At 51.3% G+C, this 57,671-nt stretch carries 51 protein-coding genes (2 of these 51 cut by a window edge); 21 read left to right on the forward strand and 30 right to left on the reverse strand.

The features are described 5' to 3' along the window. Together AC5FXQ_RS13145 and AC5FXQ_RS13150 are read right to left on the reverse strand one after the other, a co-directional pair. Positions 1-560, reverse strand: the 5' portion of a protein-coding gene (locus tag AC5FXQ_RS13145) for a Y-family DNA polymerase (protein ID WP_493602884.1). Its footprint begins 709 nt before the window's first position; only the first 560 of its 1,269 coding nucleotides appear in the window; its start codon is at positions 558-560; its stop codon lies beyond the left edge, outside the window. Next, positions 553-1,023, reverse strand: a complete 471-nt coding sequence (locus tag AC5FXQ_RS13150) for a LexA family protein (protein ID WP_493602885.1) — start codon at positions 1,021-1,023, stop codon at positions 553-555. The genes AC5FXQ_RS13145 and AC5FXQ_RS13150 overlap by 8 nt, the downstream gene beginning before the upstream one ends. 160 nt (positions 1,024-1,183) lie before the next feature. Between AC5FXQ_RS13150 and AC5FXQ_RS13155 the strand changes: the two genes are divergently transcribed. From AC5FXQ_RS13155 to AC5FXQ_RS13165, 3 genes are all read left to right on the forward strand, one after another. Further along, entirely contained in the window at positions 1,184-1,633 is a 450-nt protein-coding gene (locus AC5FXQ_RS13155) for an AAA family ATPase (protein ID WP_493602886.1), read from the forward strand. Between the two features lie 221 nt (positions 1,634-1,854). Continuing rightward, positions 1,855-2,397, forward strand: coding sequence for a DUF4142 domain-containing protein (locus tag AC5FXQ_RS13160; protein ID WP_493602887.1), 543 nt, complete (start codon positions 1,855-1,857; stop codon positions 2,395-2,397). 282 nt (positions 2,398-2,679) lie between these two features. Then, the gene (locus tag AC5FXQ_RS13165; protein ID WP_493602888.1) at positions 2,680-3,927 is read left to right on the forward strand and encodes a pyridoxal phosphate-dependent aminotransferase; all 1,248 of its coding nucleotides are present in this window, start codon (positions 2,680-2,682) and stop codon (positions 3,925-3,927) included. A gap of 84 nt (positions 3,928-4,011) precedes the next feature. Here the strand turns inward: AC5FXQ_RS13165 and AC5FXQ_RS13170 are convergent, their stop codons facing one another. Continuing rightward, a complete protein-coding gene (locus AC5FXQ_RS13170; RefSeq protein WP_493602889.1) occupies positions 4,012-5,262 on the reverse strand; it encodes a pyridoxal phosphate-dependent decarboxylase family protein in 1,251 nt (416 codons plus the stop codon). Positions 5,263-5,558: 296 nt separating this feature from the next. Between AC5FXQ_RS13170 and AC5FXQ_RS13175 the strand changes: the two genes are divergently transcribed. The 4 genes from AC5FXQ_RS13175 to curA all read left to right on the forward strand — a co-directional run bounded on the left by AC5FXQ_RS13175 (position 5,559) and on the right by curA (position 9,656). Continuing rightward, the gene (locus tag AC5FXQ_RS13175; RefSeq protein ID WP_493602890.1) at positions 5,559-7,124 is read left to right on the forward strand and encodes a SulP family inorganic anion transporter; all 1,566 of its coding nucleotides are present in this window, start codon (positions 5,559-5,561) and stop codon (positions 7,122-7,124) included. Positions 7,125-7,166: 42 nt separating this feature from the next. After that, positions 7,167-7,838 carry a carbonic anhydrase family protein gene (locus AC5FXQ_RS13180; RefSeq protein WP_493602891.1) on the forward strand — a complete coding sequence of 224 codons (672 nt, stop codon included), beginning with the start codon at positions 7,167-7,169 and terminating at the stop codon, positions 7,836-7,838. Continuing rightward, positions 7,813-8,493: a TetR/AcrR family transcriptional regulator gene (locus AC5FXQ_RS13185; protein ID WP_493602892.1), complete on the forward strand. Its 681-nt coding sequence runs from the start codon at positions 7,813-7,815 to the stop codon at positions 8,491-8,493. The genes AC5FXQ_RS13180 and AC5FXQ_RS13185 overlap by 26 nt, the downstream gene beginning before the upstream one ends. 146 nt (positions 8,494-8,639) lie before the next feature. Further along, a complete protein-coding gene (curA, locus tag AC5FXQ_RS13190; RefSeq protein ID WP_493602893.1) occupies positions 8,640-9,656 on the forward strand; it encodes an NADPH-dependent curcumin/dihydrocurcumin reductase in 1,017 nt (338 codons plus the stop codon). A 71-nt stretch (positions 9,657-9,727) separates the two neighbouring features. Here the strand turns inward: curA and AC5FXQ_RS13195 are convergent, their stop codons facing one another. From AC5FXQ_RS13195 to AC5FXQ_RS13205, 3 genes are all read right to left on the reverse strand, one after another. Further along, positions 9,728-11,059 carry an erythromycin esterase family protein gene (locus AC5FXQ_RS13195; RefSeq protein WP_493602894.1) on the reverse strand — a complete coding sequence of 444 codons (1,332 nt, stop codon included), beginning with the start codon at positions 11,057-11,059 and terminating at the stop codon, positions 9,728-9,730. A 44-nt stretch (positions 11,060-11,103) separates the two neighbouring features. Further along, a complete protein-coding gene (locus AC5FXQ_RS13200; protein ID WP_493602895.1) occupies positions 11,104-11,472 on the reverse strand; it encodes a hypothetical protein in 369 nt (122 codons plus the stop codon). Between the two features lie 308 nt (positions 11,473-11,780). Then, positions 11,781-12,143, reverse strand: a complete 363-nt coding sequence (locus AC5FXQ_RS13205) for an STAS domain-containing protein (RefSeq protein WP_493602896.1) — start codon at positions 12,141-12,143, stop codon at positions 11,781-11,783. Between the two features lie 424 nt (positions 12,144-12,567). Here AC5FXQ_RS13205 and AC5FXQ_RS13210 point away from each other — a divergent pair, with 424 nt between their 5' ends. Both AC5FXQ_RS13210 and AC5FXQ_RS13215 read left to right on the forward strand, forming a co-directional pair. Further along, on the forward strand, positions 12,568-18,393 hold the full coding sequence (locus tag AC5FXQ_RS13210) for a carboxypeptidase-like regulatory domain-containing protein (protein ID WP_493602897.1): 5,826 nt from the start codon (positions 12,568-12,570) through the stop codon (positions 18,391-18,393). Positions 18,394-18,833: 440 nt separating this feature from the next. After that, a complete protein-coding gene (locus tag AC5FXQ_RS13215) occupies positions 18,834-19,004 on the forward strand; it encodes a hypothetical protein (protein WP_230392283.1) in 171 nt (56 codons plus the stop codon). Positions 19,005-19,283: 279 nt separating this feature from the next. On the opposite strand, the gene AC5FXQ_RS13220 is transcribed toward AC5FXQ_RS13215, so the two are convergent. The 4 genes from AC5FXQ_RS13220 to AC5FXQ_RS13235 form a co-directional block, all read right to left on the reverse strand. After that, positions 19,284-20,639 (reverse strand): 4Fe-4S binding protein, encoded by a 1,356-nt coding sequence (locus AC5FXQ_RS13220; protein WP_493602898.1) that lies wholly within the window; start codon positions 20,637-20,639, stop codon positions 19,284-19,286. Positions 20,640-20,654: 15 nt separating this feature from the next. Next, positions 20,655-22,034, reverse strand: coding sequence for an NAD(P)/FAD-dependent oxidoreductase (locus AC5FXQ_RS13225; protein WP_493602899.1), 1,380 nt, complete (start codon positions 22,032-22,034; stop codon positions 20,655-20,657). 175 nt (positions 22,035-22,209) lie between these two features. Then, a complete protein-coding gene (locus AC5FXQ_RS13230) occupies positions 22,210-22,455 on the reverse strand; it encodes a hypothetical protein (RefSeq protein WP_493602900.1) in 246 nt (81 codons plus the stop codon). 62 nt (positions 22,456-22,517) lie between these two features. After that, entirely contained in the window at positions 22,518-23,189 is a 672-nt protein-coding gene (locus tag AC5FXQ_RS13235) for a hypothetical protein (protein WP_493602901.1), read from the reverse strand. A gap of 130 nt (positions 23,190-23,319) precedes the next feature. Here AC5FXQ_RS13235 and AC5FXQ_RS13240 point away from each other — a divergent pair, with 130 nt between their 5' ends. The 3 genes from AC5FXQ_RS13240 to AC5FXQ_RS13250 all read left to right on the forward strand — a co-directional run bounded on the left by AC5FXQ_RS13240 (position 23,320) and on the right by AC5FXQ_RS13250 (position 25,334). Continuing rightward, on the forward strand, positions 23,320-23,991 hold the full coding sequence (locus tag AC5FXQ_RS13240; protein WP_493602902.1) for a hypothetical protein: 672 nt from the start codon (positions 23,320-23,322) through the stop codon (positions 23,989-23,991). 63 nt (positions 23,992-24,054) lie between these two features. Beyond that, positions 24,055-24,585, forward strand: coding sequence for a hypothetical protein (locus AC5FXQ_RS13245; RefSeq protein WP_493602903.1), 531 nt, complete (start codon positions 24,055-24,057; stop codon positions 24,583-24,585). A 203-nt stretch (positions 24,586-24,788) separates the two neighbouring features. Then, positions 24,789-25,334, forward strand: coding sequence for an SRPBCC family protein (locus tag AC5FXQ_RS13250; protein ID WP_493602904.1), 546 nt, complete (start codon positions 24,789-24,791; stop codon positions 25,332-25,334). A gap of 49 nt (positions 25,335-25,383) precedes the next feature. Here AC5FXQ_RS13250 and AC5FXQ_RS13255 read toward each other — a convergent pair whose 3' ends face one another. From AC5FXQ_RS13255 to AC5FXQ_RS13300, 10 genes are all read right to left on the reverse strand, one after another. Further along, entirely contained in the window at positions 25,384-25,854 is a 471-nt protein-coding gene (locus AC5FXQ_RS13255; protein ID WP_493602905.1) for a DUF421 domain-containing protein, read from the reverse strand. A 9-nt stretch (positions 25,855-25,863) separates the two neighbouring features. After that, positions 25,864-26,367 carry a hypothetical protein gene (locus tag AC5FXQ_RS13260; RefSeq protein WP_493602906.1) on the reverse strand — a complete coding sequence of 168 codons (504 nt, stop codon included), beginning with the start codon at positions 26,365-26,367 and terminating at the stop codon, positions 25,864-25,866. Positions 26,368-26,415: 48 nt separating this feature from the next. After that, entirely contained in the window at positions 26,416-27,309 is an 894-nt protein-coding gene (locus AC5FXQ_RS13265) for a hypothetical protein (protein WP_493602907.1), read from the reverse strand. Between the two features lie 123 nt (positions 27,310-27,432). Continuing rightward, complete coding sequence (gene dapA, locus AC5FXQ_RS13270; protein WP_493602908.1) at positions 27,433-28,302, reverse strand: 4-hydroxy-tetrahydrodipicolinate synthase; 870 nt, start codon at positions 28,300-28,302, stop codon at positions 27,433-27,435. Positions 28,303-28,550: 248 nt separating this feature from the next. After that, entirely contained in the window at positions 28,551-29,285 is a 735-nt protein-coding gene (locus tag AC5FXQ_RS13275; protein ID WP_493602909.1) for a LytR/AlgR family response regulator transcription factor, read from the reverse strand. 4 nt (positions 29,286-29,289) lie between these two features. Continuing rightward, positions 29,290-30,303 carry a sensor histidine kinase gene (locus tag AC5FXQ_RS13280; protein WP_493602910.1) on the reverse strand — a complete coding sequence of 338 codons (1,014 nt, stop codon included), beginning with the start codon at positions 30,301-30,303 and terminating at the stop codon, positions 29,290-29,292. Positions 30,304-30,717: 414 nt separating this feature from the next. Continuing rightward, the gene (gene ligA / locus AC5FXQ_RS13285) at positions 30,718-32,730 is read right to left on the reverse strand and encodes an NAD-dependent DNA ligase LigA (protein ID WP_493602911.1); all 2,013 of its coding nucleotides are present in this window, start codon (positions 32,728-32,730) and stop codon (positions 30,718-30,720) included. Between the two features lie 180 nt (positions 32,731-32,910). Next, the gene (locus AC5FXQ_RS13290; RefSeq protein ID WP_493602912.1) at positions 32,911-33,411 is read right to left on the reverse strand and encodes a DUF4920 domain-containing protein; all 501 of its coding nucleotides are present in this window, start codon (positions 33,409-33,411) and stop codon (positions 32,911-32,913) included. 122 nt (positions 33,412-33,533) lie between these two features. Beyond that, positions 33,534-35,885, reverse strand: coding sequence for a patatin-like phospholipase family protein (locus tag AC5FXQ_RS13295; protein ID WP_493602913.1), 2,352 nt, complete (start codon positions 35,883-35,885; stop codon positions 33,534-33,536). A gap of 11 nt (positions 35,886-35,896) precedes the next feature. Further along, complete coding sequence (locus AC5FXQ_RS13300; RefSeq protein ID WP_493602914.1) at positions 35,897-36,463, reverse strand: hypothetical protein; 567 nt, start codon at positions 36,461-36,463, stop codon at positions 35,897-35,899. Between the two features lie 295 nt (positions 36,464-36,758). Here AC5FXQ_RS13300 and AC5FXQ_RS13305 point away from each other — a divergent pair, with 295 nt between their 5' ends. Then, positions 36,759-37,385 carry a cytochrome c oxidase subunit 3 gene (locus AC5FXQ_RS13305; RefSeq protein WP_493602915.1) on the forward strand — a complete coding sequence of 209 codons (627 nt, stop codon included), beginning with the start codon at positions 36,759-36,761 and terminating at the stop codon, positions 37,383-37,385. Positions 37,386-37,390: 5 nt separating this feature from the next. Here AC5FXQ_RS13305 and AC5FXQ_RS13310 read toward each other — a convergent pair whose 3' ends face one another. After that, positions 37,391-39,580, reverse strand: a complete 2,190-nt coding sequence (locus tag AC5FXQ_RS13310; protein ID WP_493602916.1) for a T9SS type B sorting domain-containing protein — start codon at positions 39,578-39,580, stop codon at positions 37,391-37,393. 301 nt (positions 39,581-39,881) lie between these two features. Here AC5FXQ_RS13310 and AC5FXQ_RS13315 point away from each other — a divergent pair, with 301 nt between their 5' ends. Continuing rightward, on the forward strand, positions 39,882-40,349 hold the full coding sequence (locus AC5FXQ_RS13315) for a hypothetical protein (RefSeq protein WP_493602917.1): 468 nt from the start codon (positions 39,882-39,884) through the stop codon (positions 40,347-40,349). A 127-nt stretch (positions 40,350-40,476) separates the two neighbouring features. Here AC5FXQ_RS13315 and AC5FXQ_RS13320 read toward each other — a convergent pair whose 3' ends face one another. From AC5FXQ_RS13320 to AC5FXQ_RS13330, 3 genes are all read right to left on the reverse strand, one after another. Beyond that, positions 40,477-40,908 (reverse strand): DUF2147 domain-containing protein, encoded by a 432-nt coding sequence (locus AC5FXQ_RS13320; protein WP_493602918.1) that lies wholly within the window; start codon positions 40,906-40,908, stop codon positions 40,477-40,479. Positions 40,909-41,571: 663 nt separating this feature from the next. After that, positions 41,572-41,952, reverse strand: coding sequence for a hypothetical protein (locus tag AC5FXQ_RS13325; protein WP_493602919.1), 381 nt, complete (start codon positions 41,950-41,952; stop codon positions 41,572-41,574). A 95-nt stretch (positions 41,953-42,047) separates the two neighbouring features. Next, complete coding sequence (locus tag AC5FXQ_RS13330; protein ID WP_493602920.1) at positions 42,048-42,671, reverse strand: C40 family peptidase; 624 nt, start codon at positions 42,669-42,671, stop codon at positions 42,048-42,050. Positions 42,672-42,936: 265 nt separating this feature from the next. Between AC5FXQ_RS13330 and AC5FXQ_RS13335 the strand changes: the two genes are divergently transcribed. The 3 genes from AC5FXQ_RS13335 to AC5FXQ_RS13345 all read left to right on the forward strand — a co-directional run bounded on the left by AC5FXQ_RS13335 (position 42,937) and on the right by AC5FXQ_RS13345 (position 46,104). Beyond that, positions 42,937-43,350 carry a hypothetical protein gene (locus tag AC5FXQ_RS13335; RefSeq protein WP_493602921.1) on the forward strand — a complete coding sequence of 138 codons (414 nt, stop codon included), beginning with the start codon at positions 42,937-42,939 and terminating at the stop codon, positions 43,348-43,350. Between the two features lie 102 nt (positions 43,351-43,452). Then, complete coding sequence (locus tag AC5FXQ_RS13340; protein WP_493602922.1) at positions 43,453-45,255, forward strand: M61 family metallopeptidase; 1,803 nt, start codon at positions 43,453-43,455, stop codon at positions 45,253-45,255. 405 nt (positions 45,256-45,660) lie between these two features. Further along, complete coding sequence (locus AC5FXQ_RS13345) at positions 45,661-46,104, forward strand: hypothetical protein (protein ID WP_493602923.1); 444 nt, start codon at positions 45,661-45,663, stop codon at positions 46,102-46,104. Between the two features lie 25 nt (positions 46,105-46,129). On the opposite strand, the gene AC5FXQ_RS13350 is transcribed toward AC5FXQ_RS13345, so the two are convergent. Further along, positions 46,130-47,554: a Glu/Leu/Phe/Val family dehydrogenase gene (locus tag AC5FXQ_RS13350; RefSeq protein ID WP_493602924.1), complete on the reverse strand. Its 1,425-nt coding sequence runs from the start codon at positions 47,552-47,554 to the stop codon at positions 46,130-46,132. A 319-nt stretch (positions 47,555-47,873) separates the two neighbouring features. Between AC5FXQ_RS13350 and AC5FXQ_RS13355 the strand changes: the two genes are divergently transcribed. Next, positions 47,874-48,365: a hypothetical protein gene (locus tag AC5FXQ_RS13355; RefSeq protein WP_493602925.1), complete on the forward strand. Its 492-nt coding sequence runs from the start codon at positions 47,874-47,876 to the stop codon at positions 48,363-48,365. An 87-nt stretch (positions 48,366-48,452) separates the two neighbouring features. Here the strand turns inward: AC5FXQ_RS13355 and bamJ are convergent, their stop codons facing one another. Both bamJ and AC5FXQ_RS13365 read right to left on the reverse strand, forming a co-directional pair. Then, a complete protein-coding gene (bamJ, locus tag AC5FXQ_RS13360) occupies positions 48,453-49,052 on the reverse strand; it encodes a BamJ family beta-barrel-assembly machinery protein (protein ID WP_493602926.1) in 600 nt (199 codons plus the stop codon). Between the two features lie 139 nt (positions 49,053-49,191). Then, on the reverse strand, positions 49,192-49,323 hold the full coding sequence (locus AC5FXQ_RS13365) for a hypothetical protein (protein WP_255345436.1): 132 nt from the start codon (positions 49,321-49,323) through the stop codon (positions 49,192-49,194). A gap of 537 nt (positions 49,324-49,860) precedes the next feature. On the opposite strand from AC5FXQ_RS13365, the gene AC5FXQ_RS13370 reads away from it, so the two are divergent. Next, on the forward strand, positions 49,861-51,351 hold the full coding sequence (locus AC5FXQ_RS13370; protein WP_493602927.1) for an FMN-binding glutamate synthase family protein: 1,491 nt from the start codon (positions 49,861-49,863) through the stop codon (positions 51,349-51,351). A gap of 1 nt (position 51,352) precedes the next feature. Then, the gene (rnk, locus tag AC5FXQ_RS13375) at positions 51,353-51,763 is read left to right on the forward strand and encodes a nucleoside diphosphate kinase regulator (RefSeq protein WP_493602928.1); all 411 of its coding nucleotides are present in this window, start codon (positions 51,353-51,355) and stop codon (positions 51,761-51,763) included. Positions 51,764-51,862: 99 nt separating this feature from the next. Here the strand turns inward: rnk and AC5FXQ_RS13380 are convergent, their stop codons facing one another. From AC5FXQ_RS13380 to AC5FXQ_RS13390, 3 genes are all read right to left on the reverse strand, one after another. Continuing rightward, positions 51,863-52,024 (reverse strand): hypothetical protein, encoded by a 162-nt coding sequence (locus AC5FXQ_RS13380; protein WP_493602929.1) that lies wholly within the window; start codon positions 52,022-52,024, stop codon positions 51,863-51,865. A 151-nt stretch (positions 52,025-52,175) separates the two neighbouring features. Next, positions 52,176-55,562, reverse strand: a complete 3,387-nt coding sequence (locus AC5FXQ_RS13385; RefSeq protein ID WP_493602930.1) for a methylmalonyl-CoA mutase family protein — start codon at positions 55,560-55,562, stop codon at positions 52,176-52,178. 269 nt (positions 55,563-55,831) lie between these two features. Then, entirely contained in the window at positions 55,832-56,533 is a 702-nt protein-coding gene (locus AC5FXQ_RS13390) for a LuxR C-terminal-related transcriptional regulator (protein WP_493602931.1), read from the reverse strand. A 182-nt stretch (positions 56,534-56,715) separates the two neighbouring features. On the opposite strand from AC5FXQ_RS13390, the gene lepA reads away from it, so the two are divergent. Then, on the forward strand, positions 56,716-57,671 hold the 5' portion of the coding sequence (lepA, locus tag AC5FXQ_RS13395; RefSeq protein WP_493602932.1) for a translation elongation factor 4. 829 nt of this gene lie beyond the right edge of the window; 956 of the gene's 1,785 nt are visible here — the first part of the coding sequence; the start codon lies at positions 56,716-56,718; its stop codon lies off the right edge, out of view.

Raw genomic sequence — 57,671 nt, forward strand, 5'->3', positions numbered from 1 at the left:
CCCCACACGTCGCCCACTTCGGTGCGCCGCAGTGCCTCCTGTATGTGCCGCTCGTCGGTCAGCACGAGTACCCCGTTCGCCTTCTTTGACTTCTTCGAGAGCCGGTTGGCCAGCTTGGCCAGCGTCTTGGTCGGGGCCACGCCTACCGACACCGGTATACCTGTCCAGGTTCTCACGGTATGGCGCATCTCCCCGGCGTACTGGTTCAGATCACGGCCGTAGAAGTTGCCCAGGTCCAGAAAAGCCTCGTCGATGGAGTATACCTCCAGGTTGGGCGTGAACTGCGCCAGCGTCTGCATGACCCGTGCTGACATGTCGCCATATAAGGTATAGTTGCTACTGAAAACGTGTATGTTATGTTGCTCTATTGCATCTTTTGCTTTAAAGGCAGGTTCGCCCATTTTTATACCCAGCGCCTTGGCTTCGTTGGACCGCGCAATAATGCAGCCGTCGTTGTTGGAGAGCACCACGATGGGCTTCCCCTCCAGCTTCGGGTCGAATACACGTTCGCAGGAGGCGTAGAAATTATTGCAGTCGACGAGGGCAAAAAGGCTAGTCATGGCTGCCGTTCACTTTATGGAGCGACCACACCACCACACCCCAGGGTTTGAAGTCCATTTCCTCGGTAATCTCCACGGGCGGGTATAGCTCATTGGCTGGTTGCAGGTATAGCCGGAGACCTTTCTGCAGGAGCCGCTTCACGGTAAACTCGCCATCCACCACGCCAATGATGATGTGCCCGTGGCTCGGCTTGAGGGAGCGGTCGACCACCAGTATGTCACCGTCGTGCAGCCGGGCGTCACGCATCGACTCACCCTTGACCCGCACCAGGTAAGTGGCAGTAGGGTTGCGGATGAGCACTTGTTGTAGGTTCACCTTGTCCTCCAGGTAATCTTCGGCCGGAGAAGGGAAACCCGCCGCTACGTAACTCTGGCTAATGGGTAATTCAAGTAGTTCTGTGGCCCGGAATGGGAGCAGCTCGAGGCTGTCTGGCAGGGTGCTTAGGGTATGTGTTTTTTCCATAGTGCTTTCTCTTTTGGTCTCTTTCGCGACACATGCCTCAAATATAGACTTTGCTAATATATTTGGCAATATATACTAAAAATTTTAGTTTTTAGTTTTGTGGCAAATAAACTCTGACAGAAAATAGAAGTACAGATAGGATAAAAACCAATGAAAAGGCATGGAGGCGATCATTTTTTGCGGGATACAGGCCAGCGGGAAGTCTACTTTCTACAAGGAGCACTTCTTTAATACCCACGTGCGCATCAGTATGGACCTGCTGCGCACCCGGCACCGCGAAAACCTCTTCCTGAAAAGCTGCCTTAAAACTCAGATGCGCTTTGTGGTCGATAACACCAATCCCAGCATAGAGGAGCGAAAGAAATACATTGAGCTAGCCAGAGCGGCCAGGTATGAAGTGATAGGCTACTACTTCGAAACGGTCGTAAAGGCGGCGGTGGAGCGCAACAGCCAGCGCAGTGGCCGGCAGTTGATACCGGATCGCGGCATCTATGGCACGCACAAGCGACTGGTCAGGCCTACGCTGGACGAAGGCTTTGACAGACTATACCTGGTGCGCCTGCTGCCGGAGGGGAAATTTGAGATATTGGCTATGCACCCAGAGGGCTAATACGATCCCATATGCCCGCAGAGGCTTTTTTGCTTGAATAACACTGTATTAATAGGCTTCCATACAGAAGTATTCCGATGTGTATATTATGTATTTATACGGAAGTGTTTCAGTAGTAATCTGTTAGCTTATGGCGTAATAGGTGCGTTAAAAGACAGGGGGAAGAACTGTGGGTTGTTCTCCAAGTGTATTATAAGTCCGTTTAACTTAAGTATTTAACTATGAAACAAATGAAAGATTTGAGATGGAGGCTATTGCTACTATTTGTTCCACTTGCGTTTTTAGTGAGTTGTGATGATGACGATGATAATGATATTGGTCTGGACCGCATGACCTCAGCAGAGTTTGTGCAACGTGCTGCGGCCAGTGATATGTTTGAAATTGAAACTGGTAACATGGCTATTCAGAAATCAACGATGGAAGAGGTGCAGGAGTTTGGACAGGAGCTAGTAGAGGACCACACCATGACGAGTCAGGAGCTGATGACGTTGGCACAGCAGAAAAATCTGCAGGTGCCTACCACCATGCCGGAAGACAAGCGGAACACCGCAAACCGGCTCGCGGCCTTGCAGGGAACCGAGTTTGATAAAGAGTTCGCCAATGAGCAGGTGATCGCACACGAGGAGGCTATAGAGTTGTACGAGCAGGCTTCTGAAGACCTGGAGGACGCAGACCTGAGGGCTTTTGCTCAAAGGACACTTCCTGCACTGCGCATGCACCTGGAACATGCCAGGGCGCTCAAGACGCAGACCGATCAGTTATAACAATATGGCTCTCTCACAGCAAAGCCCCCGCTTTTATAGCGGGGGCTTTTTTACTTTGTATCCTGTGTTGTATCGATTTGTAAATCAGATGTAATGTTGTGTGTTATTAAAGTATAACTGAAGGTGATGTTTGCTGCTTTTCAACACATGGGGTATGCCCTGGTGTGCTGGCGGGAGCGGTAGCAGAGCGCCCTGTTATGGGGAATGGGCCATTATTTTTAGGTATATGTACTAGCGGAAATTGTGCGGCAAAGCTTTAATTTTGGAGAAACTTATACCTACATGATACAACGCAGCACGCGGCTTGATGCTGTTCATTACGAACTGTGCGGGCCCATTTACGAGAAGGCGAAAGAATTGGAGTTGGAAGGGCATCGTATCACGAAGCTGAACATCGGCAATCCGGCTCCCTTTGGCTTTGACGCCCCCGAGGCGGTAACCCGAAGCATCTTAGACAATCTGCGCCATGCGCAGGGCTACTCCGATCACAAAGGCATCCTGCAGGCCCGCGAAGCGATCAGAAACTACTATACGGCCAAAGGTATAGCCGGTATCCACACCGATGACATTTCCATCGGTAATGGGGTGAGCGAACTGATCCTGCATGCGGTGCAGGGCCTGCTCAACGAAGGAGACGAGGTACTGGTGCCTTCACCGGATTACCCACTCTGGACAGCTGCCGTGCGCTTTTCGGGCGGCAAGGCTGTGCACTACCTCTGCGACGAAGCCTCAGACTGGAACCCTGACCTGAACGATATTAAAAGTAAGATCAACAGCCGCACCAAGGGCATCGTGATCATCAATCCCAACAACCCGACTGGCGCGGTGTACGCCCCGGAGCTGCTGCAGGAGCTGGTAGAGCTGGCGGCTGCGCACAACCTGGTGCTGTTCTCAGACGAGATCTATGACAGAATACTGTACGATGAGGTGGAGTACCGCTCTACGGCTACTTTTTCGGACGAGGTGCTGACGGTGACCTTCAGCGGACTTTCCAAAAACTACCTGGCGGCTGGTTTCAGGGCGGGCTGGATGCTGGTGAGCGGCAACAAAGCCAAAGCCAGGAGCTACATCGACGGGTTGAACACCATGGCCAGCCTGCGGGTGTGCAGCAACGTGCCGGCGCAGTTTGCGATACAGGCGGCTCTGGAGGGCTACCAGCACATGCAGGACCTGGTGTTGCCAACCGGCAGGCTGCGGCAGCAGCGGGATATCTGCTACGAAAAGCTGACCGCTATACCTGGCATCACCTGCGTGAAGCCAAAAGGCGCCTTTTACCTGTTTCCGAAGATCGATGTGAAGAAGTATGCCATTGCCGATGACCAGGCTTTCGTGCTGGACTTCCTGCAGGAGCAGCATGTGCTGCTGGTGCAGGGAACTGGCTTTAACTGGCAGCAGCCGGACCACTTCCGCATCGTATACCTGCCCGAGCTGCAGGAGCTGAGCCAGACCATGGACAAACTGGCGTTGTTCCTGCAGAACTATAAAGGCACAGGCGCAGCTACCCAGCGGCAGCTTATGGAGGCGCTATAGGTATAGCAAAGCGATCTGAATCAGAAAAGGCTCCTTCAGCGGGAGCCTTTTCTGATTTATGGGGTAGTTGCCAGGTGTAAGAGTTTACTCTGCCAGGCAAGCCTCTTGCTGGTAAGCCTTCAGGTCTTCCAGCAACGGGATCAGGCGGTCGATGGTCACGTGATCCATGACCACTACTTTGTACCAGTTAGGGGCGTGGTGGTTGTCTGGCACGAGGCCATACTTGCCGGCAATGCCTTTGTTGAGGTGCTCGCTCCGGATGGTGATGATGTTGGAGTATGGGTTGCGGTAATAGGCTATACCTGCCTTGTCGAGCTCAGCAGCCAGCCAGGCGGCTCGGTTGAGCAGGATGATGGTCTTTTCCTCCCAGCCGTAGCGCCCGTAGGTCATCAGGATCATCCAGACGGCGATGGCGTTGGCGCCGGAGCGACTGCCGATCAGCGTAAAATCCTCGCCCTCCACGTAGCTGGCCTCCTTGGTATTGGCGTGCTGCATAAAGCCTTTCCGGATCAGGAAGATGCCCGTGCCGTAGGGTGCCTGCACCATCTTGTGCGCATCCAGGGTCACGGAGGTGATGTATTTATTCTGGAAGTTGAGTGTATTGTTTGGGTTCGTGAAAGGGTAGATGAAGCCTCCGAAAGCTGCGTCAACATGGATCATAAACTGGCAGTTTTTAGCTTCAAGTGCAGCTGTATATACTTCCGCGTTATCCACTGATCCAAACATAGTTGTCATCATGTTGGCCACCACAATAAAGTGACTTTTCCCCCTTGCTTTCTGAGCAGTGATTACCTCCTGCAGGTGTTCCTCGTTGATGGCACGCGTGTCATCATCGACCTGCACCGTAGCGATGTCAAGGTCGAATACGTTGGCGGCCTTGCTCATGGAATAGTGACTGTCACGGGAGCACAGGATGCAGATGCTATCGTTGTGCACGCCATCACGGTTACGGAAGTAGTTGCGGTAGATCCAGATGGCCTGCAGGTTGGCCTCCGTGCCGCCGGCCGCCACATAGCCGTCGCAACTGCCAGGCTCGGCTTTCAGGATCTGCTCAGCGCACAGACTAATCAACTCACGCTCGATCTGGTGCGTGCCCCTGAAAAAAGACTCGGAAGCTCCCAGGGTATGGCAGCCGATATGGTTTGGGTTGTGGATCAGCGCTGTCAGGAAGGGGGCATCTTTCAGAAAAGGCGCGTCCTGGTAAAATACCTTATTGTCGAGATGGGAACCCGGTATACCCAGTATGTTCTCGTCATAAAAATTCACGTTCTCTTCTAAGGCATTGAACACGATGGTCCGGATTGTCTCTTTATTCAGTTTAGTCCACTGTTGCATATTTGTAAGCGAAATTGAAATTAAAATTGAAGGCGGTTCGCATGACCTTCGGCGCTTTATGGAGGCAAATTTACGACATTCAAAAGACAAGCCCTAAGCGAACATCTACCCGTCTTAACTGTTCAGGCTGCGAGTTACATCTGTCTGGCAGCAAAAAAAATGACGAAGATCACTGATGATTAAATAGAAGTCAGCCAAAAAAAGTTGGGAACTGAACTAAACAGTGCTTTACTTTGTGGCGTTAAAGTAATACTATTGTAACGAGTTTTAAACCTATCCATTGAAGAAGAAGCGCTATGGTTACCTTTAAAGAGTTAAAGAATGATCTGCCGGCGGGTATTGTGGTTTTTTTGGTCGCAGTACCGCTTTGCCTTGGAATTGCCATGGCGTCCGGCGCCCCACTATTTTCCGGTATTATTGCCGGCTTTGTAGGAGGTATAGTCGTAACACTTATCAGCGGTTCGCAGCTGGGGGTGAGTGGTCCGGCGGCAGGCCTGGCCGTGATTGTGTTGCATGCCATCGAGGGCCTGGGCAGTTTTGAGGTGTTTTTGTCTGCCGTAGTGCTGGCTGGTGTCATGCAGCTGGTGCTCGGATTCCTGAAAGCGGGAAGCATCGGGTATTATTTCCCTTCCTCGGTCATCAAAGGGATGCTCTCGGGTATTGGTGTGATCATCATCCTCAAGCAGATTCCACATGCCTTTGGGTATGATGAGAGCTACGAAGGTAGCCTGCACTTCTTAGAGCCGTCCGGCGAAACAACCTTCTCATTAATTTTTAACTCTTTACGTTACATATCACCTGCAGCGGTTATCATCAGTATGCTTTCCCTGGCTATCCTGATATTCTGGGATACGGTATTGTCAAAGAAAGGTAAAATTTTCCAGATTATACAGGGGCCGCTTGTGGTGGTGGTACTGGGTATCGTCCTGAACCTGGTGTTCCTGAACGCTTTCCCGGAGATGGCTTTACGCGCTAACCACCTGGTAGAACTGCCGGTGGCAGCCAGTGTAGGAGGATTTTTTCAGCAATTTACTACGCCTGACTTTAGCCGCATCCTGACTTACGAAGTGCTATTGCTGGCAGGTACGCTCGCGGTCGTAGCCAGCCTTGAAACCCTGCTCTGCCTGGAGGCGACCGATAAACTGGATCCGCAGAAGCGTATCAGCCCGGCTAACCGCGAGTTGAAGGCGCAGGGTGTCGGCAACATCGTATCGGGCCTGATCGGTGGTCTGCCGGTTACGCAGGTGATCGTGCGCAGCTCGGCAAATATTCAGTCTGGTGGCCGTACCAAGCTTTCGGCCCTTATCCATGGCATACTGATCCTGGCCAGCGTGATTGCTATACCTGGTCTGCTTAACCTGATACCGCTCGCCTCACTGGCCGCTATTCTGTTTGTGGTAGGGTATAAGCTGGCCAAGCCGGCCTTGTTTAAAGCCATGTACCGTGGTGGTTTGAGCCAGTTTCTACCATTTGTAGTAACCGTGCTGGCCATCGTATTCACTGATCTGCTCACAGGTATAGGCATTGGTATGGTAGTGGGTATCTTCTTTATCCTCAAAAACAGCTATCATGTATCACACACCGTGGTGAAGGAAAAATCACCGGCAGGCAGAGATAAGTACCGCATTGTGCTGGCAGAGGAAGTGACTTTCCTGAACAAGGGCAATATCCTGGAGGAACTTCGCAGGGTGCCGGAAGGCGCTGAACTGGAGATAGACATGTCACGCTCGGCTGTAGTGGATCCCGATGTGATCGAACTGATCGAGAACTACAAAGAGACAGCCCGCAGCAACAATATCAAGCTCAATATAAGACAAACGGCTGAAGACGAAAAGCTGGAGTACGAGGGTATGAAGTTTTAAAGCAAAGCATTAAATCAAACTAACCATAAGAAGATTACACCCATGAGAACACAAAACAAAGAGACACAGGCGGAACTAACCCCACAGCGCGCAAAAGAGATCCTGAAAGAAGGCAACGAGCGTTTTGTAAGCAACCTGAAAGTAAACCGTAACCTGCTGCAGCAGGTGAACGAGACCTCAGAAGGTCAGTTTCCGTTTGCCATCGTGTTGAGCTGCATCGACTCCCGCACATCGGCTGAGCTGATCTTCGACCAGGGCCTGGGAGATATCTTCAGCGCCCGTATTGCTGGTAACATCGTGAACGAGGACATACTGGGCAGTATGGAGTTTGCCTGCAAAGTAGCTGGCTCAAAGCTGATCGTGGTGCTGGGCCACAGCAAGTGCGGCGCTATCAAGGGAGCCTGTGACCACGTAGAGATGGGCAACCTGAGCACTCTGCTGCACAAGATAGAACCTGCCGTGAACGCCGTGGAATATGATGGCGAGCGAAACTCCCAAAATGCTGAGTTTGTAGAAAAAGTAGCCGAGACCAACGTAGTCTGGACGGTAGGCGAGATCAAGAAAAACAGCCCGATTCTTCGTGAAATGATAGAAAAAGGCGAGATTGGCATCGTAGGTGGTATGTACGACGTAGAAACCGGCGTAGTGACCTTTTACGACGACGTAGAAAACATGACTGAAACCCTGCATGAGGAACTTGCTGGCAAATATTAAGATCAAGGTAGAAGAGAAAGTATACCTCAAAGACCCCGAAGTATCAGAGAAAGGCCGTGATATTATCAAGCACGGCATCTTTCTGATCGATGAGCTGGGTTTGGAGGCCTTCACTTTTAAGAAACTGGCTGAGCGCATCAGCAGTACAGAAGCGACGATCTACAGGTACTTTGAGAGCAAGCACATGCTGCTCTCATACCTGATATCGTGGTACTGGAACTGGCTGGAGTACAGGTTGGTGTTTGCTATCAACAACATCAACTCACCTGAAGACCGCCTTCGCATTGCGATCAGCATTTTGTCGGGACGCATCGAAAACGACATGGAGTTTGAGCATATTGATGAAGTAACCCTGCAGCGCATAGTGGTAGCCGAGTCAGCCAAAGCCTACCTCACCAAGGAGGTGGATGCCAACAACAAGGAAGGTTTCTTTTTGAGCTACAAGCGCCTGTGCAAGCGTATAGCCGACATTGTGCACGAGATCAACCCGGAGTATAAGTACCCGGCCTCTCTGGTTTCTACGGTAGCGGAGAGTGCGCATTACCAGAAGTTCTTTGCGCTGCACCTGCCTTCGCTCACGAACATACACGAAGGCGGCGGTACCGAGCTGGAGGATTTTCTGACGCACATGGTATTCAAGACGATCGAAAAATAAGCGGCAATACAAGACTGCTGCAAAGGATGATATCGGCATTAGAGCTGGTATCATCCTTTTTTTGTTTCAGGGCCTGACCATGAAATATAACCATAACCCCATCGGCCGGTTTTGCATACACTAATAGGTATAACAAACTGTAAGGCATGAAAACAAAGAGCATTCTATTGAAAAGTCGTCCGAAGGGTATGCCCACGGAGGAGAACTTTGAGTTTAAAGAGGAAGAGCTTCCGGAGCTGCAGGAAGGGCAGCTGCTGCTGAAGGCGCTGTACGCATCAGTGGACCCCTACATGCGCGGTCGTATGAGCGATGCCAAATCCTATGTGGCTCCCTATAACCTGAACGAACCCATTACCGGAGGCGTCGTGGCGGAGGTCGTGGAAAGCCGGAACGACAGGTATAAGGCCGGGACGGTGGTGTTGGGCAACCTGCCCTGGCAAACCTACAGCATCTCCAACGGCAAAGGCCTTAACCAACTGGACCCGGATCTGGCGCCGCTGAGCTACCACTTAGGTATACTGGGTATGCCCGGCCTGACAGCCTATTGTGGCCTGCTCTACATCGGTGAGCCGAAAGAAGGGGAGACGGTGGTCGTGTCGGGTGCGGCAGGAGCGGTGGGCACTGTAGTCGGGCAGATCGCCAGGCTTAAAGGCTGCCGCGTGGTGGGTATAGCCGGCTCCGATGACAAAACAGCGTACCTGAAGAACGAGCTTGGTTTTGACGAGGCCATCAATTACAAAACCACGGACAATATGCGGGAGGCTTTGGCAAGCACCTGCCCCGACGGCGTGGATATTTACTTCGACAATGTGGGAGGAGAGATATCGGATGCCGTGTATGGTCTGCTAAACAAATTTGCACGCATTGCGGTTTGCGGGCAGATCGCGCTGTACAATGCCGTCTCGGTTCCGACGGGGCCGCGGGTGGAGCCAATCCTGCTGAAGAAGAGCGCTCTGATGAAAGGCTTTATTGTAGGTGACTACGCCGCACGCTTCCCGGAAGCGGCCACAGAAATGGTGAGTTGGCTTAAAGCCGGTAAGTTACAGTACGAAGAGCATATTGTACAAGGCTTTGATCAACTGCCACAGGCTTTCTTCGGCTTGTTCCGAGGGGAGAACACAGGTAAGCTGCTTGTGAAAGTGGCTGATTTTAACGCTCATTGAGCAACACACATTCAAAGCAATTGGCGGGGCAATTTTGCACTGCCCCGCCAATACAGCTATGAGAAGAATGTCTATTTTGCAAGGGGGCGTAAGGCTGTGGTTTTGTCGATGAACAGGAAGGCGTCATACCTTTCAGCTAACAGGGTTGGAACATAGTTGCCGGCCTCTGCTCCCGGGTCATAGGTGACGCCAATGGCACGATGTCCACGGGGCTGCTGCAATTGCGGCGTCTGTCGCAACTGACGGAGCAGAATGATCTTGTCAGGAGGCTGGTGCAGGTGCAGGATATGTTCCCAGCTGTCCCGCTTCGCCTTGGGCACACGCATTTCGCGCAATCTGGCACCCCAACTGTCGGCAGCTATTACACTGCCTTCGTAGGAGCCAAAGCCTACCAGGTATACTCCCTGTGCGGCATGCTGCTCTCTTACCAGCTGTCCTACGTTTACCATGCCCGAGTTTGCCATGGTGGTATAGCGGGCGTCCCCGATGTGGGTGTTGTGCTCCCACACGATGATCCGGGCATCGGGGCCATACTGCTGCACCAGGTTGTTAATCACCTGCACCATGTGACGGTCCCGTATGTTCCAGGAAGCTGCATTGTCTGTGATTGCCGTGGTATAGTAACGCTCTGCGTTCAGGGCAGCCAGCGCATTCTGGAGTGCGTTGAAAGCCGCTTCATCCTTTGGGGGGCTAGCCTGAGCATGCTGCTGCACCCGCTGAAGCAGGTTCTGCAATTCGTCGGCACAGGAGGCGGCGGCGTTTGATGACTGTGCCTGCGCATAGGCCCACTCGTCCCGATCGTAGGAGGCGAAGCACTGGAGTGCCGTGCGGGCAGCCTGGGCCCCGGCAGGGTCTGCCTGGTCCATGTACTGCTGCACTTCCTCCAGTGACTCCCACAAGCTATAAACATCCACTCCAAAAAAACCTGCTTTTCTGTCAGCTGCCTGTGACTGATTGTGGATTCGCATCCAGTCAGCCAACTCAGCTACCTCCTCGTTTGCCCACATCCAGGTAGGCCAGCGCTCAAAGTTTTCAAGCAGAACCTCCCGTGCGCTTCCTGCCGGGCTGTTGCCTTTGATATAGTTGTTCAGCTGGTAGGCATCCGGCCAGTCTCCCTCTACAGCCACCAAAGTGAAGCCTTTCTCCTGGATCAGGCGCCTGGTGATGGCTGCCCGCCAGGTATAGTACTCTGATGTGCCATGTGATGCCTCACCCAGTAACACATAGCGGGCATCCCCAATGTCGTTGAGCAGTACGTCCAGATCCTGCGTGTTCTCGAGTTTGGAGATCGCACTCGCCGGTATCTCTACCTCCGGACTTGCGCCCTTGTCTGTGCTGTCTCTTGCGCAGGATGCTGCAAACAGTGCCACAAACCAGAAGAGCAATTGGATAGTTTTCCTCATATCTTTTCTGTTCTAATAGCTTTATGAATAATTGCGGTTGTTTATCAGGCCTCCTCCTCCACAGCATGCTGCTGCTTTATAAGCAGGTAGGCTTCTTCCAGTGTCGCTGCCTGCTGGAAAAACCTGTCCAGTTGCAAGGTCCTGAGCATTTGCTGTGCGCTCTTGTTTAGGCCAAACAGCACGACTTTCACCCCGTCCCGGTGTAGTTTCAGGAGCTTGTTGATGACAGAGCAGAAGCATGCCTGGGTTAGGCTGATGCGCTGTAAGTGTGTGCCATCCAGCCAAACCTGCTTCACGTGGTTTTGGGGAATGCGGCTAAGCTTTTCATCTATCTCCACGAATGTGCTGCTCTTCGGCAAGCCTTGCGCAATGATGACGGTGGTCCCTATGTATGATTGAATACAGATATCCATTTTTTCCTCCTTCTGAGTTGAACTTTTCAGAGCTAATAAGCTGCTGTATAATAATGTTTAATTGTACTTTGTTAAACGTGTTATATTTGGGGAGGTGAGCCGTGGATGTGTAAAATCAGTGATTTTACATGGGAATTAAGGAATTATACTTACGGGATGATATTTGTTTCTTGAAGAGTAATTGTATTTAGTTTATTTTATTTTGATGTGCCAGATGTTGATATAACGCGACCAGGCTCAGGTTTAACCAATGGCAACAAAAAAGCCCCCGAGAGGTCGGGGGCTTTTTTGTTGCTGTAAGTAATAGGTTATGCGGCGATTAACTGGGAGCTGCCTTGTAGCGCTTTCCTGTCTTCAGAACTGGCCTTGTCGAACAGCGAATCGAGGCGGAGCAGCCGGAACAGGCGCTCAGTGGTGGCATTCATGTCACAAAGCACAACTTTTACATCCTGTTTCCGGATCTTGAGCAGCTCGCTCACAAAAGCACAGATGCTGCTGTTGGTCAGGTGCAGGCGGTCAACGTGCGAACAGTCAATCCAAAGTTCTTTGGTGCTGTCCGTCGGTGCTTCGGCGATTGCCTGGCGAACTTTATCAAGCGCTTGTTGCTTCACAAGGCCTTTTACAAAAAAGATATGGCGATTCTGGTGCGAGGTGTGGTTGGTTATTTCCATGTCGACGTTCCTGAAAAAGATTTAACATATAAAGGAGGGTGCTTTAGTAGCGGGTGTATCCTTTATTAAGTGCTATAAAACTAAAATTATATTGTTGGGTGAGTATTGTATTTTTAAAGTACGGGGTAATTGGTATATAGTTATTTAGTTTGAGATAAATTTAGTCAATGATTTAGAAAGGTGGTTTTTGTTGCTGAGGAAATACAGGATTACTTGTAAAGTGATTATATATTAATTGTATAAAATCAATAAGTTGTTTTGATTAGCCTTTGTAGCTAAAATTAAATAAAGGCTCAGGTAGATTGTTTAAGACGATTACGAAATGCCATGCAACCTGCTTGTGCCGTCCTGAAGCTCCGGTTTGACGAGTAGGGGTGTCAATATATTATTTTTAGTATATTGATAAGGAATTGATGCTGCCGCTATGCTAAAACAACTACCGCTGCTATTGCTTATTTCCCTGCTCTCAATACAAGCCTTCCCGCAGGGGCGTTTGGCTAAGTCCCAACTCCGCAGTCCCTATACCTACATCTACCGCATCACCGACGAGCAAGCCCTGAAGATCTATGAGAAGGGGCCGGATGTGGTAAAAAGCAACTTTTTCCACACAGTGGTCGATTCCTTTGCCATTGGTAAGACTTACACAAAGCCGCTGCCGCAGGGGCACTACCTCTACATGCACGCCCAGGGTCCTGAACTGGTATACTGGCTGGAGACGAAGAGCAAACTGCAGGCGAAGCTGCTGCACCTGCAGCCGGAACTCGCTCTGCTGGTGCATGACAGTCTGGGGCAATTGGTGACCGATGCAAAGGTGATGGCTGGCAAGCAGCGTGTGCCATTCGACAGCAAAACAAATACCTACCGCCTGAAGAAAGGGCCTAAGAAGGGAATCGTCAGCGTTAGCCACTCGGGTCTTACTTTTTACGAAGAACTTGCACCGCAGCAGCATCAATACCATTACGAACCAAAGTGGTGGCAGCGGTTGATCAACACGTGGCCCATTTACTACACGTGGCGCCCGTTTCGGGATGTGTACAGAACCATTAGATGGGGGGAGCCGCAAGGGTGGATCCGCAGTATAGCTTCTGTTTTTGACGAGGAGTACCGTCGCGATAAACCTGACAAGTACAAAGGCTACCTCGTTACGAACAAACCGCTATACCAGCCTGGCGACACGGTGAGGTATAAGGCCTATGTGGTAAACCAAAACGGCAGGCCGGTGCAGTACAAGGCGCAGCTGGTGCTAAATGGTTATAATATCAGGCGCAGGAAACTAGGGGAGCTCGAGCCTTACCGTAGGGGAGCCTACGAAGGTTGGTTTGTGCTGCACGACAGCCTGAACCTGCGCCTGGATGCCAGCTATACCTTGTCGCTGGAACGGACCAATAAGCGGGAGGATGAACTGGTGCGCCACTCCTTCAATTACGAGGATTATGAACTGAAGGAAAACAAGTATACCCTGCGTCTGGCGCACGAAGCGCACCAGGCCGGTGTGGAGAACCAGCTGCACATACGCGGGACGGACGCCAACGGACTCAACCTGCTTGACGCCCGGGTAGAGGTAGTGGTGCTTACCCGGCAGGTATTCGGGTCGCGGGAGCAGCAGGTGTTTGTGCCCGACACACTATGGAAGCACAGCCAGCCGCTGGAGGCCGCCGGAGAAACGAGCATTTCCATACCTGCCACGGCTTTCCCTAAAGCTTCCCTGCGCTACCAGGTGAGGGCTGACTTTCTGAACAGCAGTAACGAACGCAGTTTCCAATCCGCAGAGGCCAGCTATACCTATACCCCGGGGCAGCTGAAGCTGTCGTTCTTGCAGGACAGTGTGCTGGCCCGGTACTTCGAGGGCGACAAGCCCGTGCTGCATGAAGCGAAGCTGATCGCTGTTGACTCCAAAGGAAACAAAGTGCTGGAGCAGCAGGTGCAGCTGCCTCACAGCTTGCCTGTGAACCCCTATGTACGGCGTTACATTTTGCAGACCCCCGAACAGGAGGAAACGCTCGCCCTGAATCCCGAGAATGCGCAAGTGCAGGCTTATACCGACCGCAGCAACGACTCACTTTACTTTGTGCTGGACAATCCGCGGAAGCTGCCTTACTGGTACTTCGTGTACCGGGGTGATAAACTGGTGGAGCAGGGCAAAGGGCGGGAGCGTGACTTCCGCTATACCCGTTCTCTACGCGGCGATGATCCTTATTTCGTGACACTGCGCTACATGTGGGGCGGCGAGATCCGGTCAGATGAAAAAGTGGCCCCGCACCGTAAGTATACCCTGAACCTGGAGGTGGAAGCGCCGCAGGTAGTGTATCCGGGGCAGCAGAGCGACCTGACCGTGACCGTGCGCGATGCCAAAGGCAAGCTAGTGTCCAATGCCGACCTCACGGCCTATGCCATTACCTCAAAGTTCACGGCGCAGGGTGTGCCCACACTGCCGTCATGGGACAGGTATAAAGGCCGAAAATCGTACCAAAAGCTGCGACTGAACAATGAGGCCAAGGCAGCTACACAGCTGATGGACTGGAATGTATGGAGTCGCCGCATGGGGCTCGACAGCATTGCCTACTACAACTTCCTATACCCGAAGCAGGGCATTTTCATGGAGTACAGTCTCTCCCGCGACAGCCTCACCCAGTTCTCGCCCTTCGTGGTAGACTCCGGCCGGGTGGTGCCGGTGCATGTGGTATACCTTGACCGGGTGCCGGTTTACTTTTCCGGAACGGATGTGGTGCCGGCTTACTCCTTCGCGGCCGACAGTGGCTACCATACCATCGTGATGCGCACGGCAGACAAGCTGGTTACGCTCGACAGCGTATACCTGCGGCCATACCACAAACTGGTGCTGAGTGCTGACCTCACGCCAGGTACTGTGCCCTATGCGAAAGCAGCTGAAAGGAAAAGCTACCTCTCTACCCGGGAGCGCAACAACCTGCACGGCTATCTGTTGCAGGTGGAGCAGAATTTCGGCGGCGATCTGGCTTACCTGAAGCAGGACCGTCGTGTGCTGCGCATTCAGGATAACTCTGCCCGGAACAACCACTATTACTCGGCTACAAAATCCCTGCTGGCGGGACCTTTCTCGCCGGGCTATCTGCAGTTCACAAGGTATAACCGCTTCAACACCTCGTTTGAGCTGGAGGCCGGCTATTCCTATACCTTTGAGCGGGAGCTGCTCAAAATGCGTGAGCGCAAGCTCCTGCCAGAGCATGTTCACCTCGGCAACTGGAACAAGAAAGAGCGCAATCCAGTGCCGCTGTACGATAAAGCCTCAACTGAGCAACAACTGCAAGAGGAGTGGGAGGAACTACAGCACCAATTCTGGCTGCAGAAGGCTTTTGGCAATAATCCCCGCTACGACGACTATCTGGCCAAAGGCCATGTAGGCTGGCGACTCGACAGCGCCTTTGCACAAATGCCCTCCGTAACCGTGCTGCACAAGGCCGGTCAGCCTGACTCCGCCCGACTTTACAGCGGCAATAATATCCTGATGACAGGTATACCGATCGGCAAATACCGGCTGGCGCTGCTGTTTCCGGACAGCAGCTATGTGGCCACCGACCTACAGGTGCAGGCAAACGGACAGGTACAGCTATACCTGAAACCCAATGCGCAGCAGCAGGCCGACAGGTATAGCCGGGCGCTGCAGCAGCTGATCAAAAGACGGATTAGAGAAGCCCAGCGGGGGGTAAGTATAGAGGTGCAACAGCAGGTGATCCGTCAGATGCGCAACGACAGTTACACCTCCGGTCTGAACGAGTACAGCACCACCGTTTCAGGTATAGTAGTTGATGCGGGATCAGGCACGCCGCTGCCGGGTGTGGCTGTGCTGGTGAAGGGCACGCGTATCGGTACTGCCACCGATGCAAACGGCTTTTATCAGCTGGGTGTGCCTTCCAACGCTGTGCTGGTGTTCCGCTTTATCGGGTATACAACTTCAGAAGTAGCCACAGAGGGCAGGAGGATAGTAGACGCTTCTCTTAGCGCTGATATGCAGCAACTTTCGGAAGTGGTCGTTGTTGGTTATGGCGTACAGCAGAAGCGTGAAATGACATATGCAGCTGCTACTGCAACAGTAGTAGAAGGGCGTGCACAGGGTATACGCATCCGAGGCAACACCACGATCCAAAGCGCCAGTTCGCCCCTTATTATAGTGAACGGAGTACCCTACAGCGGCGAGCTATCTGACCTGGATCCGGCTTTGATCGCTTCCATGACCAGGCTGAGCGCTGAGGCTGGCATGGCACTCTATGGTTCCGCAGCGGCTGGCGGCGTGATCATCATCGGCGGCAAAGGCGGCCCGGCCAACCTCACCGCAGAGTTACCGGTGGATGAGGCCGGTGCTATCCGTGAAAACTTCTCCGACTTTGCTTTCTGGCAGCCGCGCCTGCTAACCGACCGCAAGGGGCAGGCGAGTTTCCCGGTTACCTTCCCCGGCGATATTACCAGCTGGAACACCTATGTGCTGGGTATGGATGGTAAGAAACGCACCGGTATCTACAGCACCAGCATCAAATCCTTCAAGGCGATGATGGCCACGCTGGGAATGCCGCGCTTTCTGGTGGAGGGCGACAAGACGCAGGTCATCGGCAAGGCGCTCAACTACCTGCCCGACTCCAGCCACATCAGCACCCGCTTCGAAGTGGCAGGGAAGCAGGTGCGCGAAAACCACATCCTGCTCAAGCGTGCCCACACCGACACGCTCACCTTTACTGCCCCGTCTGTTGCACCTGACTCCGTGGAGGTGCTCTTTGCCCTGCGCTCAGCTGATGGGATGGCCGATGGGGAGCGCCGCCACATCCGGGTATACCCGAAAGGCACCGAAGAGACGACCGGACATTTCCTGGCGCTACATTCCGATACGACTGTGACCCTGAATTTCGACCCGGCCAAAGGTCCTGTGAAACTGCACGCCAAAGGCAATCTGCTGGAGGTGATGCTGGAAGAGATCGACTACCTGCATAAATACGAATACTGGTGCAGCGAGCAGGCAGCCTCCAAGCTAAAGGGACTGCTGCTGGAAAAGCGCATTCGGGAACAACTGGGGGAGAAGTTTACACATGAACGCATGGTGCGCCGCCTTGTTCGGCATCTTGAAAAGACCCAGCTGCCGGAAGGCGCCTGGACCTGGTGGCAGTCCGGTCCGGCCTATACCTGGATTACGAGCCATGTGGTAGAGGCCCTGTCTCTGGCCAAAGCGGAAGGCTACGCTCCGAAGTATGACGAGCAGAAGCTGCTGGATTTTATGGTATACAGGCTGGAGCAGGCCCGCTTCACTGACAAACTGATGATGCTCGAAGCCCTGCACAAGTTGCAGGCCAAAGTGGACTATACCCGCTACGTGGAGGAACTTTCGAATCGGGACAGACTATCGCTGGAAGAGCAGCTGCGCCTCACCCGCATGCGCCAGTTGCTCAAGCTGGAAGCCCCGCTCGACACGCTTCAGAAGTATAAGCAGGCAACAACACTTGGAGGACTGCACTGGGGCGAGAACAGGTATAACCTCTTCAACAGCCACATTTCCAATACCCTGCTGGCCTATGACATCCTGAAAGCGGCCGGTGGCCACGAACAGGAACTGGCTAGTATACGCGCCTTTTTGCTAAGCGAACGCCGCAACGGCCGCTGGCGCAACACCTACGAGTCGGCCCGCATTCTGGAGACACTGCTGCCTGACCTGCTGAGTAAGAATGAAGGAAGTCAGCCGCAGCTGCAGAATACACTGCAGTTCACCGGACCTCTGCGTCTGGAAGCAGCTAAGTTTCCGGTAGACACCACCTTTCTGCCGGGCCAGCCTTTGGTCATCAGCAAAACCGGTAAGCTGCCGCTATACCTGACCGCTTACCAGACGCACTGGAATGCAAGACCGGAGCCGGTGCAGAAAGACTTTGTAGTGTCGACTTCTTTTAAGGGTATAGCCAGCCGGGCCGCCTTGAAAGCAGGCAAACCGGTCGAGCTGGTGGTGGAGGTGGAGGCCAAAGCCGATGCGGACTACGTGCTGATCGAAGTGCCTGTACCTGCCGGCTGCTCGTACGAAGAGAAAACAGGCAGAGGTCCCTACGAAGTGCACCGCGAATACTTCCGGAACAAAGTAGCCATCTTTGCCGATCGTTTGCCCAAGGGCAAGCATACCTATTCCATCCAACTGCTGCCGCGCTACAACGGCACCTACACTGTCAATCCGGCCAAGGCAGAGTTGATGTACTTCCCTGTGTTTTATGGCCGCACGGGGATGAAAGGTATCATAATTGAGTAGCCTCAGACAGATACGCTGCATGCCGTTGATTTTTCCCGGGATGCGCTTTTGGGGAGCTTGAACAGGTGTGAACTTATGGGCTTGGCTGTTAGGTGTTTAGACTTGCATAGGGGTGCGTTTAGGCCTCAGGAGACCTGTTTTTGGACATTGTTAAAATATTGTTAAAATTTTTGTAATGTTATATTGTGATTTATAATAATGTCGCATAAATTGCACTATGCAGTTTAAGTAGAAAATGCATACGTAATTCTTACTATACATCATACACAAGCATTGATTTGAACTAAAATGTATGCTTTTAGGCTTTATAAACCGAATGGCATGCTTCTTGGGAAGAATCAGCAAAAACGTTTAACTTTTAGCCAATGTTAGATATCATCAATTTTATTGCGCTCGCCGGCATCTTTAACATCTGTTTTTTCTGGTATGCATCTACCAAAATGAAAACAAAGCCTGATCCGGTGAAGACGCTTGTTGTATCCTTTGTATTCTCCATTCCACTTAGTTTCCTGTTGATCGCGGTGTATACCACAATGCTGCTTTACGCGGCTAAGATCGGCGCCAGTGAAGATGCCATGTGGGAGTATATGGAGCAGGAAGAATTGCAGTAGTACCCACAGGGTATAGCCTCGGCTAACCTGTTTTCTTAAACGCATCGCGGGCACTTGTCAAAAGCAGGTGCCCGCGATGCGTTTAAGGCTTATGGTGCGTATAGCTAGTGCTTTGTCCCTGGCTGTACAGGCATTTTCCCATGAAGGGAAATGTCGTTTCATTCTGATAAATATTGGGTTTGTTGCGTGAGTTACTGCCAGTTGAAGCAAACAGAGGTTCAGGATTTTTTTAGCATAACCTTCATCAGAATAAGATACTGTAGTCCTTGCCGCGCAGCTCTAATCCAAAATCCGCAGCTCGTCGCGGCTGATTAGCGGGGTACCTGCATAGCGTCCTTCCCGCGGGCCATTCTCAAGTTTTAGCACGCCCCGTGGGCAAACATGTGCGCAAATGCCGCAGCCCACACACGCTGCCCGGATGATCGGCTCGCCCTGCTGCGCATACCAGCGTACATCAATGCCCATTTCGCAGTAAGTAGAACAGTTGCCGCAGGAGATACACTGTCCGCCGTTGGTAGTGATGCGGAAGCGGGAGAAATGTTTTTGCAGCAGCCCCAGGTAAGCAGCCATCGGGCAACCGAAGCGGCACCATACCCGGTTGCCCATCAGCGGGTAAAAGCCTACGCCAATAACGCCCGAAAACATGGCCCCGATAAAGAACCCATATGTTCTGGCAAAGTCGCCGGACAAATCACCCAGCAAGCGACCCTCGCTCCAGGAGTTGATCCATAGAAAGAGCGTCGTGAGAATGACAAAGCCCAGGATCGGGTATAGGATGGCCACTTCCCAACGCCAGGCTTTCCGGCTTTTGTCAGAGAGGTGTCTGTAAGGATCGCCGGCAGTTTCAGCCAGTCCGCCGCAGCCGCATACCCAGGAGCAGTACCAGCGCTTGCCATAGAAGTAGGTGAGCACCGGCGTGGCCAGAAAGGAAAACACCGCTCCCCAAAAAATCATAAACACGCCCAAAGCTGCCCCGTCCCGCACCAGGTATTCCATAGTGCTCGGGAAAAGGTAATCGTACTTAAGGGGCCAGAAATAGCTGAAGTAGTACTCCGGTTGGTTGAGCATCAGCAGCAGACCCGGCAGCAGAAAGGCAAAACCCAACTGAAAGAACATGACCGAGATGGTCCGGATGATGTGGTAACGGCTGTTGCGGTACTTGAGCAGAGCGTATACCCCCATGATCAGCACAGCCAGGGTATAGAAGGTGCCGTAGAGGAACCACTGGTCGCTGGGGCGGTTGCGCAGCCACTGGCTCAGAGGCCCCATGGCTTGAATCAAACCCTGCAGGGTATCCGGAAACCAGTAAAGCAGCACATAAAAGCCGGTGAGCACAAAGCCGATCACCCAGGCCGAGGCCCCACGGGATGTAGCCTCCTGTTGCCATAGACCGTGGTTTTGCTCGGCAGGTGACTTGTGCCGGCGGCTTTGCCATACATAAAGTAAAGCGCCCACTGTGAAAGTTGCCGTGCCTCCCATTCCGGTGAGGACAGGAGAGAGGTAATCAGCTCCCACAGCAGCTACCAGTATACCCAGCAGACCGATGCTGATGAGTAACAGCCCCACCATTTTCACGACATTCTGTGAGGTGGTAGAAGGGGTAGTGGCAGTTTGGGAAATGACGGCAGTAGGCATCTGTAGTATGGGTAATTAACAAGAAGTAGAGTCAGAAAACAGCCCGAAGCGCTTTCGCAGTTCCCACCAGTTACTGTGTTTGACCGGTGGCTGACGATCTGGGAAACGAGTATAGTACTGTCGTAAGAGTTCTTCTTCGTAACGTTGGAAAAACTCCGGATCGAAGTTCACCGCAGGCAGTTCCTGCACTACATCGTGCAAGGTATAGCCCTGCTGCAGCCAGTGGTGGCAGAGGTCATGGCGATAGCGGACGCCAAGCAGGTTTATACCTAAAAGCCTGGCTGTTTCCTTGTCGTAGAGCAGTCGGATGGCCTTGGTCGTCTCTTCGTTCTGCCAGTAAAGCGACTCCTGGTGCACTGTGAAATGTGCGGGCACAAAGCCGTAGGTCTGGTATTCAATATCAAAAAACTTGGCGGAATTAAACCACGGTCCCCGCTGGTAAGGCTTGCGCTCGCCAAGCAGGGTGGAGGCCAGCGCCTCGGCGTGCAGCCGGGCGGTATACCAGAGCTGCTCCATCATCGGCTGGCCCGGAGCGGGATTGCGGAACTGGGCGCAGTCGCTGAGGGCATATACATCGGGCTGGCTCGTCTCAAAAAACTCGTTCACCAGTATACCCTTTTGTATCTCTATACCTGCGCCCTTTAGGAAATCAACGTTCGGTTTCACGCCTGTGGTGATGCCTACAAACTGGCAGGGCAGCTCTTTGCTGCTGCGCGTGTGTATAGCGCGTACCCGGCCAGCGTCATCAGCCAGGATTTCCTGCAGCTCTTCCTGCAGCAACAGCTCAATGCCGTGCTGCCGGATGTGGTCGGTCACAAGCTGGGCCTCTTCTTCGGGCAGCACATTGCGCCAGTACAGTTTATCCCGTATCAGCATGGTCACAGCTATACCCCGGCTCCGCAGCATTTCGGCCATCTCTACACCAATCAATCCGCCGCCTACGATCACGGCCTGCTGAATACCTGCTGTATTGGCTTCCATCAGTTCCAGATCCTGCAGCGACACGAGGCCCTGCACGCCCTTTAGAGTTTGGCCTGGCCAGTCGTAATAAGCGGCGCTGGAGCCCGTGGCCAGTACCAGTTTGTCGTAGTGTAGGGGAGGGCCTTCGCGTAGCACGAGCTTTTTATCGCTTGTTTCTACCCGCTCCACATAGTCGTGCACCAGCTCTATTTTCTGCTCCTGCCAGTACCAGTCGGCGTAAGGCACAATATCCTGGAAGCGCATGTGGCCCATGTACACGTACATCAGCGCAGTGCGCGAAAAGTGCAACTGCGACTCCGCCGACACGATGGTGATGCGGCAGTCACTCCGCTGTCGCACACGCTGCGCCAGGGTGACGCCTGCAATGCCGTTACCAATGATAACTAAGTGTTCCTGTGCTTCAATCTGGTTCATCCAAAAATTCTGTGCCTCTTGGGCGGCTATACCTGGTATACCTGACTACGGCCAGCTATACCTGTGATACACTGCCGCGGCAGGGCGGGTATAGCCAAAGATACGAAATTAGGACAGGCATAAAAAAAGGAAGGCCGGGGATGACCCGGCCTTCCTTCTATGAAATTATCTCGAATTAGTGACTTCCGGCGCTACTGCCTACATCCTGACCACCGTCTTCTACGCTTTTACCGCCCTGACGGCCGCCAGTGCGGGGCTCATTGCCCATGGCGCGTCCTGCCTGTTCGTTCTCCTCTGAGCGCGGAATCTGCTCTGACGGATCCTTTTTGGCAGTCGGGTGGATGTTAGGCACTTTGTTGCCCTCGTTTATATTGCTTTTGTTCTGATCTTTGTTCTGGTCTTTATTCTTATCTGCGTTCATCTTCAATCTGTTTTAGTTATTTCTTTTTTACTCTGATTTAGCGCCAAGGTTATGCCTATACCTTAGTAGCGGTCATAATCCGGGTTGGAGCCGGTGCGGTCTGGCGGGCCATAGCGACGTGGCTGTCGTTGTTCGTAGTCACGCTGGCGCTCGCGCATTTCGCCGGTCATAGGGTTGTAGCGGCGGTTGTAGTCCGGGTCGGAGTTGCGGTCGCCGTCGTAGCCAAAGCTCAGCGAGCCAGCCATGTTGCCGTAGTTCTCGTCACGGCGATGCGGGTAGTTGTCAGGACGGTAATCGCCGTCGAAATTGCCGGATGTACGGTGGACATAGTAGTCCCCGTATTGCTGTCGGCCACTACGCTCATTGTTCCTGGGCTCGTTGTAGCCTGAGCGGCTGTCGCGCATACCTGCGCTGCCTCCATAGCGGCCACCGAAGTCGCTGTACGCTCCATGTCGGGAATTGCCGCCGCGATAGCTCTGCTGGTACTGACGCTGGGTATAGTCGTCGTTGTCCTGCAGGTTGCGGCTGCGGCGGTAAATGTAGTCGCCTCCCTGGTCTTCGTTGTAGCGGTCGCGGTCTCTGTTGCCCATGCCGCCCTGCCCAGAGCGGTTATAGGTGCTGTAGTGACCATCTTCATCCAGGCGGTAAGCGCCTCTGTACTGCGATTCGTCGTTGCGGTTATTATCGCGTCTGTTTTCATCCCGGCGGTCCTGCCAGTTATTATATCTGTCCATTGTTTTATCTTGATTGGTATACCCTCTATAAACGCACATTTGGGTTGGGAGTTTACGCAGCGTCCTTAACCCAAAGCAGGGGCGTGCCCGTAAACAGTAGCAATAATGTATGTATTAAAACCACAATGCTATGAGAAACAACAGAGAAGAAAACCGCGACAATCGTAACATGGAGCCACGCTGGGCGCACGGCCATCATCATGGCGAAACCTCAGACCGCGGCAACTATACCGTAGACTCGCACTTCAACAGCGGTTATGGTGAGCAGGAAGACGATTATTATGATACAAGAACTTTCAACACCAACATAGACCATGAATACGGTTCGCGTCAGGGGCGATTTCAGCCGGGCGGTGCGCAGTACAGCGGAGAGGATTTTACCTCACACAACCGCAGAGGGCAGGATAATCCCTATGGTATGAGCTACGTACCCAACGACGACTACAACTCGGGCCGACACTATGACCCCCAGGCCGACTACAGCGACCGCGACTATGATGACATGCGCCGGCAGGGCGACAACTGGACGCGAACCGGCATGCCGGATGAGCGCTTTGGCCACGACGTAGGGCGCGGCGACCGGGATTACAGAGGGCACTCCTCTATGGGTGACTACGAGTCATACCGACGCTATGAGATGGGCAACCGACTGTATGACAACGACTACAGCGGAGGCTTTGCAGGCCGCAACCATACCGAGGGCCGTGAGCACTTTGGTGAGGATAGGTACTACAGCAACATGGACCGCTGGGGACAGAACGACCGCCAGCGCCGCTCCGAAGATCGACACAACCGTCACTAAAAGTTACAATCCTACAGCCGCAGGGGGCGCTCCCCTGCGGCTGTCATTTTAAAAAGTAAAACCATGAGAGATTATAGAGATCAGAATTATGGCGACTTCAGCCGCCAATACCAAGAGGAACATCCGCGCCAGCAGCAGTACCGCGGGGAGCAACGCGACTGGGGCCAAAGACCGGAAGACGAAGGAGCTGGCCGTCAGTACCGTGCCAGGCACGAAGAGCGTGACAGGTTTGAAGGCAACTACCGAGGCAATATGGAGGACTACTACAACACCATGTATGACACCAGCAACTATACTGGCGTGCCGCGGCATGATGAGTATGGACTTCCGTACGGTGCCGAAAATGACCTGGATCGCATCAGCAGGGGCAACCCGAGGTTTGCTGACCCGGATCGCTTTGAGCGGACCCGCTACCGCTACAGCTCGGGCTACAACCCGAACTACGACAATCCGGAGGAAGGCGACCTGTACCGTGACTTCGACAGCCGCGGCAACTATGGCTTCCGCCACGATGCCTCGTATGGCAACGCTGACGAGTTCAGGGACTTTGGCGATGACCACTATGGCTCCCCTGACCGGAGTGGAAGATACTAGCATACAGGCGTTTTAAAAATGCCTTTACTATATTGTATACTTTTTTTCGCCATTGCGTATAAGTGACTATACATTAGTATTGAATTTCCATCTGAGAAAGGCCACAGCGTAACAGCTGTGGTTTTTTTCATTTTCTACGGTATTTTTGAAATTGTATTAAAATTCTTTGAATTGATAAAATTTTACGTTTACCACTCACTTATATGCATGTGTTAAAGTCTTTCCTGTTAGGAGCCGCTACTTTAATCGCCATTTTGGGCGTCATCTCCATTAGTCTGCCCCGCCAGATCCATTTGCAACGTGATATCATCATCAATGCACCTGCCGAAGTGGCTTATGAGCAGCTCAGTGACTTGCGGAATTGGCCTAATTGGCTCCCTGGGCACCATATTGACTCAGGTAAGTCGCTTAGCTATGCCGGCCCACCAATAGGAGCACGCTATAACTGGACCAGCCAGCGACGGGGCATTGGGCAGGGCATCGTGACAATTGTAGCTGCGGAGCCACCCAGCCGACTGGTTACCAACCTCGAGTTTGAAGAAGATGATAAAGCGCATAGCACTTTTGTTTTAGAAGAGACAGAAGAAGGCACAAAACTCACCTGGCACTTTGACAAATACATGGGCGACAACCCGGTTCGTAAGTTCTCGGGTTTGCTGATCGACAGCACGGTGGGAGAGGAGTTTGAGGACGGACTGGAAAACATCAAGAAAGAAGTGGAGGCCAAGTACGTGCTGACCGATAAATAACGTAGGCTGTTGCTGCCGGACCATAACCCCAAGGTATAGCAATTCCAGGCTATACCTTTTCTATTTCCTTCTGCTCCTGCTCTTTCGGGATGATGGTAATCTTACCGTCCTTTTCCAGAATGGCATACTTGATCTGGTCGAGCCGCTCCAGCCCCCGTAGCGCCCGGGCCGACTCCATGATATCTGCCTCGTCCACCCGCACCTTTTTCAGCCGATCGTGCAGCAACTTGCCGTCATCGAGCAGGATCACGGGCACTCCATCCAGTACATTTCCGAACCCCTTATACTTCTGCTTCAGAAGCGAAAGGCTAATGTCGGTCAGCAAGAGCGTGATAATTAATACAAAGCTGTTCATCATGGAGTGGTCTTCGCCAACGAGCGCCTGCTCCGCAGTTTCGGCTATGATTAGGAGGAGCACGAAATCAAATACAGTGGCTTCGTACAAGGTTCTTTTGCCGCTTATCCTGAAAATGATCATCAGGAACACATACAGGACCAATCCTCTGATAACGGTTTCCATAGGGTCGATTTAAGGGTGTATGAACTGTGTGATGGCCACCTGTTTTTCGGCTGTGGAGAAATGCAAAGGCAGGGAGCCCATACCTTTGGGTGTCAGGTAGAAGGTGACAGAAAATGGTTGTTTGGCAGTAGTAAAGCGGTAGGTAATGCCCTGTTCGGTGGTATAGACTTCGGCGGGCTCGGGCACCACCTTGCCTATTTTGAAGTTATCGTAAAAGTCTTTGCTAAGGTGTAGGTTTGTGAGGGAGTCGCTAGTGGAAGGATGCAGCTTCACTTTGATTTCGGCAGGGGCACTGCGTCTGATAAAGCGTTCATATTCTACTTCAAGCCCTTCGGCACTGTCGCCAGCTTTTAAGCTCTGCAGATTACCGATACCACCATCACCGGTAAAGCCGAGCAAGGCAGCCAGTACAAAAATGGCCATCACAACCCATGCTACCCGCTGAACTTTCCAGTTGGTGCTTTCAAGTTGAATATCCTCGTCGATGTCGAGTTCGCCTCTGTGTTTTCTCACGGCTATACCTTGCGTTTGCTTTCGCAGGTATATAACGCTAAGGCAGGTTTATGGTTTTGCTACACTGTCAGGAGGTGCAATCTCGGGATAAGCTTCTGTTTTGAAGTCAGCTACTTTCTTATAAAGTTTCCCTTTTTCGGCGAGTGAAGACAGGAAGAGGGTGACCTTAGAGGTGTTGAAATGATTGGACAGATCAGCCAGCAGATCCGGTATACCGTCGCGGTCTAAGTCGCCGACCCAAAGGAGCACGTAGATGGCACTCTCGAAGTTCTCGTCAGATGCCAACTCCTGCGTGATCTTGCGTCCGTTTTTAGTACCTGCAACTGTCCACTTGTAGTTCTGCAGCGAGTAAGACTCGGAGCCTTCCTGTTGGATGCTGTCGCCTCTGACTGCCAGGGTATAGGTCTTGCCTTTATACCTGAGGTCGATGGCTGTATTGGGCAGAATCACCTGATTCGGGTAACCAACCGTGTCCACTTCACTGGCCTGTAGTTTGGCTATACCTGTCACGAAGAGGAGTGTATTCGGGTGCTCGCCCCGCACTTCACGCCCTGAGCGTACCTGCCGTCCCTTGTCGTAGACCGGATCAAAAAACGTGGTGACCTGCAGACTGCTGGGCTGCAGCCGGAAAACGCTGTCATCCTGCACCAAAGCCATCCAGGGCTTCTGCTCCGCGCCTTGCCATACTTCGTGCTTATGGAAGCGCCCTTCGATCATGATCTTAGCAGCGGTTTTGGGCTCGGGACTCAGACCGGTAGTGTCAGGGGGATAGTGCTGCAATTCGTCGTCGGCGGGCAGTTTGGCTGAGTCAGGTGCCTGCACCAGACTGGTGTCCGTTTCCAGGAGGTGCGTATGATCCGTCTGGTTGGCCTGCGACTGGTCCGGGGAATTGTTGCAGGCCGCCATGCCCAGTGCTAAAAACAGGATCGCAGGTATACGCATTGTGGTAAGGAATTAGAATAGAAGAAAACGAATATAGCGAAAATATCTTTCGGGCAAACAAAAAACAGGAAGGCTGACTGCTGCCAACCTTCCCGTTCTGTATGCTATACCTTGACCCTGAGCTTAAAGATTCTTGTAAAGTCTGTCTTTGAGACCGGAAGAAGCCTCCACCAAAGGAAGACGCACCGCTCCGCCACATACGCCAAAGCGCTCCAGCAAAGCTTTCACACCTACCGGGTTGCCCTCTTCATACATCATCGGGTTGATGTCCACGAAGTCGAATAGCAGGGCAGATGCCTCCTTAAATTGGTTTGACAAGCCCAGGCGGATCATGTTGCTGAATTTCTCCGGGAAGGCATTGGCCAGCACGGAGATCACACCCACGGCTCCGAAGGCGATCATCGGCAGGGTGAGCATGTCGTCGCCGCTGATCAACAGGAAGTCGGCCGGCTTGTGCTTGGCAATATGCAGACACTGCTCCAGGTTGCCGGATGCTTCTTTTATGCCGATAATATTTCTGTGTGCAGCAAGACGCACGGTCGTATCTGGGGCAATGTTGCTGCCCGTACGGCCCGGTACGTTGTATAGGATCACTGGCACCGGACAGGCATCAGCGATCTGGGTATAGTGCTGGTATATACCTTGCTGCGAAGGCTTGTTGTAGTAAGGACTCACCGAGAGCACGGCGGCTATACCTTCCAGATCTGTTTTCCGGATCGTATCGAGTACATGCTGTGTATTGTTGCCACCCAAACCGTATACCAGCGGCACACGACCGTTCACATGCTTCTTCACGAATGCCAGAATCTCGGCTTTTTCCTCGGTTGTAGTGGTTACCGATTCACCTGTGGTACCGTTCACCACGAGGTACTCCACACCACCTTCGATGGTAAAATCAAGCAACTGGCGTAGTCCGTCGAAGTCTACGGCCATGTTGCTGGCAAAAGGGGTTACCAGGGCAACACCCGTTCCTTTTAATGTATCTTGTATCATGCGCTGTTTTTCTAAAGCACGAAGTTCGAACTATCCAGCGGAATCTGCAAGTGTTTCAACGTATCACGACGCAAGTCTCACGTAGCAAGATTTCCGGGAAATACACGAAGGACTGTATGACAAATGACAAAGGACGGCATAAAGACAAAATCACTTTCTGGAATTCTTTTGTCCTTTGTCAAATATTCTTTTGTCCCGCCATGACAGAAGGTCTTGCTACGTGATACGAGATACGTGATTCGAAAAAACTACTGTATATTATTCTCCTCTACCCAATGCAGGAAGTGGTCCTTGTATACCTCACCAATTGGAATTTCCTTATTGCCAATGCGGATGCGGCTTTTCTCGATGCTGTCAATCTTGTGCAGGGCTACGATAAAGGAGCGGTGCACGCGCATGAACTTTGACTCAGGCAGCTTTTCCATAGCCTTGTTCATGCTCAGGAGCGTGATGATCTTGTGGTCTTTGGTCTGGATGATGATGTAGTCCTTCAGACCCTCGATCCAGAGGATGTCAGCAAAGTCGACGCGCACGGTTTTGTAGTCGGCTTTCACGAACATAAAATCCTGCTCGGGTGCATGTGGGGCAGGGGCGGCTGCCGGGGCCTCCGGTGACTTACGGCTGCGCTGCAGGCGTTCCTGCGCTTTGGTCACGGCCTTCAAAAAGCGGTCGTAAGGGATGGGCTTGAGGAGGTAGTCCACGGCGTCGTGATTGAAGCCCTCGAGCGCATAGTTGGGATAGGCTGTCGTGAAGATGATCAGCGGCTGGTGCTTGAGAATGTTCAGAAACTGTATACCGGTGAGTTCAGGCATCTCGATGTCCAGAAACATCAGATCGATCTGCTCTTCCTGTAATACCTGCATGGCCTCCGTGGCGCTGGAGCACGTTTTTACGAGTTTCAAAAAAGGCAGTTTGCTCACATAGCTCTCGATGATATCGAGGGCAAGCGGCTCGTCGTCAACGGCAAGGCAGCGGATAGTCATAGGTTTATTTTTTTGGTTGGAAATACAGTTTCAGCGAAGCAAAAAATGTATCGTCTTTTTCTTCTAAATACAGTTCGTGTCGGTCTGGGTAGAGCAAGTTAAGGCGTTGCTTCAGATTTTGCAAACCAATGCCGCCAAAGTCCCTTTTTTTGTGGCTGCTGCTATTGTTCACCGTCGAGAATTGCAGCCAATCCTCCGTCACGACAAGATTGAGGGTAATGCCCACCACGTTGCGGCTCACGAGTCCGTGCTTGAAGGCATTCTCCACCAGTGTCATCAAGAGCATCGGGGCGATCTGCTTTCCGCTCGGGTCGCCTTCTACGTTCAGGCGGATACTAGTCTGCTCGCGCAGGCGCAGTTTCTGCAGGTCTATAAAGTTCTGAATGTGTTCTACTTCCTTCTCCAGACTCACCAGCGTGTCATTGCTTTCATAGAGCATGTAGCGCATCAGGAGCGAGAGCTTCATGATGGCATCCGGCGTCTCGGGTGATTGTTTGTAAGCCAACGAGTAGATGTTATTGAGCGTGTTAAAGAGGAAGTGCGGATTCACCTGCGACTTCAGGAAATTCAGCTCAGCGGCCAGTTTCTGGTTCTCAAGCTCTTTGTTGCGCCGCTCGTTGCGAATATAGTTGCCGGTTACCTTGAGGGCTGAACTGATGAACACCACGATCAGGCCGGCCAGCACATAATTGAGAATGCGGTCAGAGGAGTAAAGCACCGTCATACCCGGGTTAAACTCCCTAAAAACGTAGAAGTCAAGCGGCGAGCGTACCAGCGCTACAACTGTAAGAGTGAGTAAGACAACTCCCAGGTAGCCGAAAATCTGGTTTCTGGCCAGGAAGCGGGGGATCAGCACATACCAGTTGAGGTAAAAAATCATCATGGCGAAGCTTAATCCTACCAGCGAGTCAACTGCCTTGTTGAAAGTAAGGCCGCGCTGAAACTGAATGTAGAAGATCCAAGCTCCGAAAAACGCCCAGGCTGCCACATGTATGGCTAATTTGTACCGCTTTTTCATGGTAAATGGTGGTAGGGCTATCAAGTTCAAGGCCGTAATGCTAATGGGTGATGAAAGCAAATCTAAACGTAAGTCTGATGCTGAAGTTAAGCAATATTACGGTGCTTCCATATAACCACGAGCCTATACTATACAGAAGGGCAAACAAGCCCTATCAAATCATCAATTTAAAAGATCAAACCAGAAATGGTGAGAAACGGTTGTTTGTATATCCTTTTCAGCCGTTCGTCTATTTCATTTTTATTTGTCCTACTAAATGGCTCCATTTGTAACATAACCCCGGCTGTTATGCTGTGTTGGGGAGACGGGCTTAGCGGCCTGTACCAGAGTTTAATTGTTTTTATTGTTTGTTTGTAAATTAATAAGCGCCGGCCTCTTGTAGACCGGCGCTTATTTTTTGCAGAGGTTTTATAGTTAGTGACTTAACATACCTAAAAACTCATCTTCAGAGAGGATGGTAATGCCGAGCTTGTTCGCTTTCTCGAGTTTGGAAGGGCCCATTTTGTCGCCAGCCACGAGGTAGGAGAGTTTTGCTGAGATGGAGCTGACCACCTTGCCGCCATGGCTGACGATGATGCGCTGCAACTCGTCGCGGCTCACGCTTTCAAACACACCCGATATCACAAAGGTCTTGCCCTCCAACTTATCGCTTTCCATCTCAGGCGCAGTGTTCTCGGACTTGAACTGCAGACCAGCTGCCTTCAGACGCTCGATCAGTTCCTGGTGCTCAGGTCTGCTGAAGTACTGCAACAGCGACTGCGCAATGCGATCACCGATCTCGTTCACAGCGATCAGCTCTTCGTACATCGCACCTCGCAGCGCTTCGATGTCCGGGAATTGCTCAGCCAGTTTTTTGGCCACGGTGCTGCCCACGTAGCGTATACCCAGCGCAAACAACACGCGGTCGTAAGGTGTCTGCTTCGACTTCTCCAGACTATTGAGGATGTTATTGGCTGATTTCTCACCCATGCGCTCCAGGTTTACCAGCTGCTCAAAGGTTATGTCGTACAAGTCAGCCACATTGTGCACAAATCCCGCCTTGTACAGCTGTTCGATGGTTTTAGGGCCGAGCTCGTCGATGTTCATGGCTTTGCGGGAGATGAAGTGCTCCAACTTAGCCTGAATCTGCGGTGCACAGCCTTCCTCGTTCGGACAGTAAAAGTTCGCCTCACCTTCGGTACGCACCAGTTCGGAGCCGCAAGCCGGGCAGTGCGTCGGGTAAAGAATCGGCAGGGAATCGGCAGGGCGCTTGCTGAAGTCCACGCCCGTGATCTTCGGTATAATTTCCCCGCCTTTTTCTACGTGCACAATGTCGCCAAGGCGCAGGTCAAGGCGCTGTATCTCGTTGGCATTGTGTACCGAGGCACGCTTTACCACCGTTCCGGCCAATAGCACGGGCTCCATGATGGCTACAGGGGTCACGGCCCCGGTTCGGCCGATCTGGTACTGTATTTCAAGCAGGCGGCTTACGGCACTCATAGCTGGATACTTATAAGCGATCGCCCAACGTGGGCTCTTGGCGGTATAGCCCAGTTCTTCCTGCAGGGCATAACTGTTCACTTTCACCACCACACCGTCTGTGGCGATCGGCAATTCATGGCGTTTCTGCTCCCACTCGTTGATGTAGTCCAGTACGGTGTCGATGGAGCTGCACTTGCGCCAGGTATCCGATACCTTGAAGCCCCATTTCTGGATGGCCTGCAGACTTTCGGAGTGCGTGTCAAACGGACTAGGCGAGCTCATGAAGCCATAGGAGAAACAACCCAGTTTACGGCTGGCCACGATCGCTGAGTCCTGCTGCTTGAGCGTGCCGGAGGCGGCGTTGCGGGGGTTAGCCAAAAGCTGTTCGCCGGCTTCTTCGCGGTCGGCATTCAGCTGCTCAAACACCTGAAGTGGCATGAACACTTCGCCGCGCACCTCAAAGCTTTCCGGGAAGCCACTGCCGTGTACCTGCAGCGGAATGTCGCGGATTGTGCGCACATTGGCCGTGATGTCATCACCCCGGGTACCGTCGCCGCGGGTGGCGCCCTGTACAAACTCACCGTTCTCGTAAGTGAGGCTGATGGCCACGCCATCGAACTTCTGCTCACACACATATTCCACCTCGTCACCTACGATCTTCCGCACCCGCTTGTCAAACTCCCGCAGGTCTTCCTCGGAGTAGGTGTTGCTCAGCGAGAGCATCGGGTACTTGTGGTATACTGTCTTGAAGCTCTTGGTGATGGTGCCGCCAACCCGCTGGGTTGGGGAGTTGGGCTGCCGCAGTTCCGGGTGCTGCTGCTCCAGTTGCTGCAGCCGCTCCAGCATCATGTCAAATTCGTAGTCAGTGACTTCAGAAATGCTGTTCTGGTAATATTGGTAGTTGAGGTAATTTATGCGTTGGGTGAGCTCCTGAATCTCAGTAGCCGGATCTTGTGCTAAGGCCATAGGGTATTTCTGTTTGGTCTGTAAAAATAGAGAACCGGGCGCAGGCTGCCAAGTGCCACCGGCTTTAAAATCTTAAAGCCGGTGGCACTTGGCAGCCCAGGTATAAGGTATACAGCAAGGTATAAAAAAAGCGGCTGCTCCGGAAGAACAGCCGCTCAGGTATAGTTATAGCGTAATCGCCTATTTCAATTTCACGCCGTCGGCCACAAAGCGCAGCTCTTCTCTTGGCTGGGTAATAGCGGCAATCTCCTCAGCTGACTTGCCTGCGTCCTCGGCAAAGTGGCGCTGGTCATCTACTGAGATCACTTCATGCTTGGCTATACCTGTAAATACAGCCGTTTTGCCTGACAGGTCCTCAACAGGCAGGAAAAAACCGTAGTCGCGGAACGTTACTTTCATCGTGCTGCCATCTTCCAGCTTCACATCCATCCAGCATCCTTTTGACTGGCAGCTCTGCACGATCTCAGCGGCAACGGTAGCCTGTATGGAGTCGTTCCCACTAACAGCCTGCTGCAGTTGACCCGCTGAAAGCACGTTGTCTTCCGTGAATGAAGCGCCATAGGTATTCGCCTCCGTTTCGGCAGCAGCTGTGGTGGTTTCCTGACCTTCGTTGGTCGTGTTGGTCTGAGAGCAGGCCTGCAGTGCGGCAACTGCGAATAGTAGTGCAAATAGTTTTTTCATACAGGTATGGGTTGGTTGTAATTGCCAAATATAGAGATTATTGGGTAAGTGGGAAAGAGCTGTAAACCATTCCTTCCCAAAAGCAGATTCACCTGCCTGAACGGTTAGGCTCTCCACTCAAACTATTCTAACGCTCTGTTCTGAAACAGCAGAAAACCGAGGTGAAACAGCACGCCCCATTCCTTCGTCTTGTCATTGTAGTAATTCAGGCTCAGCGCAGCAGGGCCCAGAATGCCATGGTAAACGACAGCTGCCGTGGCGGCCACACCCGTACCTGTGAGTTTCTTTCCATAGTACGCCTGCTGGTCACTGTCCTGAAGAATTGGCCGGTAGGGCTGAAATACATAACCTTCGGTGCGGGCCTCCAGCCTTGGGGTGATCAGGTATACATACTGCAGACCTCCCGCCACAAACTCATGAGCCCTGAACCGATCCAGAAACAGGGTACGGCTGTCAGACAGTGGATGGAAGGCCGGCGCTGTGGTCAGGGTAGAGCGGTAGTTGCTGAAGAAAGGCTGGGTCGAGATCACGCCCTCCAGTCTGTATCCGATACGATGACTACCATTGCCCGCAAAGTCCTCAAAAAGCAAGCGACCGTAGAACCAGCTATGATCTGCTGAGAGCTCCTGTGAAGCATTGGCAGTAGAGCCGGGGCTATACTTTTCAGTAGCGCTGACCAGCCGGCCTGTGGCCGTGAACATACGCCCGCCCGAGGGGTACTGCTTGCGGTTAAGCCCGCCACGCCTGAAAGTGGCGCTTGCTGTCATGCCGCTGGTTGCCGTTCGGTCGAGCGTGTCAGAACGCTGTATTTCGAGGCGGTTGCTATACCTGTCTATATGCTGCGCATAGGCTGCACTCAGTACCAGCTTGCCTTTGTAGGTATTGGTAAAACCCAGATTAAGGGCAAAGTTGCGATCGGTTTGTTCCAGCAGTGGCAGGTTGTTGCGCTCCAACAGCAAACCCGTGGTGGACAGAAAATTCCAGTGATTGTAAGTAAAGGCAGGCTCCACATAATAAGGCAAGCTGGCAGGTACGTCAATGCGCGTCCGCAGTTGGGCTCCCTGGTAGAATCTGCCGGTCTGAAAACTTCCGGCAAAGGTATAGAGCTGCCGACCGAGCACACTGTATTCCAGACCGGCATATATGTTGTCTATCGGACGGGAAGCCAGGACGCCTCCCAAAGCTATTTTTAAACCATCTTCCTTTTTTACGTTGAGGAGCAGGTCATAGGTCTTAGCCTTGTTGTCATAGCGCATGGTCGGGTAGAGGTTGCGGAAGTTATCAATGGCAGCCAGACGGAAATAGCCGGTTTTCACTTCCTGCATAGTATAGCCGTTTTCCTGGGAACTTCTGAAGAAGCGCTCCACAAAGCCCTGTTGGTTTCTTTTCAGGCCTTGTATTTCGACACTTCGGAAGGCGTGGGGCTGAAACCCGCTTCTGAATTTCTCCCGCTTTGCGCCGAGTTCCTCAGGACTTACCCTGCGTTTTATTTTCCGAAGTATCTGCTCCATATTCGTGTTCGCCTCCTTATAACCCGCTGCGAAGAAATCCTCTACATTTTTAAAATCAAGCGAAGTCAGGTTGCCCAGTTCAGGCTGCAGGTAGATGTCCTTTTCATGCAGCGCCGTAGAGTCGGAATTCGACATCATGGCGTAGAGCAAGGTATAGGCCAGGTCAAAGTCATCTTTGTCGTAAGGATACTCGCTATAGGTTTTAGAGGATACGTTCACCCCTATGATGATATCCGGGTTGAAGTCATTTCGGGCTACATCCACGGGAAAGTTATTATACAGCCCGCCATCAAAGAGCAGGCGCTTCTCTATCCGGATAGGCTTGTAGAACAATGGCACCGTGAGGGTGGCCCGAACGGCATCGGCGAGCTGTCCTTTTCGCAGAATCACTTGCTGCTGGGTGAAGATATCGGCCGCAACGCAGCGGTAAGGCACCATAAGCTTGTCGAAGTCGTAACCGGCACGGGCAGCAGGCTGGGAGAGAAGCTGCGCCAGGGCAAAATTGAGTGAGGCGTCGTTGACGAGATTGGAGGTCAGCTTGGCCTGAAAAGCCGAGTCGAGTGCTACGTGCAGTTTGAGCAGGGCGGGGTTTGGGTCCGGGGAGGCAAAGTTATAGGTATAGTTCTGCTCCGGCTTGCCCGTAGCCCAGGCCTGAAAAGCTTCAGTGTGAATCAGGTATTCGATCTCAGAAGGAGAGTAGCCCGCTGCATAGAGCGCTCCTACAATTCCGCCCATGGAAGTGCCGACAATATAATCGATCGGGATGTTGTTTTCTTCCAGCGCCTTTAGCACACCCACGTGCGCTATACCTTTGGCCCCACCACCACTTAGCACCAGCCCTACTTTTTGGGCATAGCTGACTGTGGACCCACCTAGCAGCAGGCCAAATAGCAGCAGGTATAGAAGGGTGTTTTTATATACCTGCATCACGGTTTGGTGGCGGGCAGCCTGCATTGGGTGCATGGCAATTTATTTTAGCGGTTTCCAAGGTCAGCCCAACGGGCACTTTGTATCGTGAACAGCATGCGTCCCGTCAGCCTGGACGTGTAGCGGGCGGGCACACGCAGGCGCAGGTCCTGCAGCATCAGCTCAAAACTAGTACTGAAGGTGATCATATTACGATCAGGCGTGAAGGTGACCGGAACGACTATTTCTTTGATGATTCCTTGTATGTTGATAAATACTCTACTGTTCAATGTCTGCCGGTTTCGGTTGCCGGCATTGATCTGCTCGATCGGCGCTTCTATTTCAATATATAAGTCCGGGTAGCGGGATGCAAAAAAGATGTCCTGCACCATGGTTACCGGGCTGGAGTCATTGGCCGGAAGCAGGTTCTCGATAGGCAAAAGGCACTCGAGTTTACGGGTATTCTGATCGTAGCGCACCAGCATTTTATTGGACTGGAAATCGTAGGTGTTACTTTCTCCTTCCAGACTCACTTGCATGCTGTTATTAGCTGTATAGGGTATACGGTGTTGCTGCGCCCATGCCGATGCGGTAATAGATAGGATACAAAGTATAAACAGTAGAAATTTGGTCATAAAGGAGCTTGATGTAACATGTACTCCTGCTAACGCAAAACAGCCAAGAAAGGTAAAGCGGTAGTTAAGGTTTGGTACGGGTATTTTTAAGAAATCAGGCTAAATGATTTCTTGCACAGGTCAAACTTAGTTTAGATCGCGAATAACACCGTGAAATCTTATTTTTTGTGAAGCATTTTCAAAACTATAAACCACTCTAGATGGTATATAGAAATAGACAAATTACCCTTCATCCAAATTGAAAAGAGGAGGCCCGCAGCCATAAGTCGGGAATGCTCGGGGGATATGACTCGACATGAACCAGGATAGAAAGAATAAGGTAGACGCACGCCAGGGCTCAGCATTTGGCAAGATAGAGCATCTGCACCCGATACGGATGTTGCTATACCTGAGTATGGTTGGTATTGGCGTGCTATTCTTTGTGCTGGTGGTGGCTTTTGTTCGGACGGGCGGTTTCGGCAGTGAACAATTCTCTCTTCCTAAGTTTTTCAGCGTCAGCACACTGCTTTTGCTTTTCAGCAGCTACACCATCAGCAAAGTTCCCCGCATATACAAGAAGGATAAACTCCGGAAAATGACCCGTTTCCTGGCCGGTACCTTTCTTTTGGGAGTGGCCTTTATCGGTGCCCAGATATTGGGCTGGCGTGAGCTTACTGTCTCCGGTGCCTACTTTACCGGCAAAGCCTCGGGCAGTTACCTATACCTGATCACGGCACTGCACCTGCTGCACCTGCTGGGCGGTATGATCTTCCTTGCTTTTCTGCTCATCAAGACTGCTCACATGGCAAGTGATGGTGTACGCAGCCTCATCTTTATCCGCGACCCGTACCGCCGACTGCAGCTCTCGATGCTCAACACCTACTGGCACTTCCTGGGCGCGCTCTGGCTCACGCTATACCTGGTTATTCTCTTTATGACCTGATTGCACTAACGCACCAGCGTCACAGAGCCTCTGAACTTATCAGCCCCGTAGTCGATCACGTAGTAGTATACCCCGTCGTTCACGTCCTTGCCGTCCCACTTAAAGTTGTGCGCCGTGCTGGCGAACACCTCTTTGCCCCAGCGATTGTAAATGCGGATGTGCTGAAAGGCGCTCGTGCACACGTCTGCCGGCATGCCCGGAATCTCAAAAAAGTCATTTAGACCGTCATCATTTGGCGTGAAGATGTTGGGCGGTATAAAAGTTTTATAATCCGGCACTTTCACTTTAAACTCCATGGTGATCAGCTGCAGAGGGGAGGGTGCACAGGCATCTTCCTGCAAGATGAAATCAACCCGTAAAACACCCTGCTGGAAAGCATCACAGTTCGCTACCCAGTTAAACTTGCCCGTAGCAGCGCCCAGCCCGCCTGTAGACGTAAAGGTCATCCCCATTTTGTCTAGGTCAAAGTTCTCGCCACGTGCCAGCATGCTGAGCAAATGCCCATCCAGGTCAGTACCGTTAAAATTAGCCTCGAAAGGTTCATTCAGGTCCACCTCAAACACCAATACCTGTTTATCAGTTGTCAGCACCGGTATCTGATTCGGGTAGTCTGTTCGCACTTCTATGACCTCTGTTCGCGTTAACTCTTCGCCGCATACCATGGACGTCGCCGTGAATTCGATCTGATAGGAGTCCTGCCGGAGCGTTTCGCAGTCTATCTGCCAGTTAAACGGTGACTGTACCTGCCCGAGCCCACTGCTGCTCTGGAAGTTGATTGGTAGGGTATTCATATCAAAGTTCAGTCCCTTGGCTGAGATGGTTACCTCGTCGTTGTCGGCGTCAAACCCGAGTACGTTGAAGTCAATCACATCGCCTTCCATCACAGTGAAGAGCCGGTCAGGGTGAGAGAGTTGAATCGAGGGTGGTTCGTTAGGTATAGGGTCAATGACAAAGCTTACCTGTAGTGTATCCTGCCTTGGCAGACTGCAGCCATTGTCTTTCACGATCAGGTTGAGTTTATACACCTGCCCCTCTGTATCAAAGCATTCATCAAAGCAAACGGTCGCATTGAGCGACTCCTGCCCGCCCGGTCCGTTTACGACTCCACTGGTAGTGCCTGAGAAGGTATACAGGTCGCTGCTGAAGTTCACTGGCCGAGCATAGAGCGTAATTCTGGAATTAGGATCCGGATCCGTAAACTCTACGTTAAGGCAGCGGGCGTCAGTCGGGCTGATCCGGATCACATCTCCTCGCTTATAATTGGTTGTTTGACCGTTTACCCTGGCCTGCACGGCAGGGCTCTCATTCCGGGGGCAGTCTTTCACTAGCAGCTGAAAGTCACGTCGCACTTCCCCGATCTTCACACCGTCGCGATACTCCTGCACGCGCACCGCGAATACAAAGAGGCCAATGCGATCCGGGCGTACCGTCAGTCGTCCCGTTTGCTTTTCAATGATGATAGGCGGGGAGCCCTGTATCTGGTTTTCGCGGTTATACCCAGGCAGCCACTTGACTTCGGGGTATGGAGCAGGCCGTGCTATCGGGGCCGCATTGGTTGGGTCTGCAGTGGCAAATCCGTTGAGCGGGGTTACCATGTCATACACCAATGAGTCACCATCGGCGTCTGTGCCGCTAAAGTCGTAGTAGAACAGCTCGTTGGCGCAGGCATAGTCACTAAGCGGAGGGAACAGGCGGGGAGAAGAGTTGACAAACTGGGAGCCATTTCTCGTTACGGGCGGAAACTCCATGTAGAATACCTGTCCCGCTGCGTCCGGCATCACAATGTTATTGATCGTGCGGTTGCGGCAGCAGCGCTCCCAGGCCATATAATAGCCCTGCGGACTGTTAAACATATTGGGAGACAATACGACATCCTGGGAGTAAACAATGCGGCGTGTACGCAATTCCCCGATTGTACAGGCTATATCGGTATAGTTCACGAAAGTGTCGCTGCGCAGGGGCAGCTGCACATCCATCATAAAACGGTTGTTCTGCTTATCAAAAATCCGGATATTGGCTGAAGGGTCCCGTGCGCCCGGTGTACCATTTACATCGTCAAAGTAAAGGTTCATCGTGATGCGGTAGGTATAGCCTGAGCGATGCTCTATTTCCAGTTCACCACCTACTATGTGCGAGGCAATGGCCTGCAGACTCACCATCAAGAGGCACATCAAAAGAAGTAAAGCATGTTTCATGAATAGAGGCGTTTTGGGATTCCTGGTAAATTCCGGCGACACAGAACCAGTAGTGCGGTATAAGTTACAGGAAATCCTGAAACTTCCCTATCCGGACTGTAATTTTTATAGCAACTGCACCCAACATTCACATACTTTTTGCGTTATAGGGCTTCTGGGAATCAACTTAATATTGCAATTGCGAGTCAGAATATTACTGTTTATACGTAATCAAAACAATCCATGTCAATTAGAGTTATAAGCAGATAAAGAAATTTTGGCACCCTTCAAAACAGATCGTTTACCGGATAATGTAGATACCATGATGACGCTAACACAAGAACTTGAACTGAAGAAAAAACTGCTGCAGGAGTCAACCAAGATGTTAAACATGCAGATACAGGCAGCGAAAGAAGCCATGGATGAGGCGCAGGAAAGTGCCAATGAGCATCACGGTGCCATCGAAGATAAATTTGAATCATTCAGGGAAGCCTGTCAGATTCAGCGTGATATGTATGCTCGGCAGCTTGATGAATTGATCACCACGATGGGCGTGCTCAAGAAGTTGAATTCAACAAAGGAGAACAAGGAAGTATCGTTCGGAGCGGTGGTGATGACTGAGCTACAGAACTACTTCATAGGGGTGAGCCTGGGTGAGATCAAGGTAGACGGAGAGTCTTTTTACGCTATCTCGGGTATGTCGCCGCTTTACAAGGCTATGGCCGGCAAAACCAGTGGCGAAAGCTTTGTTTTCCGCGACAAAACCTACAAAGTGCTGCAGGTATTTTAACCTTGCCCATCAATACAGCAAACCTTTTGCCTAAAAAGGGAGTTTAATAAAGCAGTAAAGGGTTGAAAACAAAAAAGGTTGGCTTTAGGGCCAACCTTTTTTGCATTATATGAAAATGTCGTGATACTTATTCTACACGAGTCCAGTTCTGTGTTCTGCCGATAAGAGAAATGCCGATGTAGCCTTTTACTTCCATTTTGTCTTTACCAGTCATTTTCATGTAGCAGGAATACGTTTTGCCACTTTCCGGGTCATAGATTGTGCCATCGTCCCACTTATTGTTGCCATCGTACTTAAAGTCCTTCATGAACACCATGCCTTGCAGTGGACGGTTGCGCAACTTTTTGTCCGGATTGTTTTCGTCCAGTTTCGGTTTGCCGTTTCTGAGCGGCTCCTTCAGTTGCACGATCTTACCATACAGTTTGTCGCCTGACTGGTAAATCTCAAAGCGAGCTTTGCCTTCTTCATTGGTCCAGATGCCAACAGGAGAAAGTTTCTGTGCCCATGCCAAGGTTGAAAAGAGCATAAGGGCAACAAGGGTTAGCAGGTGTTTTTTCATGATTTGGGTTTTGTTTGATAAGATTAGTAACGAAATATAGAGAAAATAATTCATTTTTCAACTAAAGGGCGATGCCGGTCGATTTTTTTACACAGGACAGTGCAGCTTTCATTTATTTGAAGGTAGAATGACAACAGGTGTTAAATTTTCATAAACCCGGTCGCAGCCTGTTTTTATTTTGCACCGACTTCATTCTGAGTGACTTAAAAACATAGTATGCAATTAGCAAGCCAGCATACAGAAGCAGGAAAGAAAGTATGATAAAATAAGTGCTGAACCTTGTGAACTTATCAGCGTTATTTTAACTTTATACTATCAGTTAAGCGGCGAGTGCTGCGGCTTTGCGTATGACTGCCACGAGCAGCGGCGCATGGTTTATGTCGGACTAAAGAGAAAGGAGGTGCTATGTCTAATCCATCAGTCGTCTTAGTAAGCCTTGGTAATAGTGTTCACCTTAACAGTGAGCTGGCTTAGTAAGCAGTGAGTATCTACTGCTTACGCAGTAAATATTACCTTTGGTCTTCAGTGATGGTGCTGCTGCAAAACAGGGCGCCGCTTGTTAAGATTTGAAGGATTCTTAAAGCGCTTGGTGTAACTTGACGGGCTACACCAGGCGCTTTTTCTTTTTCTATGCCTACAAACCAGTAAGTAGGAAACCAAAGCCTACAGATCGTCTTTGTAGATCGTGTTGTCGCGCAGCCGACGTTCCTTTAAAAAAGAAGCCACATAAGACAGTACCGCCAAAAAGCAGCTGATACCCATTAGCAGGATCAGGATGTGCTTGCTGTCCCACACGAAGTTGTCCGGGTCGATGCGCAGGATGAGCAGAAAGCCTGCCAGCAGCGTAAGTGCCGAAACAGTGTGAAATACAAAACGGTTGTGACGCTTTAAATGATAGGTGGTGGCAAGCAGCAGGATGCCAAACACTGGTGCTACTAAAGCCAGCAGCGGTCGGGAAGGTGAAAGAAAGTATACTGCCAGTCCGGCGAGAATCAGTACCAGTGCGTTGATGGAGTTGGCTATGTAGGGATGCACCATATTCATTTCTTTTTAGATGAAATTTGCCCGGCCGGCTAATGCCAGTCGGGCTATATAGTGTATCTTACGTAACTACAGGTAATTTATGTTTGACATATGCCTTACAGCACACGCCTGATACCCAGAAAGCGTCTATCATATCCTGTACCTTCTACCTTGCTGATCTTAACGCCGCCATTAGAGGAGGAGTGTACAAAACTGATTGTATCGCCGGGCTCAGAGATCACGATGCCGACGTGACCAGGTTCGCGTACCTGCGGGTTTGTACCCGTAAATACTACCAGATCGCCCGGGCGGGCCTCGTGACGCGTTACAGGTATACCATCCTCTGACTGTGTGGTAGAAGAGCGCGTAACCGGCACTCCGAATTCCTGGTAGACATGCGAAGTGAAACCAGAGCAGTCAAAGCCACTGTCGCTCGTGCCGCCATACACATAAGGCGTTCCCATCAAGGTCAGGGCATAGGCAATAAGAGAGTCAGTGGGAGTTGTGCCACTGGCATCTACCCAGGCCAGATCAGCGTTATCAGTACCGGACTCAGCAACCGTACCCCGATTTTTTGAGTTGACCGGTTGGGCTGCAGGTTCTGATTTATCTGTTTTCAGGCGGGCAAAGCGCACTGAAGCTGTTTCCTGTGAAGGAGAGGCTGCCTGATCGGTACCTGCTGATAACAGTATCAACAGCAGTACGACAGGGGCAAGCATTAGGGCAATCATCTTTTTCATAGCGATAGGGTTTAGGTTTAGTAACAATTACTATGGGAATATCGTGCCAGACTGGTCAACGTTAGCTGGCATCATGCCGAAATCACCAGGTTCTCATCTCCGGAACAGGCCAATTCAGTAAGTTTTAACAGGCATTTCATAGCCGTTCGTCAGTTTATTTTGTCTATTCATAGAAAATTTCATTAAAATGAAATTAATATGGTATAATTATGTTATATTTTGGTATAAAATCTATATTTTTGCAAGTGATTTAAAACCAGATAGGATGGAATTGTATAAGTCGGGCACCTGTGGAGTAAGCTTTGTGGCAGATCGATTGGAGGTACTGTACAACCGTACAATGCAGGCAGACGAGTTCAGAGAAGGATTGCTTACGGCATTGCGTTTTGCTATGGAGCATCAAGTGAAGCAGTGGCTGTTCGACCTGCGCAACATCGGCAAGCTAAGTGAGCAGGAGGAGACCTGGCTACAGGTGCAACTCTTCCCCCAGATCATGATGCATCTTGGCACAGGAAATTATGTAGCCCTGGTAGTGGACGAAAACTGCTACCATGATATGATCAAAGAATCCGGCCTGCTAGGACTGAAAAGCTACAATTCCTTTATCATCATGAATACCTTTTGCAACTTGCAGGATGCCATCAATTGGCTGGACCACCGCCAGTCAGAATGCGCCTGAGCACCAGGATTACGCTCAACCTGAACCTTGCGGATTTTGAAAAGCAGGCTTTTTATCGTAAAATGCCGGAAAGCTTTTAAATCATCAACCCATCTATTCCGCATGTTTCATCCTAAGCAATCTGTTTTATTCCTTTTCCTATCCTGTTTTTTCTTTTTCCTGACCACCCTGTCGACACTTGCCGCTGACCTGCGCTATACCTTGTCGATGTCCGAGCCGCATACCCACTATTTTGAGGTAGAGGTAGAGCTGAGTGGTGCCCGGAAAAACTACATTGACTATAAAATGCCCGTATGGGCTCCCGGCTCGTACCTGGTGCGTGAGTTCGCCAAGAACGTGGAGGGCTTCAACGCCACCGACAAATCGGGCAAAACACTGCGCCACGAGAAGATAGACAAAAACACCTGGCGTGTATACAGCAACAAAGCTGATGCCGTGCGTGTGCGCTACAAAGTGTATGCCTACGAGATGAGCGTGCGCACCAGCTTCCTGGATGCTTCGCATGGCTACGTAAACGGTACGAGCGTATTTATGTACCCGGAGGGCTACCAGAAGCAGCAGGGCACTTTGGTGGTACAGCCTTATAAGGACTGGAAGACCGTGTCTACCGGCCTGAAGAGCACCGGCAACTTTACCTATACCTTCCCTGATTACGACATCCTGGCCGACTCCCCACTGGAGATAGGCAACCACGAAGTGCTCCGTTTTGAAGCAGGCGGCGTTCCGCACGAAGTAGCCATGTACGGTGAGGGTAATTACCAGCCTGAGCGCCTGTTGGCAGATATGAAGAAGGTGGTGGAAGAGTGCATCAGTCTGATGGGCGAGCTGCCCGTTGACCGCTATGTGTTCATCGTGCACAACCTGCACCGCGGTGGTGGCGGATTGGAGCACCTGAACTCCACCACATTGCAGGCAAGCCGCTGGAACTATGGCACCGAGCAGGGCTATACCGGTTTTATGGCGCTGGTAGCGCATGAGTACTTCCACCTCTGGAATGTGAAGCGCCTGCGTCCGGCTCCGCTTGGGCCATTCGATTATGATAAGGAAAACTACACCCGCCTGCTGTGGGTGTCGGAGGGCATCACCAGCTATTACGATGATCTGCTTACCAAGCGCGCCGGCCTGATGGGCACAGACCGCTATCTGGATGTAGTGGCTGGCAGCATTAACTCGGTGGAGAATACACCGGGCAACCAGGTGCAGACGGTGGCCGAATCCAGCTTCGATGCCTGGATCAAGTATTACCGGCGCAACGAAAACACAAACAATGCCGAGGTATCTTACTATACCAAAGGCGGCGTGATCGGGCACCTGCTGAACATGGAGATCATGAAGAACACCAAGGGCGACAAGAGCCTGGACGATGTGATGCGCTACATGTATGACCGCTACTATAAGAAGCTGAACCGCGGCTTCACGGAGCAGGAGTTCAAGGAGGCGCTGGAGCGTTTTGCCGGTCGCAAGCTGGACGATTTCTTCCAGAACTACGTGCACGGCACCAAGACTCCGGACTATAACCGCTATTTCGAAGCCGCCGGGCTAAGGCTTGTTAACCAGAACGAGGGAGTACTCAACCTGAACTGGGGAGCCGGTACGGCAGTGGAGAATGGCCGCACTATTGTGAAAACCGTGGCCCGTGGCAGCAGCACCTGGGAGGGAGGCCTGAACGTGAATGACGAGCTCATTGCTATTGACGGATACAGAGTCGAAAGCGACATTTCTCCCCTGATCAGCGGGCGCACGATCGGTGATAAAGTGCCGGTGACAGTTGTGCGCGACGGCAAACTGCTGGAGTTGCAGATTCCGATTGTGGCAGACAAGAGCGTGCGCTACCGCTTTGAGCGGGTTGAGAAACCAACCGCAGTGCAACAGAAAATCTACACGAAGTGGCTGAAGCTGCAATAATGATCATGTAAACAAAGCAGAAGGTCGGCTCTTTCATCAAGAGCCGACCTTCTGCTTTAGCGGAGAGGTTAATTTATCTCAGCCTTACAGGAACAACTTAAGATTCAGCTTCGGATACAGGCATTTAGCCTAAAGCTGATATGTATTTGCTCTTTGGGTACTATTAAAAAGATTTGTCTAAAAAGACACTTGTACTAATTATCTAAATGCTAATACACTAGAATTGTGATAAGCTTGTAAGAATTTGATCTTAAGTAATAGGGTGTTAAATATTGGACAGTTTTCTATTCAGAAGCCTGGTACCCAATTGGATTGGTTTATAACTTTTGCTAAACAGTATTTGTGCAAAAATAAAATATATACTATATTTCGAATATAAACACCAGAAACCAAGCGGTTTGCCTTATGGTCATCAGTGATTCGTCCTATGCTCTTGCTACTTATCTGAAGGAAGCAGGTGTGCTTTGTATCAGCTGGAAATTGAAGCCAGACACAGAGCAGTTTAGAAATCTATACTGGCAGGTGCTGCAGTTTGTGAAAACCAGCCCCAAGATCTGCTATTACAGTACAGACATATCACGCATTGGTCCTTTTGATGCAGAGCAGGAAATCTGGCTAAGCCGTGAGTATTACCCACAAGTATCGGATATTATTGGGGAGGACATCTACGCGGCCGTAATCTTTTCAGAAGGCCACTTTAAGGCACTAGTTAACAACTACATTGCCTCACAGCTGTTACCGGTGCATGATTTCATTCACTTCAACTATTTCACTGACAAGTCTGAGGCAATGGACTGGCTCCTATATATGCAAAAAGGTCAGGACCTTGCCATGGTAGCAAAATCCTGACCCTTCCAGTTGGTTCTCTTACCCATCAAGGGAAAATACCAAGCGCTTCGTAGCTCACCCCGATTTTTTCGATGGCTGTCAGGAAAGCAGCTGCTCGCATGTCGTGTATGTCCTTTTTGTTCATGACGCCCCTGATCTCATGATAGGCGTTGATCATGGTATCCTCCAGACCGGAACGCACCAGGCTAATCTCGTCTGAACCCTGTATAAGCATGGTACGTTCATGGGAAGTCAGGCTTTTACCGGAAGCGCTCTCGATCGCATTGACGAGTCGTCTGTGGCTGGCTTCCTCGGCACGTTTTCCCATACGCCCGAAACGTACATTCGACAGGTTTTTGAGCCACTCAAAGTAGGATACGGTCACACCGCCTGCGTTTATGTAGAGGTCAGGTATAATGATGATTCCTTTTTCAAGCAAGATCTTTTCAGCATCACGGGTGACAGGGCCATTGGCACCTTCCGCAACTATTTTCGCTTTGATGCGGGCTGCGTTGCCGGCATGTATCTGGTTTTCCAGGGCGGCCGGAATCAGGATGTCACACTCTTCTTCCAGCAGCTCAACTGAATTCTCAAAGTTCTTGCACTGCCCAAAGTCCAGGATAGAGCCTGTTTCGCTGCGATGCTTGAAAGCCTCCGCCACGTCTATGCCGTTGGAGTTGTAAATACCGCCTTCACGCTCCGCTATACCTATAATGATGGCACCGTCCTGCTGGCAGAAGTGGGCGGCATTGTAGCCTACGTTGCCCAGCCCCTGCACAATAACACGCTTGCCCTCCATAGTATTGCCTTCTATACCTGCCTTTTTCATGTACTCGGTATCGCTCAGGGCTTCGCGTATGCCATAGAACACTCCCAGACCGGTAGCTTCTGCCCGGCCACGTATGCCGCCCTGGCCCACAGGCTTACCGGTTACGCATCCCAGCGCATTGGTTTCGCCATACTTCAATGCCTGGTAGGTGTCTGCAATCCAGGCCATCTCGCGGCTACCTGTGCCGTAGTCAGGAGCCGGTACGTCCATGCCTGGCCCAATCAGGTTTTTCTTGATAAGTTCAGCTGCGTAACGGCGTGTTACTTTCTCGAGTGTTTTGACAGAACTGGTGCGAGGGTTGATTTTCACACCACCCTTGGCACCCCCAAAAGGCACATCCACCACCGCGCATTTAAACGTCATCAGCGTTGCAAGCGCCTTCACCTCATCCTCGTCTACCTGCATGCTAAATCGGATACCCCCTTTAGACGGAAGTTTGTGGTGGCTATGCTGTACTCTGATGCCTTCGATAACTTCTACACGGCCATCGATCTCAATCGGAAAAGACACTTTATATACACTGTTGCAAGTCTTGATCTGTGCCAGAATACCAGGGTCAAGCTTTGAATAACTGGCAGCGTGATCGAAGAACTGGTGCACGCTTTCCAGAAATTTTTTGCCTTCATTTTGGGTGTTTGCCATAGGAGTATATCTTTTTTTGGTGAATGCATTAAATGAGTTTAGAACGTCTGCCGGGGTAAATTGTTTGCTTGCGGGCTTTTGTTTCGGAAACCGACTTAAGTTAAGGAAAAAATATTTAGCAGATTAGAGACTTGCCAATAAGCTAGTTAAGTTGACTAACTATATGAAACCAATAAAATATTAAATTATTTCTTGTTGTTAATATATAAATATTACATCTTTGTTTATACAAAATTCAAGTCACTCTTCTTTTGCTGACTCTGTTTAGAATATTTATCTTCTACCTGATGGCCAAAAGCCGCATAAACTGATACGTACCATGTACACAGATAATTTGATGGGTGCCAATGCATTTGGCAGACATTTTTCGGTAAGGGATCAGCTCCGCAGTGTGCTGCAAGAGCAGCTGAGGCTGAAGTACGTGCATGAAGAAGAAACACTGTATATTAAGTGGGAGGGGGAGGTGAGCTCTAACGAACTGCGGCAGGGTTATGCGCATATCATGGACATGGTGTTCATGTACAAGCCGCAGAAATGGATACTGAACCTGCAAAGCAGAGTTGCCATTGAGAAGGAAGACCAGCAGTGGGTGTTTAAGTATGTTTTCCCGGAAGTGCTGCGTGCTGTAAACAAGAATGTGTTTGTGGCGGTTGTCATGCCCGTGTTTGCTTACAATAGTTTGGTAAACGAAATAGACGGGGATGAACTGATGGATGGAGATAATTTTATGATCATCCACCATTTCCTGTACCAGGAAGAAAGTCGCCGCTGGTTGCACGAGATGGCTGAGACTGACCTGAAGATGGCCTAGGTATAGCACCCTCTGTATAAAATAAAGAGGTTCGGCTGGTGTGATGATCACCTGGCCGAACCTCTTTATTTTATACGCTAGTATGTGTTAGTGAACTGAGATCAGCTCCACATCGAAGATCAGAGTAGTGTTTGGTCCGATCACGTCGCCGGCGCCTTGTGAGCCATAAGCCAGGTTCGATGGAATGAACAGTCTCCACTTAGCACCTTCCTTCATCAACTGAAGGGCTTCCGTCCAGCCAGCGATCACACCGTTAACCGGGAACGTGGCTGGCTGCCCTCGCTCGTAGCTCGAGTCAAATACCGTACCGTCGATCAGGGTGCCGTGGTAGTGAGTCGTTACTTTGTCAGAGGCAGCCGGCGACTTGCCTGTGCCTTCCTGAAGCACCTGGTACTGCAGACCGCTTGGCAGTGTTTTTACTCCTTCCTTGTTTTTATTTTCCGCTAAGAAAGCTTCGCCTGCCTTCTGGTTTTCACCGCCTTTGGCGCCTTGCTTCTCTTGCATCTCCTGCTGTAGCGCCATCATGGCCATCTGGATCTCCTGCTGAGACAGGGATGAGGGCTCACCAGCGATCACCTCTTTCAGGCCTTTCACAAAAGCATCCGCTTCGATGTCGATACCCTGCTTTTTGAGGTTGGCTGCCATGTCGCGGCCGATGATGTAGCTTATTTTTTCCTGTTGTGTCATGTATAATGGTATAGATGATAGGATTGATTTTCGCTGATAAAGGTACGGCTAAAGGGGGGATTAACCTAAAAGGAATGCATTCAAGAGAGGAAGCAGGCGCCAGGCCTGCTTCCTCCATATCTAAACAACAGTCGCAAGCTTAGAGATACAAGTGTATGTCTTCTTCGTGGAGGTCCATTTGGAGCTGCTCGGGCGACATCCAGCTTTTCATAAGGTAGCCAAATGTGGTGCCAATGAGCAGGAGAGAGGAGATTGTCGTAAAGCGCATCATGATATATAGCCTGAAGAGTTAAACTTGAATTTTTTAACGCTATATAGCAATTTAGGTTGTGAATCTTATGCCCTCATTTCCTGTATTTTAGTACAAAAGCAAGAAGCCGGCAAATTCGTCCTTCTATAGAGTTGAAAAAAAACAGCTAGCCAATTAATAGCGTATGATTTTTGGGTTTTCTTCTTTTCTTTCAACTAACTTTGCACTGTCAATCAAAAAGACATGAGGCCAATCGGCAAATATCCTTCTTTCTGGCTTACCATACCTGGTTCAGGTCTGGTAGCAGCTTCTCATCATGTAGCAATGTGTGATGAACTGAACGGCTATTGCCTCAACTTTTTTTCCTCTCCCAAGGCCTTTAACAAGTAAGCCGGAGCTTACGCTCTGGCGCCCCACAAACAAAACTGGCAATTATAGATTTCTGGTTTAGCAATTTTCTTTCATCTTATTCATTTTCTAAGATTTTACGACATGGCAAGTAAGGTCAGTGTGAGGCAATCCCTGGGATACGTCTTTATAGCAGCTTATCTGTTTATCTTGTTTTTATCAATTTTTGAGCAGCCATACCTGTGGCTTCTCTTACTAATTGTGCCCTTGCACCTGGTATACCTGCGCAACGTGCGGCAGGGCAGGCACTCCATTTTGCGCAACTACCCACTGGTAGGCTATCTGCGCTATTTCTTCGAGAGCATCCGTCCGGAACTCCGGCAGTATTTCTTTGAGTCCGACCTGGACGGCAAGCCGTTCAGCCGACGCCAGCGCTCCATCGTGTACCAGCGTGCAAAGAACGTGCGCGAGACGGTACCTTTCGGTATGCAGGCCAACAGCCAGGAGCCAGGCTTTGAGTGGATTGCCCATACTATGTTCCCGGTGCACGTGCAGGCCAAGGACCTGCGTGTGACAGTAGGAGGCAGCCGCTGCAAACAACCCTATAGCGCCAGCATTTATAATATCTCAGCCATGAGCTATGGCTCTCTGAGTAAAACAGCTGTAACTGCTCTGAGTGCCGGTGCCAAACTAGGAGGCTTTGCGCACAATACCGGTGAGGGTGGCGTGAGTCCCTTTCACATTGAGGGTGGGGGCGACCTGATCTGGCAGATCGGTACAGGCTACTTCGGCTGCCGCGATAAAAACGGCAACTTCTCGGAGCAGTTATTCAAAGAGCAGGTAGCGCATCCGCACATCAAAATGGTGGAGATCAAGCTGTCGCAGGGAGCCAAGCCGGGCCACGGTGGTATACTGCCGGCTGCCAAGAATACACCGGAAATCGCGGCTATACGCAAGGTGGAGCCCTATACCACAGTTGCTTCACCGCCGGCGCACTCCGCTTTCAGCGATCAGTTCACCATGCTGCTGTACATAGACAAGTTGCGCGTGCTCTCAGACGGCAAGCCGATCGGTATCAAACTGTGCATTGGTAACAAGCAGGAGTTCGAACGCCTCTGCCAGGAAATGAAGCACAACCGCATCTATCCGGACTTCATCACGATAGACGGGGCAGAGGGCGGTACAGGTGCCGCACCGCTTGAGTTTACCGATAGCCTGGGTATGCCGCTTTATGATGCCCTGGCCTATGTGCAGCACATGCTGGAGCAGTACGGGTTGCGCGACGAGATCAAGCTGATTGCGGCGGGTAAGATCATCACCGGGGTGGACATTATCAAGGCTATTTCGCTGGGTGCTGACATATGCTACAGTGCAAGAGGTATGATGTTCGCGCTGGGTTGTATACAGGCCCTGCAGTGTGATTCCGGTCGCTGTCCGGTAGGTATAGCCACGCAGGACAAGAACCTGTACAAGGGCCTGGACGTAGCAGATAAGCGGGTGCGTGTGGCTAACTTCCATGGCAACACCATCAAGTCAACCATCGAAGTGATGGAGGCCTGCGGCTTTGCGTCCCTGCAGGACATTACCCCGGACAAAATATTCAGGCGTGTGGAGCAGGGACAGACGAAGAGCTTCAAGGACATTTACTTTCCGAAAAAGCCTTCCCCCAGCTCTATCAGCAGAAACTATGTGCTTAATTGATATGGAAAACTTAATCTATCTGACCGAGAAGGACTATAAGCGCCTGGTTGATTTGGTGCAGCAGCAAAGACAGGGCCCGGGTATGCAGGCAAATATCGCTAAACTCGGGGAAGAACTGAAGCGGGCCAAGCGGGTTGCTTCGGAGGAGATTCCAGCAGAAGTCGTGACGATGAATTCAAGCGTTTTGTTAAGGGACTTGAAGAGCGGCAAGGAAATGGAAATTACGCTGGTGTACCCGAAGGATGCCGATGTGAATAGCCGTAAAATTTCCATTCTCGCTCCGGTGGGCACAGCTATCATCGGCTGCAAAGAAGGAGACGAGGTGGAGTGGCCTGTGCCATCGGGCACGATCAACTATAAAATCGAAAAGGTGACGTTTCAACCGGAAGCTTCCGGTAACTTCTCGCTTTAGGTATAAGATTAAGTCAAAAAAAGCCAGTTCGTAATCTGTCAAGGAACAGCGAACTGGCTTTTTGCTTTTGTAAAAAGAGGCGACTATACCTGTTCCCAATCAGGCATAATCGCTGATATTTTCTTCCCAAAGGTCAAAATCGATATCTTCTTCTTCGATTTTGGTGCTCAGGTATACGTAAGCTGCCAGGCCCAGGAACAGGAGTGCCGAGCCAACCAGCACGAATGGAAAATCCTCAGAGTCTTTATTTTTGGTTTTCATGGTGCGTTTTATTTATGTTGCTTTATACCTCTCAAAGCTGCAATATGTTGTCAAGACGCTGACTGCCAGCAGATACAAAAAAGAAGGCCGGGCATTTGCCCGGCCTTTGCTTTTAATAACGCCGCCTGATTGCGGTATATTTTATGAAAACTTACATATTTCTGCGGTACTGTCCGCCGACCTCAAACAAGGCGTTGGTAATCTGACCCAGTGAGCAATACTTCACGGTTTCCATCATCTCCTCAAAGATGTTCCCGTTGTTGATCGCCACCTGCTGGATGCGTTTCAGCATCTCTTCTGACTTATCCGCATTGCGCTTGTGCAAGCTTTGCAGCATCGAGATCTGGTACTGCTTTTCTTCCTCTGTCGCCCGGATAACTTCCGTAGGAAGAACAGTTGGAGAACCAGTGGATGACAGGAAGGTGTTCACGCCGATGATCGGGTACTCTCCCGTGTGCTTCAGTGTCTCATAGTACAGACTTTCTTCCTGGATCTTACCACGCTGGTACATCGTCTCCATGGCACCCAACACGCCGCCACGCTCCGTGATGCGGTCGAACTCGGTCAGTACAGCCTCTTCCACCAGGTCTGTCAGCTCTTCGATGATGAACGAGCCTTGCAGCGGGTTCTCATTCTTGGCCAGACCCAACTCACGGTTGATGATGAGTTGAATCGCCATCGCACGACGTACAGATGCTTCTGTTGGCGTGGTGATAGCCTCGTCGTAAGCGTTGGTGTGCAGCGAGTTACAGTTGTCATAGATCGCGTACAGGGCCTGCAATGTGGTACGGATGTCGTTGAAGTCGATCTCCTGCGCGTGCAGTGAACGGCCGGACGTCTGGATATGGTACTTCAACATCTGCGAACGGGCATCAGCACCGTACTTGTGCTTCATGGCCTTCGCCCATATTCTGCGGGCCACGCGACCGATCACCGCATACTCCGGATCGATACCGTTTGAGAAGAAGAAGCTCAGGTTCGGCGCAAACTTGTTGATGTCCATGCCACGGCTCACATAGTACTCCACGAAGGTGAAGCCGTTGGCCAGCGTAAAGGCCAGCTGCGAGATCGGGTTGGCACCGGCCTCTGCAATATGGTAGCCGGAGATCGACACAGAGTAGAAGTTACGCACGTTTTTGTCAATGAAGTACGCCTGCACGTCACCCATCAGACGCAGCGAGAATTCCGTGGAGAAGATACAGGTGTTCTGCGCCTGGTCTTCTTTCAGGATATCCGCCTGCACGGTGCCGCGCACAGAAGCTAAGGTGCGCGCCTTGATCGGCTCGTACACGTCAGCTGGCAATACCTGGTCGCCGGTTACGCCCAATAGCATCAGGCCCAGACCGTCATTGCCCTTCGGCAGCTCACCCTGGTAACGTGGACGCTCCGTACCTTTCTCTTTGTAGATGGCTTCGATCTTCTGGTTGATCTCTTCTTCGAGGCCATTCTCTTTGATGTACAGTTCGCACTGCTGGTCGATGGCGGCATTCATAAAGAAGCCGGTCAGGATGGCAGCAGGACCGTTGATGGTCATGGAAACCGAGGTCATTGGGTCGGCCAGGTTGAAGCCGGAGTACAGTTTCTTGGCATCGTCCAGGCAGCAAATGCTCACACCCGAGTTACCGATCTTACCATAAATATCCGGTCTGAAATCAGGGTCTTCACCGTAAAGTGTCACCGAGTCAAATGCCGTAGAAAGGCGTTTGGCTGGCATACCCAAGCTCACATAGTGGAAACGACGGTTCGTACGCTCCGGTCCGCCTTCGCCGGCAAACATACGGGTTGGGTCTTCGCCTTCGCGCTTGAACGGGAACACGCCCGCTGTGTATGGGAATTCGCCCGGCACGTTCTCCTGCAGGTTCCACTTCAGCAAATCACCCCATGCTTCGTAGCGCGGAGTAGACACTTTGGGAATTTGCAGGTGTGAAAGCGACTCAGTATGCGTCTTAATTTTCAGTTCTTTGTCACGCACTTTGAACACGTAGAACTCGTTCTTGTAGGCCTGTACTTTCTCTTTCCAGTTCTCGAGAATCTTCTTGTTCTGTCCGTCCAGGCTTAGCTCTACTTCAGCATACGCCTGCTCGAGCTGCTTGATCAAACGATCCTTGTCTTCCACCTCAATCCCTTGCACGGCCTCGATGGACTTTTTGATGCCATAGAGTTTCTGGGCAACCTCGGCCTGATCCTTCGTCCACTTGTCGTAGTTGCGGATGGTCTCTGATATCTCAGAAAGATAGCGGGTACGGGCAGGAGGGATGATGTATACCTTCTCCGACATCTCTTTTGATGTCTGCAGGTTGGAGTCGAATTCCACGCCCGTTTTCTCCGACAGCTTGGCCATTACGGCACGGTATAGCTGGTTCATGCCCGGGTCGTTGAACTGCGAAGCGATGGTGCCGAAAACCGGAATCTCATCATCGTTCACATCCCACAGCTGGTGGTTGCGCTTGTATTGTTTCTTCACGTCACGCAGGGCGTCGAGCGCGCCGCGCTTGTCGAATTTGTTCAGGGCGATCACGTCGGCAAAGTCGAGCATGTCGATCTTCTCAAGCTGCGTGGCGGCACCGTACTCCGGAGTCATCACATACAGGCTCATATCCGAGTGCTCGATGATCTCCGTGTCGGACTGGCCTATACCTGAAGTTTCGAGGATGATCATGTCAAAGTCAGCCGCCTTCACGATATCCACGGCATCCTGCACATACTTGCTCAGGGCCAGGTTGCTCTGGCGTGTAGCCAGGGAGCGCATGTATACCCGCTCGTTCGAAATCGAGTTCATGCGGATTCTATCTCCTAATAGAGCACCGCCCGTTTTGCGTTTCGATGGGTCTACCGAAATAATGGCGATCTTCTTTTGAGGGAAGTCTATCAGGAAGCGGCGCACCAGTTCGTCCACCAAAGACGACTTACCGGCACCACCTGTACCGGTTATACCCAGCACTGGTGTTTTTACTTCTTTGGCTTGCTCTCTCACCTCGTTCAGGATGCTGCGTGCTTCCTCCGGGAAGTTCTCAGCAGCCGAGATCAGCCGGGCAATGGCTTTCGGATCTTTGTCGCGCAGGTGCTTCGCTTCGCCGTTCAGGTCTTTGCCTGTCGGGAAGTCGCATTTCTCCAGCATGTCGTTGATCATACCCTGCAGACCCATGGCACGTCCGTCGTCAGGGGAGTAGATACGGGCAATACCGTATTCGTGCAGTTCTTCGATTTCAGTCGGCAGGATCACACCGCCGCCGCCGCCGAAGATGCGGATATGGCCGCAGCCGCGCTCGTTGAGCAGGTCGTACATGTACTTGAAGTACTCCAGGTGACCACCCTGGTAGGAGGTAATGGCAATGGCTTGTGCGTCTTCCTGCACAGCGCAATCCACGATCTCCTGCACCGAGCGGTTGTGCCCCAGGTGAATCACCTCGGCGCCGGATGCCTGGATGATGCGGCGCATGATGTTGATCGAAGCGTCGTGCCCGTCAAACAACGAAGCAGCCGTTACGATGCGGATGTGGTTGACCGGCTTATATGGTTCTACTTTAGTAAGTTGCATAATTTACTAACAAGGATTTTTTCAAATTTGATGCGAATATAGTCATTTTTACGCAGGATTGACAGGCAGGGCCTGATTCAGAAAAGCCAGGAAACAGAACAGCCGTCTCCAAAGCCGTACTGTGGTATACGGTATGGACAGCTTTAAAAGTAAGAAAGGTCTAAGGAGCAGGTATACACAGGCAAAAGCTGGATCCGCTGCTCACCTGGGCTTAGCCGACCCTGCAGAAATAGGGTTGATCTGATCAGGAAATGTGCAGGCGCTGCAGCTTAGCCTAGACCTGCCTCTTTCCCAAGCGATACCAGGTCAGCCACGTTAGTTGTACCCAGCTTCTTTTGGATGCTCTTGCGGTGGGTGCTCACTGTGTTCGGACTGATAAAAAGCTGCTCCGCGATTTCCCTGGTGCTGCACCCCTTGCAGATCAGTTCCAGAATCTCGATTTCGCGCTTTCGCAAACACCTCACTATCTGGCTGCTTTTTTGCTTCAGCTTCTCCTTAAGCGCCTGTACCAACTGAGCCTCCGTATTCATGCCAGGACTCAGGTCCACATCCACACAGATCACCTCTTTAACATCGCCCTGCTGGTTTTTGCTGAAAGCTTTGGCCCAGCCCACAAACCATTTGTACTGGTCTTCCTCTTTGTGTTTTGCCCGAAACAAGCCCCCGAATTCAGCACCGTTAAATTGCTGGTAATGGGTGACGCTGTCTTCAGGGATATGCTGATCATCCGGGTGCACAATGGCCTCCATATACTTCATGCCGCCCATTTCCAGTATCTCAGACAAGGTATAGCCAAGGCTTTCCTCATTGGTGCGATTGCACCAGACTACCCCCAGGTCCAGGTTGGAGATGTAGATATTGGCAGGCACTTCGTGGATGACCTTCTCCAGGAACTCACATTTCTCCTTCAGAAGTTGAATCTCACGCTCCATAGCGGCAATCTTAGCGGCGCTGGAAGTCTGTTCTGGCATACAGTATCTGATATCGGTTTGCAAAAAGATTCTAAAGTTATAAAACTTATATGCTAAATTCCATGTGTACTGGCAGAATAATAAGGAGGGATCGGCAAAGAGGCCAATCATAAAATGATTTAGGCCGGAATACAGCAACAAACCTACATTCTTCTTAACTTTGTTTTTCGTAAGAACTATTTATGAAGAACATTCGCAATTTCTGCATCATCGCCCACATCGACCATGGTAAAAGCACGCTGGCTGACCGCCTGCTGGAATTTACTTCTACGGTTGCAGAGCGTGAAATGCAAAACCAGCTGCTCGATAATATGGATCTGGAGCGTGAGCGTGGTATTACTATCAAGAGTCACGCCATCCAGATGAATTATCACTACAAAGGAGAGGATTACGTGTTGAACCTGATCGACACACCAGGTCACGTCGACTTCTCTTATGAAGTATCCCGCTCCATTGCTGCCTGCGAAGGTGCGCTGCTGATCGTGGATTCTTCGCAAGGTATAGAGGCCCAGACTATTTCGAACCTCTACCTGGCCATCGGTTCTGACCTGGAAATTATCCCGGTTCTGAACAAAATTGACCTGCCGCACGCCATGCCGGAAGAGGTAAGTGACCAGATCATCGACCTGATCGGCTGTGACAAAGAAGACATCATCCATGCTTCCGGTAAGTCAGGCATCGGTATAGAAGAAATATTGAACGCTATCTGCGACCGTGTTCCCGCACCGAAAGGGGACCCTGCTGCTCCGCTGCAGGCCTTGATCTTTGACTCCGTATTCAACTCATACAGAGGTATTGAGGTCTACTTCCGTATTTATAATGGTACCTTGAAGAAAGGGGAGAAGGTGAAGTTCATCAACACCGGCAAGACATACGAGGCGGACGAGATTGGCGTACTGAAACTTAACCAGGAGCCGCGCCAGGAGATGGCCGCCGGCAACGTGGGCTACCTGATCTCAGGTATAAAGAATGCAAAAGAAGTAAAAGTAGGAGATACCATTACGCACGTCGACCGTCCTGCTGTAGGTATACAGGGTTTCGAAGACGTGAAGCCAATGGTATTTGCGGGTATCTATCCGGTAGAAACGAGCGAGTACGAAGAATTGCGTGCCTCCATGGAGAAGCTGCAGTTGAACGA

The organism is Pontibacter sp. LHS1, assembly GCF_058932855.1.

Bases quoted from the DNA above. Each gene is read 5' to 3' on its own strand.
- AC5FXQ_RS13150 (WP_493602885.1), bottom strand. From the start codon at position 1,023: ATGGAAAAAACACATACCCTAAGCACCCTGCCAGACAGCCTCGAGCTG.
- AC5FXQ_RS13155 (WP_493602886.1), top strand. From the start codon at position 1,184: ATGGAGGCGATCATTTTTTGCGGGATACAGGCCAGCGGGAAGTCTACT.
- AC5FXQ_RS13160 (WP_493602887.1), top strand. From the start codon at position 1,855: ATGAAACAAATGAAAGATTTGAGATGGAGGCTATTGCTACTATTTGTT.
- AC5FXQ_RS13165 (WP_493602888.1), top strand. From the start codon at position 2,680: ATGATACAACGCAGCACGCGGCTTGATGCTGTTCATTACGAACTGTGC.
- AC5FXQ_RS13170 (WP_493602889.1), bottom strand. From the start codon at position 5,262: ATGCAACAGTGGACTAAACTGAATAAAGAGACAATCCGGACCATCGTG.
- AC5FXQ_RS13175 (WP_493602890.1), top strand. From the start codon at position 5,559: ATGGTTACCTTTAAAGAGTTAAAGAATGATCTGCCGGCGGGTATTGTG.
- AC5FXQ_RS13180 (WP_493602891.1), top strand. From the start codon at position 7,167: ATGAGAACACAAAACAAAGAGACACAGGCGGAACTAACCCCACAGCGC.
- AC5FXQ_RS13185 (WP_493602892.1), top strand. From the start codon at position 7,813: ATGAGGAACTTGCTGGCAAATATTAAGATCAAGGTAGAAGAGAAAGTA.
- curA (WP_493602893.1), top strand. From the start codon at position 8,640: ATGAAAACAAAGAGCATTCTATTGAAAAGTCGTCCGAAGGGTATGCCC.
- AC5FXQ_RS13195 (WP_493602894.1), bottom strand. From the start codon at position 11,059: ATGAGGAAAACTATCCAATTGCTCTTCTGGTTTGTGGCACTGTTTGCA.
- AC5FXQ_RS13200 (WP_493602895.1), bottom strand. From the start codon at position 11,472: ATGGATATCTGTATTCAATCATACATAGGGACCACCGTCATCATTGCG.
- AC5FXQ_RS13205 (WP_493602896.1), bottom strand. From the start codon at position 12,143: ATGGAAATAACCAACCACACCTCGCACCAGAATCGCCATATCTTTTTT.
- AC5FXQ_RS13210 (WP_493602897.1), top strand. From the start codon at position 12,568: ATGCTAAAACAACTACCGCTGCTATTGCTTATTTCCCTGCTCTCAATA.
- AC5FXQ_RS13215 (WP_230392283.1), top strand. From the start codon at position 18,834: ATGAAAACAAAGCCTGATCCGGTGAAGACGCTTGTTGTATCCTTTGTA.
- AC5FXQ_RS13220 (WP_493602898.1), bottom strand. From the start codon at position 20,639: ATGCCTACTGCCGTCATTTCCCAAACTGCCACTACCCCTTCTACCACC.
- AC5FXQ_RS13225 (WP_493602899.1), bottom strand. From the start codon at position 22,034: ATGAACCAGATTGAAGCACAGGAACACTTAGTTATCATTGGTAACGGC.
- AC5FXQ_RS13230 (WP_493602900.1), bottom strand. From the start codon at position 22,455: ATGAACGCAGATAAGAATAAAGACCAGAACAAAGATCAGAACAAAAGC.
- AC5FXQ_RS13235 (WP_493602901.1), bottom strand. From the start codon at position 23,189: ATGGACAGATATAATAACTGGCAGGACCGCCGGGATGAAAACAGACGC.
- AC5FXQ_RS13240 (WP_493602902.1), top strand. From the start codon at position 23,320: ATGAGAAACAACAGAGAAGAAAACCGCGACAATCGTAACATGGAGCCA.
- AC5FXQ_RS13245 (WP_493602903.1), top strand. From the start codon at position 24,055: ATGAGAGATTATAGAGATCAGAATTATGGCGACTTCAGCCGCCAATAC.
- AC5FXQ_RS13250 (WP_493602904.1), top strand. From the start codon at position 24,789: ATGCATGTGTTAAAGTCTTTCCTGTTAGGAGCCGCTACTTTAATCGCC.
- AC5FXQ_RS13255 (WP_493602905.1), bottom strand. From the start codon at position 25,854: ATGGAAACCGTTATCAGAGGATTGGTCCTGTATGTGTTCCTGATGATC.
- AC5FXQ_RS13265 (WP_493602907.1), bottom strand. From the start codon at position 27,309: ATGCGTATACCTGCGATCCTGTTTTTAGCACTGGGCATGGCGGCCTGC.
- dapA (WP_493602908.1), bottom strand. From the start codon at position 28,302: ATGATACAAGATACATTAAAAGGAACGGGTGTTGCCCTGGTAACCCCT.
- AC5FXQ_RS13275 (WP_493602909.1), bottom strand. From the start codon at position 29,285: ATGACTATCCGCTGCCTTGCCGTTGACGACGAGCCGCTTGCCCTCGAT.
- AC5FXQ_RS13280 (WP_493602910.1), bottom strand. From the start codon at position 30,303: ATGAAAAAGCGGTACAAATTAGCCATACATGTGGCAGCCTGGGCGTTT.
- ligA (WP_493602911.1), bottom strand. From the start codon at position 32,730: ATGGCCTTAGCACAAGATCCGGCTACTGAGATTCAGGAGCTCACCCAA.
- AC5FXQ_RS13290 (WP_493602912.1), bottom strand. From the start codon at position 33,411: ATGAAAAAACTATTTGCACTACTATTCGCAGTTGCCGCACTGCAGGCC.
- AC5FXQ_RS13295 (WP_493602913.1), bottom strand. From the start codon at position 35,885: ATGCACCCAATGCAGGCTGCCCGCCACCAAACCGTGATGCAGGTATAT.
- AC5FXQ_RS13300 (WP_493602914.1), bottom strand. From the start codon at position 36,463: ATGACCAAATTTCTACTGTTTATACTTTGTATCCTATCTATTACCGCA.
- AC5FXQ_RS13305 (WP_493602915.1), top strand. From the start codon at position 36,759: ATGAACCAGGATAGAAAGAATAAGGTAGACGCACGCCAGGGCTCAGCA.
- AC5FXQ_RS13310 (WP_493602916.1), bottom strand. From the start codon at position 39,580: ATGAAACATGCTTTACTTCTTTTGATGTGCCTCTTGATGGTGAGTCTG.
- AC5FXQ_RS13315 (WP_493602917.1), top strand. From the start codon at position 39,882: ATGATGACGCTAACACAAGAACTTGAACTGAAGAAAAAACTGCTGCAG.
- AC5FXQ_RS13320 (WP_493602918.1), bottom strand. From the start codon at position 40,908: ATGAAAAAACACCTGCTAACCCTTGTTGCCCTTATGCTCTTTTCAACC.
- AC5FXQ_RS13325 (WP_493602919.1), bottom strand. From the start codon at position 41,952: ATGAATATGGTGCATCCCTACATAGCCAACTCCATCAACGCACTGGTA.
- AC5FXQ_RS13330 (WP_493602920.1), bottom strand. From the start codon at position 42,671: ATGAAAAAGATGATTGCCCTAATGCTTGCCCCTGTCGTACTGCTGTTG.
- AC5FXQ_RS13335 (WP_493602921.1), top strand. From the start codon at position 42,937: ATGGAATTGTATAAGTCGGGCACCTGTGGAGTAAGCTTTGTGGCAGAT.
- AC5FXQ_RS13340 (WP_493602922.1), top strand. From the start codon at position 43,453: ATGTTTCATCCTAAGCAATCTGTTTTATTCCTTTTCCTATCCTGTTTT.
- AC5FXQ_RS13345 (WP_493602923.1), top strand. From the start codon at position 45,661: ATGGTCATCAGTGATTCGTCCTATGCTCTTGCTACTTATCTGAAGGAA.
- AC5FXQ_RS13350 (WP_493602924.1), bottom strand. From the start codon at position 47,554: ATGGCAAACACCCAAAATGAAGGCAAAAAATTTCTGGAAAGCGTGCAC.
- AC5FXQ_RS13355 (WP_493602925.1), top strand. From the start codon at position 47,874: ATGTACACAGATAATTTGATGGGTGCCAATGCATTTGGCAGACATTTT.
- bamJ (WP_493602926.1), bottom strand. From the start codon at position 49,052: ATGACACAACAGGAAAAAATAAGCTACATCATCGGCCGCGACATGGCA.
- AC5FXQ_RS13365 (WP_255345436.1), bottom strand. From the start codon at position 49,323: ATGATGCGCTTTACGACAATCTCCTCTCTCCTGCTCATTGGCACCACA.
- rnk (WP_493602928.1), top strand. From the start codon at position 51,353: ATGGAAAACTTAATCTATCTGACCGAGAAGGACTATAAGCGCCTGGTT.
- AC5FXQ_RS13380 (WP_493602929.1), bottom strand. From the start codon at position 52,024: ATGAAAACCAAAAATAAAGACTCTGAGGATTTTCCATTCGTGCTGGTT.
- AC5FXQ_RS13385 (WP_493602930.1), bottom strand. From the start codon at position 55,562: ATGCAACTTACTAAAGTAGAACCATATAAGCCGGTCAACCACATCCGC.
- AC5FXQ_RS13390 (WP_493602931.1), bottom strand. From the start codon at position 56,533: ATGCCAGAACAGACTTCCAGCGCCGCTAAGATTGCCGCTATGGAGCGT.